This window comes from Massilia rhizosphaerae, assembly GCF_016093545.1.
Taxonomy (GTDB): Bacteria; Pseudomonadota; Gammaproteobacteria; order Burkholderiales; family Burkholderiaceae_D; genus Telluria; species Telluria rhizosphaerae.
The window spans coordinates 1-57,671 of the sequence record NZ_JADKYX010000023.1 but is presented as its reverse complement, the minus strand read 5'-3'; the positions used below and the strand labels follow the sequence as shown (position 1 = coordinate 57,671).

Below are 57,671 nucleotides of genomic sequence, written 5' to 3'. Positions count from 1 at the left end.
ACTCGATCAGCGTGATGGCGCAGCCGTCCGCGACGACCGCGGACAGGGCGGCGGCCGCCATCCAGCCGGCCGAACCGCCCCCGACGATGACGATGCTCCGCAAGCTGCGGTCATTGGCCGTCATGGTGAACCTCCTTGTGCAGATGAACGATCCACGCCGTTTCCGCCTGGCCGCGCGGGACCGGCAGGCCGGCGTGGGCGAGCCACGCGCCGCTGAACGTGGCGCCGTCCGCGCTGCCGATCGCATCCAGCAAGGGCGCGCGGTGGCTCGTCGCGGGCGGCCCGTCGGGCCGGATTTCCGTCACACGGTATTGAAAGGCAGGATCCAGCATGGGCAGGCGCAGCGGCGGCGTGTAGCGGTGCGTGCTCGGCGCGAGCCGATACACCAGCAACAGCAGGTCGCCGGCGTCGCCGTGCGCCTGCCACAGCAGGCCGTCCTGCCCTTCACCCAGCCACACGCGGCCCGCGTGCAGGCGGTCGCGCAATCGCTTGTACAGGGCGATCCACGCCGCCAGCTCGATTTTCTGCGCCGCGTCCAGCGCGCGCGCGTCGAGCTCCACGCCCAGGTGGCCCGGCAGGGCGACGGCCGCACGGAAGGCCAGCGCCTGGCTGCGGCCCGTCGTGTGCGCGGGCGCCGTGCCCACGTGCGCGCCCATGATCTCGGGCGGGAAGAATTGCAGGAAGCCGCGCTGGATGCTTGCGCGCGACACGGCGTCGATGCAGTCGCTCGTCCACACGCGGTGCGCGCGGCGCAGCACGGCGAAGTCGATGCGCCCGCCGCCGCCCGAGCAGCTTTCGATTTCCACGTCCGGATGCGCGGCGCGCAGGCGGTCCAGCAACGCATAAAACGCGAGGACCTGGGCGCGGTAGCCCGGCCGGCCGTCAAGCAGGCCGGCCGTCGTCAGGTCGCGGTTGTGGTCCCATTTGATGTAGCGGATCGGATGCGCCACGAGCAGGCGCGACATCTTGTCGAACAGGTAGTCGGCCACCTCGGGCCGGGCGATGTCCAGCACGAGCTGGTTGCGCGCCGTGAGCATTGGACGACCGGCCAGTTGCAGCGCCCAGTCGGGATGCGCGCGGTGCAGGTCGCTGTCCGGATTGATCATCTCCGGCTCGAACCACAGGCCGAATTCCATGCCGAGATGCGTCACGTGGTCGACGAGGTCCCCGAGCCCGTCCGGGAATTTGGTATCGTCCGGCCACCAGTCGCCCAACGCGGCGCGGTCGTCGTGGCGGCCGTGGAACCAGCCGTCGTCCAGCACGAAGCGTTCGATGCCCAGGTCCGCCGCCGCGCTGGCCAGTTGCTTGACGGGTGCCGGATGCACGTCGAAATAAAAGCCTTCCCACGTGTTCAGGTGCACGGGCCGCGGGCGCATGCGGCCGCCGGGCCAGTCCAGGCGCGCGCGCAGCTCGGCGTGGAAGTTCTCGGCCAGGCCGTTCCAGCCCGCGCTCGAGAACGACGCGACGACCTCGGGCGTTTCCAGGGTGAGGCCCGGTTCCAGCCAGCCCTCGCCCGGCGCCAGCCATTCCCCCAGCTGCCATTGGTACTGGCCGTCGTGCAGCCATTCGATGGTCTGTTGATGGTTGCCCGACCATGCGAGGTGGGCACCGTAGACCGCGCCACTGTCCGCCCCCGCGCCCGGCGCGCACACGACGGCGCCCGGGAAGCAGTCGTGCGACGTGCGGCCGCGCCGGTTCTCGCGCCGCCACAGGCTGCGCGCCAGCGGGTCGACCTGCAGCATGAATTCGTGCAGGTGCTGGCCCGCGTACGAGCGCACGGCGGCGCAGTCGCCCGGCAGCGGCAGGGTCAACGCGGCCAGCCACTGCACGTCCAGCGGCGCGGTGCCGAGATTCGTCAGCGCCGTGCGCGCGACCAGCACGTCGCTGTCCGCGTCCAGCCGCAGGGTGATGTCGGCGCGCAGCTGCGCCACGCTGTCCGTCAGGTGCAGCACGACGGCGCGGCCCGGCTCGATCCAGTCGAACGCGCAGGCCGTGAACGCTTGCGCGAACGCGGTGCCGGCGCGGTGCGCGAGCAGCGCGCTTTGCCCGAACCAGCCGGCGCCGAAGGTCGGCAGCACGGTCAAGGGCTGGTCGAAGTCGAGCATGAAGCTGGGCAGCGGGCGTCCGTCGCGCAGCGGGGCGCCGGGCAGCGCGCCGTCAGGCAGGCGCGGGCCCCAGTAGCGCCACAGCGGCGCTTCGTCCGCGTGCAGCTCGAGCACGAGCGAACTGCCGGTGCCGTGCAGGACGAGCCAGTCGGCGGGTGAATCGGGTGTTTTCGCGTACATGATCGGACCGGTCCGGAAAATGGAAATGCCGCCCGGGTCGCGGGCGGCAGGTTACGGAAACTGCGCGAGACTAGCGGAGCTTGCGCCGCTTAGAAAGCGTAGCGCACCGACACGCTGGCCGTGCGGCCCGCTTCCGGACGCGACGACACCACGCCCGCCGCACCGATCGCGGCGCCCATCGCGCGGATCTGCGCCAGCGAACCCTGGTCGACGCCGCCCGAGAACGCGACCTTGTTGAACAGGTTGTTCACGTTCAGGCTCACGGTCGTATTCGGCGCCACGTTGTAGTTGACGAACGCGTTGACGAGGCTGCGGCCTTCCACCTGCAGCGTGTCGGCGTCGTCCGACCACACCTTGCTCTGGCCGACGATGGTGAAACCGGCTTGCGCGGGGCCGAAATCGTAGCGCGGCGAGATCGAGTACAGCCAGTGCGGCGTGCCGTGCGGCGTATTGCCGACCGTGCTGTTGCCCGTCGCCTGGCCGACCAGGTCGGACGTGATCTTGAGGTCCGTGTACGTCGCGTTGGCGTTCAGCGCGAAGCCGCCGATGTGCAGCACGGATTCCAGCTCGATGCCGTTGGAGCGGTAGCCGATCTGGTTCAGCTTCGGACCGACGGTGCGGGTCTGGTCGTAATCGAATTCGCTGACCGTCGTGTGGTACAGCGTGGAGAACAGGCCGTACGAACCCCAGTCGCGGTGGCCGCGGTATTTCAGGCCGACTTCCATCTGCTTGACCTGGGCGACGGCGGCGGCGTCCGCGCCGGCGGCCAGCGCGCCCGTGGCCGGGTCGATGTTACTCGAGAACAGCAAGCGGTCGGCGATCGCGCGGCCGCCGCGGCTGACGCGGGCGAACGAGCTGACGTCCTTGTCGAACTGGTAGTTGGCGCCCAGCGAGTACGAGTTGTAGCCGACCTTGTAGTTGATCGGGTGCGGATGCGCGCTGTCGATCACATACACATTGCGTTCCGCGCCGGTGATCGCGCCGTCGCCGTTGGCGTCCAAGCCGCCCGCCACCTGCATCGGTCCCGCATAGCTGCCGCTCGCCTTCACGCTGTCGTGGCGCACGCTGGCGTCCACGTCGAGCGGACCGTTGGCGTACGTGAGGCCGAGGTAAGGCGCGTCCGTCATGTAGTGCGCGTCGTAGCTGCGCGCGCAGCAGCCGCCCCACTGGTCGTTGTAGCCCGTCAGGCCCATCGTGGTGAGCGCCGCGCCGCTCGCGCTCTTCACGTCGATCAGCGCGCCGTCGCGGCCCGCTTCCATCAGGCGGCCGCTGATCGACCACTGCTCGACGATGTTCTGGCTCGAGTGGTAATAGCCGGCCTTGCCGCTCATCTTGGCGCCGCCCACGTGCCAGTCGCGGCCCACCGACAGGTCGTTGGCGTAGTGGCCGATGTCCGGCGTGTGCACGTCGATGGCGGCGCCGTTCGACACATACCCGGTGGCGAGGTTCGCCTGCGTCACCGCTTGGCCGGCCTTCGCGCCGTTCGCGTAGACGGCCGTGGCGCCGCTGCCGAAGCCGGCCAGGGTGCCGGCCAGCGTGTCGAGGCTCCAGAACTGCGTCTGGAACGCGCCGCTCTGCGACGTGTAGCGGAACTTGTCGTCGACCGTGTAGCCGCCGTCGAACCGATTGTGGAATTCGAAGCCGATCGCGTTCGACTTGACCGAGATGCCCTTCGTCAGGTCCGCCACGCCCGCCGCCGTGCCGACCGGGCCGACTTTCGGCGCGCTCGTGTTGTAGATCGAGTTCTGCGAATCGCGCAGCACGTCGAAGCCCGGGATGCTGGAAAAGCCCGACAGCGTGTTGCCGTCGATGTCGGCCCTGGCGGGCATGCTCGTGTAGGTGGGCGCGTGGTCGTCCAGGGCCTTGAAGTTGACGCGGAAGTAGCCCTTGTCCTGGTTGAAGGTCTTGGTGACGTTGCCCTTGATCTGGTAGCCGCGTTCCGTGTTGTACGAGCTCGCGCGCGGGCCTTCGCCGTCGCGGTAGAAACCGCCGACGTGGAAGCGCAGGTCCGGACGGATATGGCCGCCGTATTCGAGGTCGGTGCGGTTTTCCTTGTAGTTCAGGCCATGCGCCAGCGACACCGTGCCGCCGTCCTCTTCGCCCGTCTTGCTGATGAAGTTGATGATGGCGCCCGGCGCGTGCGAGGCGAACGTGGACGCGGAACCGCCGCGCACCGTCTCGACGTGGTCGACGTTGGCGTCATAGCGCAGCCAGTAATCGTTGTTGGCGAAGTTCATGTCGCCGAATTCCACGACCGGCAGGCCGTCTTCCTGCAACTGCACGTACTTCGAACCGCCGGACGCGATGGGCAGGCCGCGCACCGTGATGTTCGAGTTGCCGCCCGGACCGGCCGAGCTTTCGGCGCGGATGCCGGGGATCAGGTGCAGCACCTCGGCTTCCGAACGGGGCGCGAAGTTCGCGATCTGGTCCGGATCGATGTCGGTGACGGAAATCGAGCTGCGCATCTTGCTCTTGCCGCCGGAGACCCCGGTCACCACGACCGTGTTCAGGCCCAGTGCGTCGCCCTGCTTCGCCGCCGGCGCCGTGGCCGCCGGCGCGGCGGCTTCCTGCGCCTGCGCCATCGGCGCGGTCAGCGACACCGCGGCGGACGCGGCGAAGATGGATTGGACGGCGGCGCACAGCGCACGCTTGTTGTAGTGCTTCATGAGGTCTCCTTCGGTCTCTTATTCGGTTGTGGACGCCGTGCGATGCTTCAGCGCTGAAACCATGGTAATCAAGACTGCAAGCAATTGCAATCGATTGTAATAAAACTTTTTTGAGCACACATTGCCCGCAAATTTTTTTCGCCAAGGCAAATGCGGCGCGCGCAATATATGAGAGAAGCCGCGTTAAAGCGGCACATCCTCGCTGGTAGCGCCACAGCAAGTGCGACAAAATTACAACACTTCCCCATGAATGCGCGCCGAACCACACAGCGCATTGGAAACGATTGCAAAGGTTTGCAATCGACGCTATCCTGACCGGCATAACGAGCGCCACACGCCAAGGAGACACCCGCATGCACGACACAGCGCCGGCCTTCCGCCCCGGCTACCACTTCACGCCCCGCCGCAACTGGATCAACGATCCCAACGGATTGCTGTGGTTCGACGGCGAATACCACCTGTTCTACCAGTACAACCCGAACGGCGTCGTCTGGGGCGACATCGGCTGGGGCCATGCCGTCAGCACCGACCTGCAGCACTGGGAAGAGCTCCCGGTCGCGCTGCATGCGGACGAGCACACGATGATCTATTCCGGCAGCGCCGTCGCCGACACGCGCAACACGAGCGGCTTCGCGGGCCCCGGCGAAACGGCCCTCGTCGCGATCTACACGGCCTGCCGGCGCAACCCCGGCGGCCTGCAGAACCAGCACATCGCGTACAGCACGGACCGCGGCCGCACGTGGACGAAGTACGCGCACAATCCGGTGCTGGACCTCGGCATGGCCGAGTTCCGCGACCCGAAAGTCCAGTGGTATGCGCCCGGCGGGTTCTGGCTGATGGCCGTCGTGCTGCCGGAACTGCACCGCGTCGCGTTCTTTGCGTCGGACGACCTCAAGTCGTGGCGCCACCTGAGCGACTTCGGCCCGGCCGGCGCGACGGGCGGCATCTGGGAGTGCCCGGACCTGTTCCCGGTAGAATGGCAAGGCGGCACGGCCTGGGTGCTGAAAGTCGACGTGTTCGACGGCCACGTGAGCGGCAGCATGGGCGGCCAGTACTTCGTCGGCGACTTCGACGGCGAACGCTTCACGCCCTACCCCGGCCAGCCGGCACGCTGGAGCGACCATGGCGCCGACTTTTACGCGGCGCTGTCGTGGAACGGCCTGCCTGAAGGCAGCGCAGGCCCCGTCTGGATCGGATGGATGAACAATCACCGCTACGCGAAAGACACGCCCACGCTGCCGTGGCGCGGCGCGATGTCGCAGCCGCGCCGGCTCGCGCTGCGCCGGGATGCGCGCGGCCTCGTGCTCGCGCAGGCGCCGCTGGCCCAGCTGGCCGACCGGCGCACGGCACACGAACACGTCCCCCGCATGCGCGTCGAAAACGGCGCGCACGTGCGGCCGCTCGCCGGCATGCAATGGGACATCGAAGTCACGTTCGCCTTGCGCGACGCGGCCGAATTCGGCCTGCGCCTGGGCGACGCCGGCGGCGACCACACGCTGATCGGCTACGACGGCGAGTCGCACACCGTCTTCGTCGACCGGTCGCACTCCGGCCTCATGACGGGTCATCCGGATTTCGCGGGCCGCCGCGCCGCGCCGGTCGATGCGGCGCCCGAACTGCACTTGCGCATCCTCGTCGACAACTGCTCGGTGGAGGTGTTCGTGAACCACGGCGCGGCCGTCATCACGGAACTCGTCTTCCCGGCCACGGCCCCCGCCTCGCTGGCGCTGTACGCCATCCAGGGCGGCTTCGACCTCCTGTCCCTCGATCTCTGGCAGCTCGCATGAACAACGTCCATACCAAACCGCGCCTCAGCCTGCGCCAGATCCTCGAAATGAACCTGGGCTTCTTCGGCCTGCAATTCAGTTTCGGCCTCCAGCAAAGCAACGTCAGCGCCATCTACAGCTACCTCGGCGCCTCCGAGGCCAGCATGCCCCTGCTGTGGCTCGCCGGGCCGATCACGGGCCTGCTCGTGCAGCCGCTGATCGGCGCGATGAGCGACCGCACCCATTCGCGCCTGGGCCGGCGCACGCCCTACTTCCTCGTCGGCGCGATCATCTGCAGCCTGGGCCTGCTGGCGATGCCGTACAGCCCCACCTTGTGGGCCGCCGCCGCCCTGCTGTGGATGCTCGACGCCGGCAATAACGTGACGATGGAGCCGTACCGCGCCTACGTCAGCGACCGCCTGGACAGCCGCCAGCATTCGATCGGCTTCCTCACGCAGAGCGCGTTCACGGGCCTCGCGCAGATGCTGTCCTACCTGACGCCGTCGATCATGGTCTACTTCGGGATGAGCCAGTACGCGGTCGACGGCAACCACATCCCGGTGATCACGCGCATCACCTTCCTGATCGGCGCCGTGCTGTCGCTGACGACGATCCTGTGGTCGATCCTGCGCGTGCCCGAACTGCCGCTCACGAAGGAGCAGCGGGCGGAGCTCGATGCGAAGCCGATGTCGTTGGGCGCCAGCCTGCGCGAGGTGTGGGACGCCATCGTCGAGATGCCGCGCGCGATGCGCCAGCTGGCGCTGATGAAGCTCCTGCAGTGGTACGGCATGGCGTGCTACTGGCAATTCCTCACCTTGATGATCGGCCGCACCCTGTTCCACACGGCGAACCCGAACTCGGACGGCTTCCGCGACGCCGTCCTCGTCAACGGCCAGATCGGCGGCTTCTCGAACACGGTCGCCTTCCTCGGCGCGTTCGCGATGATCCCGCTGACGCGCCGCTTCGGCCCGAAAATCATGCATGCGATTTGCCTGTGCGCGGCCGGCGTCGCGATGCTGGCGCTGCCGGCGATCACGACGAAGGCGATGCTGTTCGTGCCGATGGTCGGCGTGGGCCTGGGCTGGGCCAGCATCATGGGCAACCCGTACGTCATGCTGGCCGGGTCGATCCCGCCGGAGCGCACGGGCGTCTACATGGGCATCTTCAATATGTTCATCGTGATCCCGATGCTGATCCAGGGCGTGACGCTACCCTTCATCTATCACGGCTGGCTGAACGGCGATCCGGGCCACGTCGTGGCGCTGGCCGGCGTGCTGCTGCTCGGCGCGGCCGTCGCCACGCTGTTCGTGGGCGTGCCCGGCAAGGCGCCCGCATCGAACGCGCTGCTCACCGGCGACAAGCTGTCCTGAGGGCGGTCAGGCGGCGCTGCTGCCGCGCACGACCAGGCGCGTCGCCAGCAAGCGCGGCGGCGCGGCCTCGCCCGCGATCTGCGCCAGCAGCGATTCCACCATCGCCGAGCCGGCATCCTCGATGCTCTGGTGGACCGTCGTCAGCGGCGGGTGGAAGTACGACGCGGGCGCGATGTCGTCGAACCCGACCACCGGCACGTCGCCCGGGACGTCGCGCCCGTAGTCGCGCAAGGTGTTAATGACGGTCATCGCCAGCAGGTCGCTGACGACGAAGATGGCGTCGAAGTCGAGCTTCGCCTCGACCATCTGCTGGACGGCGCGCCGGCAATCGTCCGCATTGAACGGGACGGTCACCTGCAGCGCCGGGTCGAACGCGATGCCGGCGCGCGCCAGCGCCGCGCGGTAGCCGTCGTAGCGCTGCGCCACTTCCGGGAACTTGACGTCGCCGATGAAGGCGATGCGGCGCCGGCCGAGAGAAACCAGGTGGCTGACGGCCAGGTCGCCGCCATGCACGTTGTCGCTGCCGACCGTGCAATACAGCTGCTGGTCCATCTTCGCGCCCCACACGACGAGCGGCACGCGGCGCGCGGCCAGCTGGTTCAACTGGTCGTGGTGGCGCCACTGGCCGATCAGGATGATGCCCAGCGCCACGCCCGTCTCGTAGTAATGCGCGGCCGCGTCCAGGTGCTGCGAGCTCACGCGCGCAACGAGCATGTCGAAGCCGCGGTCCGTCAACGCGTCGGCCAGGGTGCCCAGCATGCTGAGGAAGAACGGATCCGACAGGTGCTGGCGGCTCTCCTCGTCGTACGGAATCACGACCGCGATCGTGCGGTTGTGCCCCTGGCGGAGGTTCTTCGCGCCGACGTTGATCGTGTAGTTGAGCGAGCGCGCCAGCTCGAGGATGCGCTCGCGCGTCTCCTCGTTGACCAGCGGGCTGCCGTTGAGCGCGCGCGACACCGTCGACGTCGCGACACCGGCCAGGCGCGCCACGTCGGCCATTTGCAGGCGGCGCTGCGATGCGGGTGCGGTGGCGGACTCGGGTCGGGCGTCTTTTTTGGGCATGGCTCTTTCAGGGAAAACGGCCGCCGGTCGGTGGCTGCCGCGTTGAAAGATTGTACCATCGGCCCGGGGCTACTTCGCCGCTTTGACGTTCGTGGCGACGGGCTCCTGCGGCTTGAATTTGCGCGCCAGCTCCGGCGTCGACATCACGTCGGTCGCACCGGCGGCCGCCTTCTCCACCTCGACGCCCAGCACATAGGTGGGTCCGAACATATTGGTGCGGAACACCACCATCTTCCGGTCGGGCGTGAAGCGGATGTTCGGCTCCAGGTGATAGTCGTGGTGCGCCATGTTCACCAGCCGTTCCGGCTTGAACACGCCCGGCTGCCAGAAATCCTTGTCGTCGATGGCGCCCTGTCCCAGGACCGACTGGGGCCGCAGCAGCACGATCCACTCGCCGTCCGGCGCATGCGCCACCTGGCCCGGATCGCCGCCGTCGCCCGCGAACAGGCTGCCGTCGCTGGACACGTTGAAATGGATCGACCAGTCGTTGCGCTCGAGATGATAAGCGGTGCGGCGGCCGGTCGCGAGATCGCGGCCGGCCACATAGAAGCTCGCGCCCTTCGGATACTGCCAGTCGTACCAGACCGTCTTGCCGTCCCGTCCCCAGAACTCGTGCCCCGCGATTTCCATGGCCATCGTCCGGCGATGGATCAGCGTATTCGCCGAGCCGTCCGTGCGGATGGTCCAGATGCGGTCGACTTTTTGCCAGGGCCCTTCATGGCAATACATCAGCAGCTTCGGGTCGGTCGGCGAGAACAGCAGGTGATTGATCCAGTCGGTCGATTGCAGCAGCCTGGTCTCCTTCCCGCTCTTCAGGTCGAGCGCGAACAGCACCATCGGAATGCGCGCGGCCAGGCGCCGCTCCATCATCTCGCCCTTGTTGCGGGGCTGGTCGAGCGGACCGCCCGGCGCGTCCTGGCGCGCCCGCGCTGCGCGGCGCACTTCGTACGTCCCGGCCGCCAGCGTCTCGTCGGCGTTGATGCTGTCGATCTTGTAGCCGGCCGGGACGTCGACCAGTTTTTGCCGCGCGCCGGTATCGAAATCGACCCGGTTGATCGAGGTGACCTTCGTCGCCGGATCGTCGCTCAGGTAGAACACGGCATTGGTCTTGCGGCCCACCGCGATCGTGCGCGCCGCCATGCGGTCGCCGCCGTTCGGCACCAGCAGCTTGGTCTTGCGGGTGCCCAGGTCCAGGCCGTGGATGCCGTCGGGGGCGTTGTACACCATCCACCTGCCGTCCGGACTGATCGCGGTGACGTTGAAATACAGCGACGCCGAACCCGGTTCCGGCGTCAGGCGCCAGACGCGGTGGCCCGTGTCCTTGTCGACCCAGGTGGACGGGATCGAAGCGGCGCACGCCTGACCTCCGCTACCGGCAACGGCCAGAAACACCAACGCGCGCAACGTGCGGGACCTGAACATGAATACTCCATGCGATGTCGTCGAAAAAGAAAACTGCCGACGCCAATTATGGAGTGCCTTGCCGTGCGGAAGTGCTCAGAAACGTGATTGCGACGGCCTCTGCATGTCCGGCCATTGCGTAAACACTCATCAACTTGATCGCACCTTGCCGAGCTCTGCGGAAGGCGACGGTCTGGCGCGACCGCAGGCCCGCGATGCTCAATGCTTTACCCGTCGCCGCATCGGCGCGTACTCACCACGGATGACGTTAGATAGACGATTTTCGATGACGTTGACGCATATTGATATTGCTCCCGCACGCGCTCCGCACGCCGCGCCGCGCAGTGTATTGGTCATGCCAATTCCCGTCGCGGCCGTAACGGAGCGTCTGCGTCTCCTCAACCGGTCCGGCCACTTTCACGCTTTTCCCTGTTCCCGGAACCGATCCGCCTGCCGGGACGATAGCTGCCTGCCTGCGATCGCAGTACTATCGCGCCGTTGAGACAACGTTGTCCCACACAAAGACCACCGGTTTGAAGCCCACTACTTTGATAAGGCGATAAAAAGATGGAGACACTGAAAAAGATGAGCCGCGCCCGGCGGCTCGGCTGCATGGTCGTACCCGCCATGTGCATTCCCGCGTTCGCGCACGCGCAGGACACGGCCGGCGACGCGCCGGCGGCGGCGGCCAGCCAGGTGGTGGTGACCGGCTACAGGAAGAGCTATACCGACGCCCTCATCATGAAGCGGCAGAACATCGGCGTGTCGGACAGCATTTCGGCCGAAGGCGACCGCTTCCCCGACCTCAATGTGGGGGAGGCCCTGCAGCGCATTCCCGGCATCCAGGTCAATCGCGAGGAAGACGGCCGCAGCGCCTCCGTCAACCTGCGCGGCCTGCCCAGCGCCTTCGCCAAGGTCACGATGAACGGCATGGACTTCGCCGCGCCCGTGCTGGGCGGCGCCACGCCGATGGGCGCTTTCGATTCCGACATCTTCAGTGCGTTCACCGTCATCAAATCGGTCTCCGCGGCGGAACAGAGCGGCGGCATCGCGGGGAATATCGACATGGTCATCGCGCCCGCGCTCTCGCGCAAGGAAGGCGCGTCCGTCAAGGTCACGGCGGAGCACGACACGCTCGGCAACTACACTTCTCCCAAGCTGTCGCTGAACGTGGCGAAAAGATACCTGGACGGCAGGCTGGGCGTATTCGCCAACCTGTCGCGCAAGAAGGAAAAGTTCCGCCGCGACTCGCTGTACATCAACCAGTTCACCCAGCTCAACCCGGCCACGACGCCGGACTTCCTGAACCGCTACAAGGACTATTACGCGTCGAGCTGCGCGGGCCAGCCCTCCCCGTGCGTGGCCGCGCCGGGCGGCACGGGCGCCCTCTCCAACGCCGGCGTCACGGCGCCCACCGACATCCGCCAGGCGGCGCAGGTCAACGACGGCACGCTGACGTCGGGCGCGTTCGGCGCCGAATTCAAGGTGTCGCCGCACGTCAAGGTGGGTGGCACCTACTTCTTCACCGACCGCGAGATGAAGGGCACCGCGCTCGACATCCTGGACATCGACTACCGCGACGCCAACACCATCCTCGATCCGACTGCGGCCCCGGTCAAGCTGTCCGACGGGCGCTACTACACGATGGACTACAAGTTCACGAACCCGCGCGTGTTCGGCTCGATGCGCAAGCAGCCGTTCCAGCAGAAGGCGGACGGCCTGAACCTGAAGGGAACGTTCACCAACGACGACTGGCGCATCGAGACGGCCGGCGTGCTGTCCAAGGCCACCAACTACGGCTACCAGGGACAGCTCGACGTGCGCAACACCGCCAAGGCCCTGGGCGCGGGCGGCGCGGGCAACGGCATCACGGGCCGCGTCGGCCTGTCCAGCGGGCTGGACAATTTCACGATGGGCTTCGACCAGAGCGCGCCGGCGCTGGGCGCCGCGCAGCTGACGGGCCCATGGACCTGGGGCGGCACCGGCAACACGCCGACCGTCACCAACGCCACCGGCGACGTGTTCATCGTGGCCGGTTCGGACAACTACGCCGACAACCGCGTCAAGGCATTGCGCCTGGACGCCGAACGTTTCCTCGACATGAGCTGGCTCGAATCGGTACAGGGCGGCGCCCAGTACAACAAGAACACGTACGACTCGCGCGCCTACCGCTCCAGCGCCGCGGGCATCGACTACAGCAAGATCAGCACGGACTTCGTCGTGCCGAGCGCGTTCGCCCACGACTTCTTCGGCGGTAACGCCGGCAACTACCTGACCAACTGGCAGACGGTGAACTACGACCTCGCCAGCTCGACCTTGCAGCCGACCATCGCCGCCAACCTGATGCGCACCGCGAGCGGCTGGGTCAACGATCCGGCCGACGGCGGCTTCACCAGCAACAACTTCAGCGTGGACGACGACATCAAGGCGCTCTACCTGATGGGCAAGCTGGACGGCAAGATCGCCGGCATCCGCGTGCGCGGCCACATCGGCGTCCGCCACGAGGAGACGAAGCAGACCGTCGTCTCGATGGACCGCACGGGCACGGGCGCCACCGCCACGTTCCACACCAATACCAAGGAGACGACCTACAAGAACAACCTGCCGTCGATGCTGCTGGCCGCCGACCTGACCAGCAAGCTGGTTCTCCGCTACGGCAACTACAAGACGTTCATCCGGCCGAATCCGCGCGATATCTCGCCGATCTCGACGACCGTCGTGGAAGACGCGGTGAACGGCGGCTTCTCCGTCAGCCTGGGGCGCGTGAACATCACGCCGTACACGTCCGATTCGCAGGACCTGTCGCTCGAATACTATAACCGCCCGAACGGCCTGATCGGCCTGGCCGTGTACCGCAAGAAGATCCACGGCATGATCGTCGGCGAAAACCGCGATGCGATGCTGTGCCCGTCCAACGGCTACAACCTCGGCCTGGGCAGCTGGAGCGTGGTGGGCGACCGCTGCGTCAGCGACATCGCGGCACCAAGCGGCAAGGGCCTGAACGGCAAGTACACGATCGACGTCAACGGCGCCGTCAACTCGCCGAACGACCTGGTCGCCGAGGGCGCCGAACTGACGGTCCAGCAGACCTTCGACTTCCTGCCGGCGCCGTTCGACGGCATGGGCGGCGTCTTCAACTATTCGTACACCCGCACGAAGGGCAAGTCGCCGGACGGCTCGCCGGCCTTCCTGAACAACGTCTCGCCCCGTTCGGCCAACCTGATCCTGTACTACGAGACGCCGGTGTGGGGCGTGCGCGGCGTGTATAACTACCGCGACGACTACAACCTGCCCAGCGGCGGCACGTTCAGCGGCGCGGCGCGCTCGGTCAAGGCGCGCGGCCAGTTCGACCTGTCGGCGTCGTACAAGCTGACGGACAACCTGTCGCTGGCCGTGGACGGTTTCAACCTGACCGACACGTTCCGCCAGGAGTACGAAGGCTCGATGGCCAAGCTGCGCCGCGCCGACTACGACGGCCGCACGTTCCAGGCCTCGCTGCGCTACACGTTCTTCTGAGCGGCATGCCCGGGATCGCGGTCGCCGGGCATGCGATGCGCCTACAATGCACCCGAACCTCGACGACACCCTCCACATGACCATGGACACACCTGCTCCAACCCGTTACACGCGACTGCTCGTCGCCACCGTGTCGGCGCTCGCCTTCGCCGGCTGCGCCCAGTTGCCGACCGCGCGGCCGCAATTGTCCGACGTCGCGCCGGCGTGGGCCGCCAACTCGGTGAATACGGTCGTATTCCGCAAGAACTCGCTGGTCACGGCCGGCGACACGCAATACATCGCGTTCTACGACAGCGATCGCTACGTCGTGCTGGGCCGGCGCAAGCTGGGCACCCGCGCCTGGACGCTGCACCGCACCCAGTACCAGGGCAATGCGGCCGATGCGCACAACACGATCAGCATCATGGTCGACGGCGCCGGCTACCTGCACGTCGCCTGGGACCACCACGACAACCGGCTGCGCTACGCGAAGAGCGTCCGTCCCGGCGCCCTGGCGCTGGGCGACAGGCAGCCGATGACCGGACAGGACGAGGACGCCGTCACGTATCCGGAATTTCACCGCATGCCGGACGGGGATCTGCTGTTTTTGTTCCGCAACGGCGCGTCCGGCGAAGGCAATCTCGTGGTGAACCGCTACGACGTCCGGACGGGCACCTGGCACCGCCTGTTCAGCAACCTGATCAGCGGCGAAGGCGAGCGCAGCGCGTACTGGCAGGCGTTCGTCGACGGGCGCGGCACGATCCACCTGTCCTGGGTGTGGCGCGAATCGCCGGACGTCAGCAGCAACCACGACCTCGCCTATGCCCGTTCGCGCGATGGCGGCCGGACCTGGGAAAAGTCGGATGGCGAACGCTACGTATTGCCGATCACCGCCGCGACTGCGGAATACGCCGTCCGCATCCCGACCGGCAGCGAGTTGATCAACCAGACCTCGATGTCGGCCGACCGCGACGGCCGGCCCTACATCGCCACGTACTGGCGCGACCGCGACAGCCGGGTGCCCCAGTACCGGATCGTGCGGCGCACGGCGGCCGGCTGGCAGGTGACGACGCTCGGGTTCCGGCACACGCCGTTCAGCCTCGCCGGGGGCGGCACCAAGGCGATCCCGATCGCGCGGCCGCAGATCATGATCGACAGCACCCGGCCGCGGCCGGCGGGCGTGCTCGTGTTCCGCGACGCGGAGCGCGGGAACAAGGTGTCGGTCGTCACGATCACGGACTTCGACCGGCCCACCTGGTCGATCCGCGACCTGGACGAGGCGTCCGTCGGCGCCTGGGAGCCGACGTTCGACACCGAACTGTGGCGCGACAAGGGCGAGCTCGACCTGTTCGTGCAGGACACGTCCCAGGTCGACGGCGAAGGCGAGGCGGTGCGCCCGCCCAGCCTCGTCCGGGTGCTGGCGTGGAAGCCGTCCTTCTGAAAAATCGCATGTGCGACGGAACCACGTTCTTGTCGCCTTTTCGACGATTGCGTCTTATGTCTTATATAAGAGCTGAGGTACAATAGCGGCAGCACAGGCAAGTCACCCGCTTTCCTGATTTTCAAAACGACTGAAAGAGCCTTTCATGTTAGCTGCATACCGCACCCACGTCGCCGAGCGCGCCGCCCTCGGCATCCCCCCGCTGCCCCTGTCGGCGGCCCAGACCACGGACCTGGTCGAACTCCTCAAGAATCCGCCGGCGGGCGAGGAAGCCTTCCTTGTCGACCTGATCACGAACCGCGTGCCCGCGGGCGTCGACGACGCCGCCAAGGTCAAGGCCGCGTTCCTGAACCAGGTCGCCAAGGGCGAGGGCACCAGCCCGCTGGTGTCGCGCGAACTGGCGACGCGCTTGCTGGGCACGATGCTCGGCGGCTTCAACATCAAGCCGATGATCGACCTGCTGGACGATCCGGCCGTGGGCAAGGTCGCCGCCGAAGGCCTCAAGAAGACCCTCTTGATGTTCGATTACTTCCACGACGTGAAGGAACTGGCCGACAAGGGCAGCGCCAACGCCAAGGAAGTGCTGCAGTCGTGGGCCGACGCCGAGTGGTTCACGTCGCGCCCGGCCGTGCCGGAAAGCCTGACCCTGACCGTGTTCAAGGTGTCCGGCGAGACCAACACCGACGACCTGTCGCCCGCCCCCGACGCGACGACCCGTCCGGACATCCCGCTGCACGCGCTGGCCATGCTGAAGAACCCGCGCCCCGGCATCGAGCCGCAGGAGCCGGGCAAGATCGGCCCGATCGCGCAGATCGAGGCGCTGAAGGCCAAGGGCAACCTCGTCGCCTACGTCGGCGACGTGGTCGGCACCGGTTCGTCCCGTAAATCCGCCACCAACTCGGTGCTGTGGTTCACCGGCGAAGACATCCCGTTCATCCCGAACAAGCGCTTCGGCGGCGTGTGCCTCGGCACCAAGATCGCCCCGATCTTCTATAACACGATGGAAGACGCCGGCGCGCTGCCGATCGAAGTCGACGTGTCGAACATGGAGATGGGCGACGTCATCGAACTGCGTCCGTACGACGGCCGTGCGCTGAAGAACGGTGAAGTCATCGCCGAATTCAAGGTCAAGTCCGACGTGCTGTTCGACGAAGTGCGCGCCGGCGGCCGCATCCCGCTGATCATCGGCCGCGGCCTCACCGCCAAGGCCCGCGAGTCGCTGGGCCTCGCGCCGTCCACGCTGTTCCGCCTGCCGCAGAACCCGGAAGACAGCGGCCGCGGCTTCTCGCTCGCGCAGAAGATGGTCGGCCGCGCCTGCGGCCTGCCGGAAGGCCAGGGCATCCGCCCGGGCACGTATTGCGAACCGAAGATGACCACCGTCGGCTCGCAGGACACCACCGGCCCGATGACCCGCGACGAGCTGAAGGACCTGGCCTGCCTGGGCTTCTCGGCCGACCTCGTGATGCAGTCGTTCTGCCACACTGCCGCTTATCCGAAGCTGGTGGACGTCAAGATGCACAAGGAACTGCCCGCGTTCATCGAGAACCGCGGCGGCGTCGCGCTGCGTCCGGGCGACGGCGTGATCCACTCGTGGCTGAACCGCCTGCTGCTGCCGGACACCGTCGGCACCGGCGGCGACTCGCACACCCGCTTCCCGATCGGAATCTCGTTCCCGGCCGGCTCCGGCCTCGTGGCCTTCGCCGCCGCGACGGGCGTCATGCCGCTGGACATGCCGGAATCCGTGCTGGTCCGCTTCAAGGGCGAGATGAAGCCGGGCGTCACCCTGCGCGACCTGGTCAACGCGATCCCGCTGTACGCGATCCGCCAGGGCCTGCTCACGGTCGACAAGAAGGGCAAGAAGAACATCTTCTCCGGCCGCATCCTGGAAATCGAAGGCCTGCCGAACCTGAAGGTCGAACAGGCGTTCGAACTGTCCGACGCGTCGGCCGAGCGCTCCGCCGCCGGCTGCACGGTCCACCTGGACAAGGCACCGATCATCGAGTACATGAACTCGAACATCACGCTGATGAAGTGGATGATCGCGCAGGGCTACCTGGACCGCCGCACGCTGGAGCGCCGCATCAAGGCCATGGAAGCGTGGCTGGCCAACCCGGAACTGCTGGCCCCGGACGCGGATGCCGACTACGCCGCCGTCATCGAGATCGACCTGGCCGACATCCATGAACCGATCGTCGCCTGCCCGAACGACCCGGACGACGTCAAGACGCTGTCCGACGTCGCCGGCGACAAGATCGACGACGTGTTCGTCGGCTCGTGCATGACCAATATCGGCCACTTCCGCGCCGCCTCGAAACTCCTGGAAGGCAAGACCGACATCCCGGTCCGCTTGTGGGTCGCGCCGCCGACCAAGATGGACCAGCAGGTGCTGACGGCCGAAGGCCACTACGGCACGCTGGGCCGCACCGGCGCGCGCATGGAAATGCCGGGCTGCTCGCTGTGCATGGGTAACCAGGCGCAGATCCGCAAGGGTGCGACCGTGATGTCGACGTCGACGCGCAACTTCCCGAACCGCCTCGGCATCGACACCCGCGTGTACCTGGGTTCGGCCGAGCTGGCGGCGGTCTGCTCGACCCTCGGCAAGATCCCGACCCGCGAAGAGTACATGGCGCACATCGGCGTGCTCGCCCAGAACGCCGACCAGATCTACCGCTACATGAACTTCGACCAGATCGGCGAGTTCCGCGACCTGGCGGATTCCGTGACCGTCTGATTCTGACGCGTCACGCGGCCGAGGGCCGGGTCCTGTCGTAGACGGGGCCCGGCCCTTTTTCATCGCCCTCTCGTTTTCCGTCCTGGCTGCCCGTCCGCATGGCGCGGCCAGAAAACAACATGTAAGTTATCGATACCAAATTCTATTGTTGACAACGCAAACTTGACATAGAATCCCAAAAAGTTATCGATATCATGACGGTAACCAACCCATAAAAAGAGGAAAACATGAGGAAGACATCCAAGCATGCCTGGCGCCTTGCCACGCCCAGGCCGACCGCCGCCGCCGCCGCGCTGGCCGCCGCCGGACTGCTCCACGCCAGCCTGGCGCTGGCCCAGGACGCGCAGGCCGACGCCAGCCCGACCCAGACCGTCATCGTCACGGGCACGGTCGGCGCAACGGAAGCGAAGCGCGCCAACGTGTCGTATTCCGTCCTCGACGCCAAGGACCTGGGCAAGTTCACGCCCATGAGCGCGGACGACTACCTGCGCGACATGCCCGGCGTCGTCGTCGAGAGCAACGAGGGCGTCGCGCGCAACGAATCGTTCACGCGCGGCATGAGCGTGGGCACGGGCAGCCCGACCACCGGCAACTTCTGGACGTCGATCCTCGAGGACGGCCTGCCCGTCGTCGCCGTCAAGTACAACAACTTCCAGGACAGCGACTTCTTCCGCGCCGACATGAGCGTCTCGCGCGTGGAATCGATCCGCGGCGGTTCCACCGGCACGTCGGTCGCGTCGTCCGCCGGCGGCGTCTTCAACTTCATGCCGGGGGCCATCCGTCCGGGCGCGGCGGTGCAGACGCGCCTCGGCTTCGAGGGGGAGAACCCGCACCTGTCGTGGAAACAGGTCGACGCGATGTACGGCTGGAAGAACCAGGCCGGCGACCTGCGCGCGCAAGCGGTCGGCTTCTACCGCACGTCGACGGGCAAGGTCGATCCCGGCCATCCGCTCAACCTGGGCGGCCAGCTCAAGCTGCGCGTGGAAAAGACCTACAACACCCAATCCGGCGGCGGCGGCACCGTCAGCCTCACGGCCAAGCACCTGGACGACACCAACTCCTGGAACGGCCAGTTCACGCTGCCCGTCCACGGCGTCCAGAATCCGGTGATGGCGCCCGGATTCGGTAGCTCGCCGAACATGTTCTTCCGCGGCGGCCAGCACACGGTGCCGACCGACGTCGTCGACGGGCCGGGCTCCACGCGCTACCACGACCCGGAAAAAGGCGCCAACTACAAGCAGGACGCCCTGTGGCTGAAATGGGAGCACGACACGGGCGGGCGCTGGAGCTTCAACTCGGCCGTCAAGGTGCAGAATAGCCAGGCCTACCTGCAGCAGGCGTTCTACAACGCCGGCCCCAGCTCGCTGTGGAGCGCGAGCACGTTCCAGAACGCCTTCGTCGTGAACCAGGCCCAGGCCAAGGGCACGAGCCTGGCGGCCAACCTGAACCGCGTACCCGGCGTCTACGAAATCTACGACCTGAACACCGGCGCGCTGCGCGCCCGCGTCGCCAACAACGTCGGCGTCTCGAGCGGCACCAACTACCGCACGGGCGCCGCCTGCCCCGCCGGCTCGATCGCGAGCCCGGCGCAATGCGTGCTCTCCACGAACCTGCCGAACGCGAACTTCGACCTCGGCGGCGGCCTCGTGAACGGCATCATGGTGCCGCCGGACACCAGCGCCACCGCCCAGGACGTCGTCTACACGACGAACGCCAACCTGGGCACGCGCACGTCGCGCGACGTCATGCTCGACTTCATGGCCACCTATGCGGGCGACAACTACCGCGTGCAGGCGGGCCTGTTCGCCGTCCAGGCCGACCAGGGCCTCGACACCTGGTTCAACGGCCGCGGCCTGTCGGCCTTCGGCGACGGCCAGGTGGCCAACCTCGGGGTGCGCTACGTCACGGCCAAGGGGACCTACCAGCTGACGGATCCGGGCGGCTGGGGACGCGTGGGCGGCGGCTACGTCGACGGCCTCAATCCCTACAGCTACCGCGACCGCGAGCGCGACATCTCGCCGCTGCTGGGCGCCTCCTGGTCGCCCGGCAAATGGGACCTGAACGGCAGCTACAAGGGCACGCTGACCTTGGCCAGGACCCACACGGTCCCGTACCTGACGGCGCCGCAGTCGCTGGACGCGAAGTCGCTGGGCTATGGCGGTATCGACGGCAATCCGCTCACCTGGTACGACAATCAGAACTACGTGCGCGGCGCGCCGATCGATGCGACCAAGCGCGTGTTCCTGAAGAACTGGAGCGCATCGGTCGGCTACAACGTGACCCCGTTCGACAAGATCTACTACCGCCACAGCATGGCCGGCAACAACATCATCGGCATCGTGTCCCGCTACGCGAACCAGTTCAACGCCGACAACAAGCCGTTGTATCCGCAGGCCGACCTGAAGCAGGACGAACTGGCCTGGGTGTTCGGACGCGGATCGATCAGCGGCCAGCTCACCCTGTTCCGCACCGAGCTGCTGTTGTGGCAGCAGCAGACGCCGCTGGACGAGAACGGTTCCACCTACGTCGTCGAATATCTCGATCACTATCTGACCAAGGGCGCCGAAGGCTGGCTGAAATGGCACGTGACACCGAAGTTCAGCTGGACGGGTTCCGGCCTGTTCTCGCAGGCGCGCGCGCTGGCCGTCGGCAGCTTCTCGGCCGGCGGCCCGGGGGCGGCCGACGACGTGCTGACGACGGTGTCCGGCATCATGTCGCGCACGCCGAAATGGGTGTTGTCGAATACGTTCTCGTACCAGCTGGGCGACTTCCAGTTCAACGTGCGCCACCGCTACATGTCGCGGCGCAAGCTGGACAACAACCCGGTCAACAACATCTATCTGCCGGAACAGCGCAACGTCGACCTGTCGCTGCTGTATGCGGGCCTCAAGAACCTGCGCATCTCGCTCGACGTGCGCAATGCCTTGAACAACAAGTACATCAGCGGCTTCGACACGATGCTGCCGACGACGACCGGCGTGACCAAGAACGACATCTACCAGCAGTTGCCGAACGCCGGCGGCTGGGTCTCACTGAACTCGCCGCGCTCGTACTGGCTCACCGCGCGCTACGACTTCTGATGGCGCCGTTCCGACTCTGCGCCTTCGTGGCGTGCTTGCTCGTCGGGACGTGCGCGGCCGCGCCCGCACCCCAGGGGCGCGCCGGCCATCCGCGCCTGCTCGTCGATGCGGCCGTCGGCCGCACCGCCCTGCAGGCGCTGGTCGCGCGCGATCCGGACGCGGCCCGCCGCTACGCCGCGATCGTCGCGCGCGTGCGGCCGTACGTCGAACGGCACCGGACAGATCCCGCGTGGATCGTTTCGCGCCTGCAGATGTACTGGCAGGCGCACAGCACGCAAGTCTTCGTGAAGAACGGCGTGTACGACCATGCCGAGGGCCGCGCGCCCGTGCCGACCGTGCGCTTCACCGGCACGCGCGATGCGTCGTCCTCGTACTTCACGCCGAAGCTGGAAGACGTCAAGCCGTACATGGGGGAGCGCGACCTCCTGTGGCTGCAGAACCGCGACGCGCCCGGCCACCCGTGGGAATGGGTGAGCCAGGCCAAGAGCGGCCGCATCGTCGAGGCGATCAACCTGCGCATCGCGGGCCTCGCGCGCGACGCCGCTTTCCTGTACTGGGCCACGGGCGACGAGGACTACGCCCGCTTCGCCTACGACATCTTCTCGACCTACCTGGCGGGCATCGCGTACCGCGAGGAACCCGTGGACCTGAACCATGGCCACGACCAGACGCTCGTGGGCCTGCAATCGTTCGAGGTGATCCACGAAGACATCGTCGTTCCGCTGACGGAAACCTACGACTTCATGTTCGGCTACGTCGCCGCGCACGCGGGCGGACAGCGGCCGCTGTTCGACCGCGCCCTGCGGCGGTGGGCCGACCTGATCGTCAAGAACGGCGTCCCGTGGAACAACTGGGACCTGATCCAGGCCCGCTTCGTGCTGCACATCGCCGCCGTCCTCGGGCCGGACGCCAGCTACGACGATGGACACGGCAGCGGCTTCTATGTGCGCAAGGTGACCGGCGACGGCGCCGCGCGCCAGTGGCCGCTGCGCCGGTTGCTCGACCACGGCTACGATCCGGCCACCGGCGTCTGGAACGAGTCGCCCGGCTATTCGATCAACGTGGCGAACGACTTCATGGAATGCGTGGAGCTGCTCGACGAGGTGTTCGGCATCGACGTGCTGCCCGACCTGCCGGCGTTGCCGCGCGCGGCGCGCGCCCTGCCCCAATACCTGCTGCCGAACGGCCGCACGGTCGGCTTCGGCGACACGCGCTACGAAACGCCGCGCACCGGCATGATCGCGCGCCTGCTAGCCCACGCGCGGCGCCACGGCCAGGCGGCCGACGCGGCGGACTACAGCGCCCTGCTGGCGGCCCTGCGCGGCACGGGCGAAACGGGCGAAACGGGCGACCGCGATCCCGTGCACGCGCTGCTCCAGGCATCGCAGGCGCCGGCGGCAGCATCCGCGCCGGCCGCCGCCGTCATCGCCGACTTCCAGACGCCGACGTTCTACGCGCCGAACGCGAGCTGGCTGGTCCAGCGCAGCAACTATGCGGGTCCGAGCGCGGACACGGACGCGCTGGCGATTTCCATCGCCGGCTCCAGCGGCAACCACGCGCACGCGAACGGCATCGCGATGGAGCTGTATGCGAAGGGTCTCAGCCTCGCGCCGGAATCCGGCCGCGGCTCGGGCTACCTGCAGAACGACCACCTCGAGTACTACTCGCAGTTCCCCGCACATAACACGGTGGTAGTGGACGGCGTGTCGGCCTATCCGGCGATGAAGAGCAATCATCCGTTCACCCTGCTGGCCGCGTATCCGGCGCCCGGCAGTCCCGCCGCCGGCGCCTTCCCGTGGGCGACGTTCGGCGCCGCCGCCTTCCGCGAACCGGAGACGGACGCCGACCAGCAGCGCGTTCTGGGCATCGTCCGCACGGGCGATGCGGGCAGCGCCGGGGGCTACTTCATCGACATCTTCCGCTCGCGCCGGCGCGACGGCAAGGACCGCTACCACGACTACATCTACCACAACCTGGGACAGTCGCTGCGCTTCCTGGACGCCGCCGGCCAGGCGCTGGCGACGACGCCGTCGGAACGCCTCAGCTTCGCCGACGGGGACCTGATCGGCTACGACTACTGGCACGACCGCGCGTGTCTCACCAGCCGCGCGCCGCTGCGTGCCCGCTTCGACCTGCAGTTGTCCGGCCGAAAGCGCACGATGACCGCGTGGCTACAGGGCGGCGCGGGGCGCGAATTCTTTTCCGTGCTGGCGCCGCCGTCGACCGCCTGGTCGGCCGGCATGCTGCCGCGCGACGTCGAACGCTCGCCGCTGCCGACCCTCGTCATCCGCCAGCACGGCGAAGCGTGGGCGCGGCCGTTCACCGCGGTGTTCGAGCCGGGCGACGGCGGGCCGGCCCGGGTGCTGGGCGTCGAGCAGGTCGGCGACGGCCGCGCGCTCGCCCTGCGCGTGCGCACGAAGGACGGCGGCCGCCAGACCATCATGTCCGGCGATGCCGACGACGCCGTGTTCGCACGCGACGGCCAGCGCCTGCGCGGCCGCTACGGCATCGCGGCGGAACGCGACGGCGCCCTGCTCTACCTGTTCCTGGGCCATGGCCGTGAGATTGCATCCTCGGGTTTTGCGCTGGCCGCGGACGCGGACGACGTGGCCGCCGCGCTGTGGCACCAGGACGGCCGCTGGCTGTTCAGCGCGAGCCGGCCGGTTCGGCTGCAGGTGCCCGCCGCCGGCTGGCCCGATCGGCTGCAGGTCACGGCCGGCGGGCGCGCCCTGCGCGTCGCGGCCCGCCGGCGCACCGTCGACGGCACGCCGGTCCTCGAGTACGCGCTGCCCGCGATGGCCGCGGCGCCGCTCCGATAATCACCGTTTCACTCATCATCCACTATCCACCACATGCTCAATCCAATTTCCTGCCGCCTGCTTGCCATCGACGAGGGCCGCCAACGACTGTCCCTGGTCGACACGGCCACCGACACCTTCCACTGGACGCTGGACCTGTCCCCCTACCCGCTCGCGCGCGACCTGCAGCGGCTCGACGAAGAGCGCGTCCTGGTCGGCTACGACCGCGGCTTCTTCGAGCTGGACATCGCATCGGGCCGCGTGCTGACGGCCTGCGCGCGCTGGACCGACGTCACGGCCGTGCGCCGCCTGGCCGACGGCCGCACGCTCGTGACGGGCTGGAACCTGGACGGCATGGGCGGGGTCAACGTGCTGACCCTGGACCGCGACGGCCACCCCGCGGCCGGCGCTCGCCGCGCCGGCGATTACGTGCGCCTGATGCGGCCGACGTCGGACGATACCTACCTGCTGTGCACCAACGACCACATCCTCGAGACGGCGCCCGACCTGACGGAACTGCGCCGCTTTGCCGCGCCGGGCTTCGAGCACGCGTGGAAGGCCGAGCGGCTCGCGGACGGATCGACCCTCGTGTCGGCCGGCTACGGCGCCTTCATGGTGGCGTGCGACCGGGCGGGCAACGTGTTGCACCGCTTCGGCGACGCGGCCGAGCTGCCCGCGGAGGTGGATCCGTTCTTCTACGCGAGCTTCGACCGGCTGGCCAACGGCCACCTGCTGGTCGCGAACTGGCAGGGCCACGGCCCGGACAACGGCCACAAGGGACGCCAGCTGCTCGAATTCGACGCCGGCCGGCGGCTGGTCGGCACGTGGTCGGCGCCGCAGCGCATCTCGTCGCTGCAGGGCATCCTCGTCGTGTAAGGACGGCGGCCGTCCCGGATTTCGTGGGCGGATTGATGGATTTCGTGATTGCCCGGCCATGCCGCCGGGGACAGAATGGGAGCCCCCCTTTTTTTCCGCGACCCCATGTCATCACGACGCGCTGCCCCACCATCGGAACGCCGGACGGCCCGCGCCTGCCTCGCGCTCGCGCTGGCCTCCCTGTCCGCCACCGGACTCGCCGCCACCATCCCCTACGCGACCGAACAGGTCATCGCCGCCGGCGATTCACCGGCAACCGTCGCGGAAAAGGCGGCCAAGGTCCTGCCGCGCGCCAACCAGTCCGCGTGGATGCGGCTGGAGCGCACGTTCTTCCTGCACTTCGGCGTCAACACGTTCAACGAGGTCGAATGGGGAACCGGGAAGGAAGACCCCGCCATCTTCAACCCGACGCAACTCGACGCCGATCAATGGCTGCGCGCGGTCAAGCGGCTCGACGGCAAGATGCTCGTGCTGGTGGCGAAACACCACGACGGCTTCGCGATGTGGCCGACGCGCTACACGGCGCATTCGGCCGCCGCCAGTCCCTGGCGCGGCGGCAAGGGCGACCTCGTTCGCGAAGTGTCCGACGCGGCCCGCGCGGCCGGCGTCAAGCTCGGCATCTACCTGTCGCCGGCCGACCTGTACCAGCTCAGGACCAACCCCGCCAACCCGGCCGGCTATTACGGCAACGGCAGTCCGAAGCGCACGTCGACCATCCCGACCGATCCGGCGCACTTCCAGAGCGACCCCGCGCAAGGCCGCGCGCCCACGCCCGGCTTCAAGGCCTACACCTACGACGTCGACGACTACAACCGCTACTTCCTGAACCAGTTGTACGAACTGCTGACCCAGTACGGCGAGGTCGACGAGGTCTGGTTCGACGGCGCCAACCCGGACCCCAGCGTGTCCGAAACCTACGACTACGCGGCCTGGTACGACTTGATCCGCAAGCTCCAGCCGAAGGCCGTCATCATGGGCAAGGGTCCGGACGCGCGCTGGGTCGGCACGGAAAGCGGCTACGGACGCACGACCGAGTGGAGCGTGATCCCGCTGCCCACCGCGCCCGGCCAATTCCGCTGGCCCGACATGCAGGGGGCCGACCTGGGCAGCCGCGCGCGGCTCGTGCCGGGTTCGCACCTGTGGTGGTATCCGGCCGAGACCAACGTCACGATGCTCGCGAACGGCCAATGGTTCTGGGCGCGCGACAAGCGCCCGCGCCCCGTCACGCAACTGGTCGACATCTTTTATTCGTCGATCGGCCGCAACGCGAACCTGATCCTGAACCTGTCTCCGGACAATCGCGGCCTCGTGCCGGACGACCAGGTGGCGGCGCTCGGTCAACTGGGCGACATCGTGCGCGACACCTTCGCCGTGAACCTGGCGCGCGGCGCGCGCGTGACGGCGGACCAGTCGGCGCCACGGCACGGGCCGTCGGCCATCCTGGACGGCAACCTCGACACGTGGTGGGAAGCCGCGCCCGGCCGCACCGGCGGCACGGTGACCCTCACGCTGCCGCGCCGGACGACGTTCGACGTCGTGTCGCTGCAGGAAGCGGTGGACCAGCGCGGCCAGCGCATCGAATCGTTCGCGATCGAGACGTGGAACGGCGCCGCGTGGACGGCGCCCGCGCGCCATCCGGACGACGAGACGACCACGGTGGGCCACCGCCGCCTGATCCGCCTCGCGGCGCCCGTGACGACGGACCGCGTACGCGTGCGCATCACCGGCGCGCGCCTGGCACCCACGCTGGCCGAGGTCGGCCTGTACAAGCAGGCCGTCGACCTGCTGCCGCCCGCCATCGCCGCCCGCGACGCCGACGGCGCGGTGCGCCTGAGCCATCCGGCCGGCGGCACGATCGTCTACACGCTCGACGGAACCGCGCCCACCGCGGCGTCGCCCGTGTACCGCGCGCCCATCGCGCTGCCCGGCAACGGCATCGTGAAGGCCGCACGGCTGCTGCCGGGCGGACGGCTGGGCATCGTCGGTTCGCGCGAATTCGCCGGGCTGTCGCCGCGCGGCTGGCGGGTCGCGGCCGTGGACGGCGAAGACCGGGCCAGCCGTCACGGGGCGGCGCTCGCCGTCGACGGCGATCCGGCGACCTTCTGGCAGACGCCGTGGGGCGGCGGCCGCGCCATCGCCATCGACATGGGACAGGCGCACCGCATCGCCGGCCTCGTCTACCTGCCCCGGCAGGACGGGCAAGTGGCCGGGACGGCCGTGAACTACCGCTTCGAGACGAGCACGGACGGCACGCACTGGCAGACCGCCATCGACAAAGGCACGTTCGCCAACATCCACAACAACCCCGACCTGCAGACGGCCCGCTTCGCGCCGGTGGCCGCGCGCTTCTTCCGCTTCACCGTGCTGGACGACGTCTGGCGCAGCGGCAGCGCGAGCGCGGCCGAGTTGTCCGTGATTCCCGCCGATGCCAACTGATCGACCTGTTTCTTCCGCCATGATTCCACGTTACGACAACCGCGGCCCTTGGCTGCGGGCCGCCCTCCACTGCCTGCTCGCCGCGTGCGCCGTGCTGCTGGCCACGATGCAATTCGCGCACGCGGCGCCGCGCGAGCGCCTGTCGCTGGACGCCGGCTGGCTTTTCCTGCAGGGCGACGTGCCCCTCCCGACCATCAAGGGCCAGGGCGCCAGCTACATGAACACCAAGGCCGGCGAGGCGCAGGGACCGGCCAACGCCGACTACGACGACTCCGGCTGGCGCCACGTGGACCTGCCGCACGACTGGGCCGTCGAAGGTCCGTTCGACGCCGCGCAGAACAGGTCGCAAGGCTACCGGCCGCGCGGCATCGGCTGGTACCGGCGCTATTTCACGTTGCCGGCGTCCGACCGCGGGCGCCACCTCGAGCTGCAGTTCGACGGCATCGCCACGCACAGCACGGTGTGGGTGAACGGCGTCCTCGTGAACCGCAACTGGTCCGGCTACAACAGCACCCACATCGACATCACGCCCTACGTCCACTACGGCGCGACGCCGAACACCATCGCCGTGCGCGTGGACGCCGAGGTGATGGAGGGCTGGTGGTACGAAGGCGCCGGCATCTACCGCCACACCTGGCTCGTCAAGCGCGACGCCGTGCACATCGCCACCGACGGCATCCACGCCGACCCCGTGCGACAGGACGGCCGCTGGACCGTGCCCGTGACGGTGGACGTGGAAAGCAGCGCGCCGGCCGGCCACGCCGCGCGGCTCGACGTCAGCGTGCTGGCCCCGGACGGCAAGGAAGTCGCGCGGGGCGGCGCGCCCGTCCGGGTGGGCGCGCTGGGCAAGGCGAGCGCGCGAGTGGCGCTGGCCGTGCGCAATCCGCAACTGTGGACCTTGGACAAGCCCGCCTTGTACCGCGTGCGCGCCGTGCTGCGCGACGCCGGCGGAGAACTCGACCGCGCCGAGATCCATACGGGCTTTCGCACCATCCGCTTCGACGCCGACCGCGGCTTCTTCCTGAACGGCCGGCCCACCAAGCTGCAGGGCGTGGCCATCCACCAGGATCACGCGGGCGTCGGCGTCGCGGTACCGGACGCGATCTGGGAATTCCGCCTGCGCCGGCTGAAATCGATGGGCGTGAACGCGATCCGCTTCGCCCACAACGCGCCGGCGGCCGAGGTGCTCGACCTGACCGACCGCCTCGGCATCCTGGTGATGGACGAGAACCGCAATTTCAACACCTCGCCCGACTACATGCGGCAACTGACGTGGCTCGTGCGGCGCGACCGCAACCGGCCCAGCGTCGTGCTGTGGTCGATCTTCAACGAGGAACCGCTGCAGGGCACGGAGATCGGCTACGAGATGGCGCGCCGCATGGTGGCGGCGGTCAAGGCGCTGGACACGTCGCGTCCCGTCACGGCCGCGATGCACGGCGGCCTGTTCGCGGAAAAAAGCGCGGTGCGGGCGCTGGACGTGGCCGGCATCAACTACCAGGTGTGGGAATACGACCACTTCCACAAGGTCTACCCGCACAAGCCGGTGTTCAGCTCCGAGGACACGTCCGCGTTCATGTCGCGCGGCGAGTACAAGACCGACTGGGACAAGCACCTGGTCGCCAGCTACGACGACGACGCGGCCCAGTGGGGCAAGACCCAGCGCGCAAGCTGGAAGGAGATCGAACGGCGGCCGTTCATGGCCGGCAGCTTCGCGTGGACGGGCCTCGACTACCGCGGCGAGCCGACCCCGCACGAATGGCCCAGCGTCAGTTCGTTCTTCGGCATCATGGACCTGTGCGGCTTCCCGAAGAACGCCTACTGGTTCCGGCAGGCGCTGTGGATCAAGGACCGCGTCATCGTCAAGGTCATGCCGCACTGGAACTGGCCCGGCCAGGAAGGCCGGCCGATCAAGGTGCGCGTGGCCACCAACGCGCCGCGCGTGCGCCTGCTACTGAACGGTGTGGCCGTCGGCGAACAGGACGTGGACCCGTACGAGATGGCCACGTTCCAGGTGCCCTACGCGCCGGGCAGGCTGGAAGCGGTGGCGCTCGCGCACGGCACGGAAGTCGGCCGCGACGCCGTCGAGACGACCGGCGCGCCCGCGCGCCTCGTGCTGACGCCCGACCGCGCCTGGCTCGCCGGCGACGGCGCCGACGCGGTGCCGGTCACGGTGAGCGTCGTCGACGCGCAGGGCCGGCCGGTGCCCGACGCCGGCCGGCACGTCCGGTTCGACGCGGACGGCCCCGGCGCGATCATCGGCGTGGGCAACGGCGACCCGAATTCGCACGAACCCGAGAAGGCGTCCGAGCGCAATCTCTACAACGGCCTGGCGCAGGTGATCGTGCAGGGCCGCCGCGCCGGCCACGGCCGCTTCATCCTGCGCGCGCGGGCGGACGGACTGGCCGCGGGCGAGACGCTGCTGGACGTGCGCGCGGTGGCGCCGATCCCCGCCGTCGCCGAAGCGCAGCCCGTGGTGCGGCCGGCGCCGTGGCGCACGTCACCGGCGCAGGCGGACCGTCCCGATCCGAACCGCGCGCTGGCCGACAACGACATGAACAGCTGGGGCTGGGGCGAACCGCCGTTCAGGCAGGCACCCGAGGCGCTGCGCTGGCGCACCTACCGCGTCACGTTCGGGCTGCGCGCGGACCGCAACGACGGCCGCGCGCGCCTCGTGATGCGCGAGATCGCCGGCAAGGCCGAGGTGTGGCTGGACGGCGCGAAACTGGGCGAGAAGCGCGACGCCGCGCCCGGTCCGCTGACGCTGACCTTGCCGCGCGGACCGGCGTGGCGCACGCTCTCAGTGCTCGTGGAAGCGGCTCCCGGCCAGCCGTCCGGCATCACGGGCGACGTGACCATCGAACCGGGTACGCTATGAAAACGCCCCAAAATGGCTCGAACAGTCCGACCACGCATTCTGGGAGCTGCACCGCTACTTGCCGTTTTTACAGATGGCCGCAGCGCTCCACTCGCCGGGCAAGCGATATGGTTGCTTTATTTCCCGGACCTGCAGCACACATTGGGTGACATCGGGGGCGATCTGTTCCCACAATTCGATAGGTCCTTGCCGACGTGGCTTTACACTGAACAGTTCGTTACCACCGTATGCACATACCAGCCATTTGGTTTCCGATGGCGTAAAGGTGTATTCGGTGTCCCAACCACCCTTGACGCGCTTTGTCTTTGCCGTCCCTACCATGGCGTCAAACCCAAAGGCGTCTCCATGCAGCTTGCCCGCATAGAGGTAAGCATTGGAAAAAATTGCACGCCTCACCACACCCGAGCCAATTTGCCCGGATGACGCCGGCAGGCTAATCGGACTGTCAGGATAAGTGTCCGGGCATTTCAGATCATCAGCTCTTGCAAGGGCGTTCGCCAGCAAGAGTGCCGCAAAGATTGCTTTCATGGCACCACCACGACGTAAAATGCCGCCGCATCATCCGAGGGCATTGGCTTCCAATTTTCAGTTGATTTTGCGAGTCCGCGCCTTCCTGCTGGCTTTCCGTGATACTGGTCGAAAATGGAAAACTCGCACGGTCGCCCGTTCGACATGATCGCCCCATAACAGAATTGATCGAACAATGCCGCATGCCAGCCGTGCTTGTTCGGGAAGCGCCCTTTACCATTCTCGAACACGAAGTTCGCGATGACGGTGCCGGGCAGTAGGAACGCCAAGTCTAGAACCCTCGGACCAGGCTGCCAACGCCCGGTGTACCCGACGTCGGTTAGCCCTTGTACCAGTGCAACGCATTCCTGGTCGCGCCCGATGAACTCTCCAGCGCTTCTTCGTCTGAGCTCATCATATTTGTCGGCCAGCGCCCGAAAGTCACCTTGGTAAATCACATTACGCTTGGGAAGCGTATCGGCGAGTCCCATGTCGACCTCAAACGCACTTGTTCGCTGCGCAGTCCCAACCGCCGGCCGTCTTGCCTTCCATGCCGCCTCGAATGCTCTGTTTGGCATAACTCCATTTCATCTTGGAGTAGGCAAAGAAAACCTGCTCGATGACAAGTCCGGAATCGCCGCTATTCGGATTGACGCCGGAGATCATCACGTTCTCAAGCTCCACCGTGTAATAGCAGATGGGTTTGCCCTCGCCATCGGCGCGCATGAACTCGAATTTCGCTTTCGGTATAGTCTTACCCATCGCGCAATGCTGTTGCAGGAGCGGCGACGAAAGGTCCGCCAACTTCCTGAAGGAGACGTTGGACAGTTCGGCCCGGCCGGTCGTGTGCCCGCCTGCTGTCGACACTGTGGCGGCCCTGGGCTGGTGGACGGACCAGGCAACATTGCTCACCTCGATCCACTCCCGGTGCTTGTCATCCATCGACTCACCTTTGATGCCTTCGATCTGCAAATACACGTCGTTTGCCATCATTCCCTCCTGTTTGCTAACGGATGGGACGATTGTTGCCGAGCAGTTCGCAGGGTTCATTGGCGGCTGTCAACTGGACAACCTGCTCGACACTGGACAAGTCATTTCAGGCAGCCAGCGGATATCCGCTGAAACTTTCGGCCAGCGATGCCGGCGCACCCAAAAGCAAAACGGAGGCACGCGGCCTCCGTTTTGCTTTGCACCGCCCGGATCAGCCCCGGCGGCGGCGCGCCAGGCCGAATGCGGCCACGCCGCCCAGCAGCAGCGGCAAGGTGCCCGGCAGCGGCACGGCGGCGCTGGCCTCTTCCACCGCGACGTTGTCGATCGCGTTGGCCGCGCTCGACGTGAGGCGCAGCTCGGCGATGCCGTTCAGCGCCGTGTTCCAGGTGCCGCCGCCCGCCAGGAAGCCCTGGGCCGCGCCGTCCGTGGACAGCGTGCTGCCCTCCGTGTAGTAGTCGAAGCCGAGCAGGTTGAAGCGGCCGCCGCCCACGCGGGTCAGCGTGACGAACGTGCCGTCGCCGTTCTCCATGCCGTCGTGCCAGTTGTACGTCTGCGCATCGAACGTGCCGTCGCCGACGTGCGCCGCGCCCGCCGCCGCGGCGGGCGCGTTCAGCGTCAGCCGGAAGCCGGATTCCTCGTAGGTCAGGTTGGTGCCGTCGTAGCTCATGCCGGGCGCCAGGCCGAAGCCGTCGCCGTACATCATGTCGGTCAGGCCGTCGAACGTGAGGACGGCCGCGCCGGCGTTGGCGGCCGCGCCCAGTGCGAGGGCGGCCAGGATTGCTTTCAGTTTCATATTCGGTTCTCCTTTGGATCGGATTGCGCGTCAGTAGCTGAACAGGACGCCGCGGCCGCCGCCGCTGATGTACAGGCGTCCGGCCACGTTCTGGTCGGCCGCGAGGGTGCCGATGCCGCCGTACTGGTGCTTGTCGTCGTTGAAGCGGGTCCAGGTGACGCCGCCGTCGTCGGAACGGTGCACGCCCCACACGCCGTTCACGACGCCCACCACGTAGATCGACGCCGAATACTTGGCGCCCGCCGGCGCCTTGCCGATGGCGATCGAGGTGGCCCCGTACACCTTGGGCTCGAACGAGTTGGCGGCGCCGGTCCAGATCGGCGCGGCCGCGGCCAGCCTGGTCCAGGTCGCGCCCGAGTCGCTCGAGTGCATGATGTTGAAGCCGTCCACGAGCCAGACATCGCCTTCGGTGTACGGATTGACGGCGATCGACGTCTGGTAGAACTGGTTCAGCGCGGTGCCGCTCGACGGGAACGTGGCGCTCTCGGTGAACGTGTGGCCGCCGTCGGTCGACGTGAAGAAGCGCGCCTTTTCCGACCATTGCTGCCACCACGCGCCGCCCGAGTTGTAGGCATAGACCTTGTTCGGGTTCTTGCGGTCGGCCACCACGTGGTAGCCGCGCGGCACCCAGGCCTGGCCCAGCGCCGGCAGGTTCGTATAGGTCCAGGTGGCGCCGTTGTCGGCGGTCCAGGCCGGCACCGAACTGGCCGGGGCCCAGACGGCGTTGCCCGGCTTGGTCACGGCGATGCTCGACGCGCCGCCGGAATTGGCCTGGGCGTCGGGATGGTTCGTGGCGAACGCGTTCCAGGTCAGGCCGGAGTCGGTCGAATAGGCGCCGAACGTGGTCGCATGCGACGACGAGGCGGAGCCGATGGTGGCGATGTAGGACGGGGTGGACCACGCCATGTCCGTGCTGTAGGTGCTGTTGAACCACCCGAACGGACCGCGCGTGGGCGCCTTCAGCAATTCCGTCTGCACGCTGGTGCCCACATCCAGGCCGCTGCGCAGCAGCGCGTAGTTGGCGCCCGGGGCCGGCGCCATCAGGGCTTCCGTCGCGACTTCCTCGATGCCCGCGATCTGGAAGTTCCACGTCGGCGCAGCGTCCGACGCGTCGCGCGTCTCCCACACGCCGCCGCCGGAGACGTGCAGGATGCGGTCGCGGTTGTTCGGGTCGATCTCGACGTCGTCCATCCAGCCGGCGAAGCCGGTATTGGACGGGTTGTGCGGCGTCATCGATCCGATCTCGCGCCAGGTGGCGCCGGCGTCGTCGGACAGTTGCAGCACCGGCTGGCCGGACCAGTTGCCCCACGAGTTGGTCACGCCCAGCGCGATGCGCGTGGTGGCGCCGGTGCCGGACACGGACAGGCCGCCGATGCCGAAACTGGTCCACTGGGTGTCGTCGTAGCGCTTGAGCAGCGTCCAGTTGGTGCCGTCGAACTTGTACAGCGCGGCCGGGCCGCCGGCGCCGGGACCCTCGCCCTTGGTGAACGCCACGTACATCATGCCGTCCTTGGCGCGCACCATGTGCGGGATGATATAGCCCGCCACCTCGGCCGGAACGGCGATGCCGGTCCACGACGCGCCGCCGTCGGTGGTCTTGTACATGCTGTAGGCCAGGCCCGCCACGCCCGCATAGTCCGGCGCCACGGCGGTGTAGATCGTCTGCGTGGCGCTTCCCGTGCCGCGGGTGTCGGTGTCGAAGATCACCTGCTCCACGCCGACCGGGCTGCTCCAGTAGGACGCGGCGATCTGGTCCTTGTTCATCGTCGCCGTCGCCAGCGACGTCACCTGGTTCCAGGTCTGGCCGCGGTCCGTGCTCTTCCACAGGCCGGCCGTGCGCGTGCCGTAGAACAGGATCGTGGGATCGTTCGGGTCGACCATCAGGCGCTCGCCGATGGCGCGGCCCTGGCTATTGCTGCCCGCCGGGAACGGCAAGTCGACGTGCGTCCAGTTGTCGCCGCGGTCGGTGGAGATGTACAGCCGGCCGTGGCCGTCGGCCGACACGTACATGCCGCCGCTCATGTAGACGCGCTGGTCGTCGTTCGGGTCGATCGCCATGGTTTCGCTGCCGTGGTAGCCGCCTTCGTCGACGCCGAAGCCGTCCGTGATCGCGATCCAGCTCGACGTGGCCGGGTTCCAGCGGTAGGCGCCGCCGATGTCGGTGCGCGCGTACAGCACGTCCGAGTTGGTCGGGTGGAAGATCAGGCCGGGCACGTAGCCGCCGCCGCCGAACTTCACGCTGGCCCAGCGGGTCACCTTGGCGACCGTGCCGGTCGCGCTGCCGATCATGGCCGCGAAGGCGGGCGACTGCGTCGAGGGGCCGGTGCCGCCGCCGCAGGCCGCCAGCAGGCCGGCGACGCCGGTCAGCGCGCACGCAAGGGCGATCGATTTTTTCTTCATGCTCGTACTCCAAGAATGTATGTGTTTTGTTTTGACTGCGTAGCCGGCCGACGATGCGGGGCCGCGCCGCCGGCGACGTCGAAACGCGTGGCGGTCGCGTACATTCTGTGAGGATGGGGCGTCTGCGGCAATGATGAAAAACCCGAATCCGCAAACGAAATTCGGGCTCGCGCGATGCGCTTATTCGTGCAGCGCGACGACGGCGACGGACTTCGCCGGCAGGTGCAGCACCAGCCTGCCGTGCGCGGCCCGCGCCGCGAACGGTGCCGGCGCCACGGCGCGCGGCGCCGCGAAGGTATTGTGCGCATCCATCGCCGCCGCCGTGAGCACGGTGCCGGATGCCGCGCTCGCCCCGGCACCGCCTACGCCGACGTCGACGTCGGCCGTCTCGCGCGGGTTCGCGTTGACGAGCGCCAGGTACAGCCTGCCGTCCTTGCCCCGCGCCGCGGACGCGCTGACGGCCGGTATCGTGACGCCGCCGAACGTGTACGGCGGATTGTTCGCGAGCTTCAGCGGCACCGAGACGGCGTCCTGGAACGGCACGTACATCCTGAAGACGTGATACGTCGGGGTCAGCACCATCTTGCCGCCATCCGTGCGGATCATCGCCTGCAGCACGTTCACCATCTGCGCGATGCTGGTCATGCGCACGCGGTCCGCGTGGGCGTGGAAGATGTTGAAGTTCAGGGCCGCCACCAGCGCGTCGCGCAGCGTGTTCTGCTGCTGGAGGAAACCCGGCTTGCTGCCTTCTTCCGCGTCGTACCAGGTGCCCCACTCGTCCACCGCGAACATCAGCTTCTTCTGCGGATCGTGCGCGTCCAGCCGGGCGACGTTGTTGGCGATGAAGTCTTCCATGCGCCGGGTCTGGCTCAGGGTCTGGATCCACCGGCTTTCGTCGAAGCCGGTCGCGCCGTACTTGCCGTTCTTGTCCGGGCCGGGCGACGTATAGTAGTGGAACGAGATGCCATCGGCCCGCACGCCCCAGCCGTAGACGTGCTGGCTCAGGTAATCCGTCCAGCTGGTATCGTCGTCGTGGCCGCCGGCGGCGATGAAGCGTGTGTCGTTGCCGGCGCCGGGATGGACGAAGGTGGCGAAGCGGCGGTAGGCGTCGGCGTACTGCTCCGGACGCATATTGCCGCCGCAGCCCCAGGCCTCGTTGCCGATGCCGAAGAACGCGACCTTGTACGGCGCCGGGTGCCCGTTGCGGGCGCGCAGGCGTGCCAGGCTGGAGTTGCCGGCCGCCGTCATGTACTCCATCCACTCCGACATCTCGCGCGCGGTGCCGGACCCGAGGTTGCCGTTGACGTAGGCGTCGGCGCCGAGTTGCCCCACGAGGTCGAAGAATTCGTCCGTGCCGACGGCGTTGGTTTCGTCGACACCGCCCCAGTTCGTGTTGATCCGCACGGGCCGCCGGGCGCGCGGGCCGATGCCGTCGCGCCAGTGGTACTGGTCGGCGAAGCAACCGCCCGGCCAGCGCACGAGCGGCACGTGCAGGGCCTTAAGCGCGCCGACGACGTCGTTGCGCCAGCCGCGCGTGTTCGGAATGGCGGAGCCCGGGCCGACCCACAGGCCGCCGTAGATGCCGGTGCCGAGGTGTTCCGCGAACTGGCCGTAGACGTATTTGCTGATGACGGGGCCCGGGTGGACCGCGTCGATCGCGACGGCGACGGGCGCCGCGGCGGACGCCGGCGCGCCCACGCAGGCCGCCACGATGCCCGCGGCCAGCGCGCGACGGGGAAATCGGTTCATGGGACCGGGTTCGTCATTTTTCGAGCAGGTCCACGCCCAGCGGTGCGAGATGGAGCGTGCCGGACCAGTGCTGGCCGGACAGCACACCGGTCATGGCGCCGTCGATCGCCACGTCCTTCGCGTCGCCCGTCGTGTTGACGTACAGGGTGCGGCCCTGCACTGTGCGCGCGTACACGCCGTCGGGTGTTTTGGGTCCGGGCTCGATGCCGAGGCTGTCGTACAGCTGGCGGTACAGCGGCCGCATGAGCTGCGGCTGCGCCGGGGTGGCGACGTAGATCGCGCGGCCCTTGCCGTAGCGGTTGACGGTGATCGCGGGCGGCGCGCCGTCGATGCTCGTGAAGCGCGCCAGCGTCTGCGCCGTCGACGGCTCCAGCACCTCGTAGTTGCCGATCGTGCTCTTGACGTCCGCGTCGCCGATGTGCGCGACCCACGTGCCGGCGTTGTAGAACGCGTTGGTGCGCAGCCCGAAGACGTCCGTCAGGCCGCCCGGCAGCGGCGTGTCGTACCACTGGTTATGCTCGTTCACCTTGTCGGACCACGCCGTCATGATGACCGTGCCGCCGTTCGCGACGTACTGGCGGAGCGCATCCGTGCTCGCCTTGTCCAGCAAATACATGCCGGGGACGACGACGAGGCGGTAGCGGCTCAGGTCCTCGTGCGCGATGTTGATGACGGCCACGTCGATGTTGTCCTTGAACAGCGGCTCGAACGCGTTATGGGCCTGCTTCAGGTAAGGCGTGACGATGTACTGCTTGACGCTGTTGGTGGCGTCCGGCCCCGTCGGGTTCGTGGCAATCATGTTGTCGAACGAATAGGCGATGGCCACCTTGGGCTGGGTCATGCGCGGGAAGCCGAGGGTCTGCAGCTTGGCGAAATCGGCCGCGATCCGGGCGAATTCGTCCAGCTTCCAGGACGGCCGGCTGTCGTGGTCGAGCAATCCGAACAAGGCTTGCTCTTCGCCGCCCAGGTGGCTGTTGAACGTCCACGCCAGCACGGCCTGGGCCCCCAGCAGCAGGCCGAAATGCGCCCACATGCGCGAGCGTCCCGGCGTGCCGTAATAGCCCGGACCACCGGCCGTGAATTCGTTGAACCAGATCGGCGTCGCCATGCCCGCCTTCATCATCAGCGCCTCGAAGCCGGAGCCGACCGGGTCGTAAGGATAAAAGCCCATCGCGCCATAGTTGGCGTACTGGCGGTAGGTCGACAGGTAATCGAAGCCCTTGCGCGGGGCGCTGTCCCACAGGTTCGACAGGGCCGGCTTGTCCGGCACGTTCTTGCGGCGGATCGCGTCGAGCTTGGCCAGGGTCGCGATCGTGACGTCCGACCAGTAGCGGCGCATGTCGAGCTTGCGCTCGTACGGACCGGGGCCTTCCGCGTACGGCAGCCGCACCTCGTCCCATTCGCCGATCCGGCGCGACCAGCGCTGCGTGGCCCACGCCTTGTTCAGCGCCTCGAGGGTGCCGTATTTCTTTTGCAGCCAGCCGATGAAGCGCTTGCGGTCCGCTTCCGAATACGAGATGAAGCCGTTGCCGGACTCGTTGTTGTAGCCGATCGCCAGCAGCGCGGGATGGTGGGCGTAGCGGCGGGTCAAGGTGTCGGCCAGGCGCGCCAGCAGGCGCTGGTAGTCCGGGTCGCTGATGTCGTCCATGTAGCGCTCCGCCGCGTCGAGGTGCGTGCCCTGCTCGGTGACGAGGTCGACGCCGGGATAGCGATGGTGCAGCCACAACGGCGCGGGCTGGCCGGGGATGTCGAGGATGACCTTGATGCCGGCCGCGTGCATCTGGTCCATGATCCAGTCGAACGTGGCGAATTCGAAGTGGCCTTCGGACGGTTCGAAATAATCCCACGACAGGTCGCCCATGCGCACGACCTTGAAGCCGGACTGCTTCATCAGCGCGATGTCGCGCACGACTTGCTCCCGGCTGCGGTCGACGGGCTGGTAGCAAGTGCCCACGTACAGCTGGCCCGGTCCGGGCCATCCTGCGCGCACGTCGTCCGCGCCGTGCGCGTTGCCGCACATCGCGATGGCCAGCGTGCAGGCCGCCGCGACGGCCCGTGCCCCCAGGCCGATGGAATGTAACTGTCTCATGGTGCTCCTCCGTGTTATTGTGGTCGCAAACCGGAAATTGTGGCGCCGCGGCCTGCCGGCGGCAATTATGAAATCCGCCAACCGGCGCATAAAAAAAGGGCGACCGAAGCCGCCCGCAACCCACCTTCAGCGGGAGGAGATAACGCTGGCGATCCGGACACGGCAAGCACACCGTGCACGTCCAGCGAGAATCCATTCTAGTAATCGCCTGCCGGCGTCGCCACAACGAAATCCATCAATCTCCCGATGAAATCCCTCGGCGCGGCGACGCATCATGACCCCGGCTGTTCCGGGGCGCCGCCGCGCAGCTTGCGGAAGGTCTTCGGCGTGCAGCCGTACTCTTCCTTGAACAGCTTGTTGAAGTAGGAAACGTTCCGGTAGCCCACGGCATAGGCGATTTCCGCCACGCTCGTGTCTTCCTTTTCGCCCAGCAGGCGGGCCGCCTCGGTGAGCCTGAGCTTGTTCAGGTAGGTCGAAAAGGTAAAGCCCAGTTCCGCCTTCAGGATCTCGTTGATCTTGTTGCGGCTGATGCCCACCTTGTTGACCATGGTCTCGACGTCGAGCTCGGGGTTGAGATATTCCGTCGCCATGAACCGCAGGATGGCGCTCTCCTCCTTGTCCCGGTGCAGGTCCTGGGACAGCTGCTGGTAGGCGACCAGCGGAATATCCCTGCGCATCTTGTCTTTCACCTCCGCCAGCAGCGCCCGGGTATGCCGGCGGAAGAACCACAGGCCGTACGCCGGCCAGGCGATGACCATGAACGCGGCGAACAGGTAGAGATAACGCATGTCGCGGCCGATCAGCGCCAGCTCCCTGACTTCGACCTTGGAAACGACGTTGAACGGACTCTGGAACGTACTGCCGAACGACAGCTTCGCGATCTTGGTCAGCGTGTGCTCCTGCCGCGCGAGGTTCAGCTTGTTACGGTCGAACCACCACTGGTCGGTCCGCAGGCGGGCGAGGTCGAGCTCGACGTGCTCGCCGTGCTGATTGCAAAAGAAATAGCTATACGGCACGCGATACGTGTCGAACTGGCCGGGAACCGACACCCTGTCCTCGAACATCACGAGGCCGAACGCCAGCGTGTTCGCGGGCGCGCAGGTGACGTCGAAGGACACGGCGCTGTAGCGGGACAGGTCGACGTGGGTAAAGTTGCCGGCGCTGTCCCGGAACGCCAGTTCCGCGTGGGCGAACGGATAATACGCCCCCTTCGCGGACACGAATTCGAAGCGGAGCGCGTCGGTGACGTCGGTCAGCCGGATCGTCGACCGCCCGCCCACGGCCGAATCGGCCATCGACACGGCCTGCCACCGCAAGCCGCTGTCCGCAGCGGGCAGCAGCGGCAGCCGGATATACGTCAAGCGGACGCAGGCGTAGCCGATCAGCACGCTCGCCACGACGAGGCCCAACAACCCGGCGAGCGCCTTGTTGTAAAAACTCTGCATTCCCCTGCTGCCACCCCGACAAATGTACGCTTACCGTTCCCGGTCTCGTGAACATGATGACAGGTACTACGCACATTTGTCGAGCAGCACATTGCCCGTCAAAGATGACCGGGCGGCAGGAGCAGCGTCAGGACAGCAGGTCGGCCTCCGTCGCGAGGGCACGGCCGGCGGCATCGCCCGGTGGCGCCAGCAGGCCCAGTTGCGCGCGCTGCTGGTATTCCCGCGGCGAGTAACCGAGCTCCCGCTTGAACACGGCGAACAGGTATTGGTTCGACGTGAATCCGCAACGGAGCGCCACCTCGGCCACGGTGCAGTCGCCCCGCGACAACATGGCGGTCGCGGCGTCGAGCTTGAAACGCAGGATTTCGTCGTGCACGCTGCAGCCCAGCTCTTGCTGGAAATAATTCTCGAGCGTCGAGCGCGACACCCCGACGAAATCGGCCACCTGGTCCCCCTTGATGCCCTGGCAGGCGTATTGACGGATGAAGTGCCGCGCGCGCATGACACGGGGATTTTTCACCGGATGGTGGGCACTGGATGCCAGCACATTGATCCCGGCCGGCGGTATCAGGATGCGCGTGCATTCGAAAAAGGTCTCGTCCAGGATCTGGTGCAGCATGCGAGCAGCCGTCCGGCCCATCTCTTGCGTGCCCTGGATGACGGAACTGAGCGGTATGCACGACAACATGCGCACGAGCGGATCGTTGTCGATACCGATGACCGCTACCTGCTCCGGCACGGCGATATCCGCCATCTGGCAAGCCTGCAACAGCTGCCGCGCCCGGGCGTCCGTGACGGCGATGATGCCGATCGGTTTCGGCAGGCTCCGCAGCCATTCGACCTGCTGGGCGGTGACCGCCGCCCACGGCGTCTCGTCGGTCTCCGGTCCATGGAAGACGTTCACATCGAGCTTGTCGCGCCGCATCAGGCTGCAGAACGCCTTTTCGCGTTCCTGCGCCCACCGCGTTTTCGTGGAATCGGGCAAGGAAAACAGGGCGAACCGGCGCAGGCCGGCGTCGATGAGGTGGGTATACGCGAGGTTGACGAGTTTGAAATTGTCCGTCGCAACGTACGGAACGCCGGCCGGGTAATCGTCCTCGTTCGCATACGATCCGCCGACGCCCACCACCGGCACCCTGCTTTGGGACAGCGCCGCCACCACGTCCGGATCGTCAAAATCGGCGATTATTCCGTCACCCTGCCAGTGCGCCAGGTTGTGCAGGCGCAAGCGGAAATCATCTTCGACGAACAGTTCCCAGGTCGTTCGCCTGCTCGACAAATAAGCGGCAATCCCTGCGATGACTTCCCGGTCAAACGCTTTGTTCGCATTGAATAACAAAGCAATCTTGTGCGTTTTAGCCAACTTCATCTTCGACGGTCTCCACGTTGCGTCCTGTCCGGACGTCTCTGTGCAATCGGCTTGCCGGTCATGCGCGGTCGTCGACTGGACCGCGGGCATGCCGACAACTTACGTGGATGAGTATATTTTTGCGACCAATGCCGGGCGTGAAGTTTTTTTCGATTTCCTATGAGGATACGAAAAGTTGAAGTTTTGCGGACAAAAAGTGTTAGAGGCTATTGGCGGACGGGGCACCCGCAACCGCGTTCTGTGCCCTTGCCACAACGTACATACATTCCGGTTGTCGAAGGCCTCAAGACTGAAATTGACGATTTTCAGGTTTTGGCAGCGATAGGAACGGCGCACATCGTGTCCTCACGGCTGCGGTGGCCGAGCCGTGCTGCCGCTGCGCACGTCGAGTCGTCGCTTGGAGCATATTCACGGAATGCTCAGGAGAGAACTGGCACTGGCGTCCCGAAAAAGCTCGTGAAACCGGGCTCGACGAGATCGACTATCTCTTTCGACAACTCGGATCGATAGAACGCATGCATTCCTTGCTCAGCGCATGCTTTACTTTGCCAAAAAACAGTGTCGCACCACCCTTCGGGGCCCTCATAAAGCGCGTAATCCATAAAACCTGGACATTGTTTCAACCAAAGGAGCATGTTGGCGCTGGCATCCAGGAAATTCCGGCGAGAAACGTCGCCCTTGAGCTTGAAAATAACGACTTGTGTATACATGGTATGCCGGCATCGTGAGGCCGAAGTATCGAATGAATAATTAAATGAAATGCAACGCGGCGTCGACAACACCGGCGCCGTTCATGTGCGCAAGATCGAGTTCAACCAGTTCCCGAACCAGAAGGATCCGGGCAAGCAAGCCTCAGGTCCCCTGCACGCTCAACGCACGCACCGCGGCGCGCAGCTGGGCGTGCAGCCGCGCACGCTCTTCCTGCCCGAGCTCCGCGACCATCAGGCTTTCCACTTCCGCCACCCCGGCATCGCATTCGCCCAGGATCGTCGCGCCCGCCGCGGTGAGGCTGATCTGGATGATGCGTCCGTGTACCGGATCGGGACTGCGCTCGACCCATCCCTTCCCTTCCATCTGCTTCACCATCTCGTTGGCCGACTGCGGCGAAATCATCGTGCGCATCGCGAGCTGGGCGTTCGACAGCGAACCATGGACACGAAACACCGACAGCGCCGTGTACTGCGGCACCGTGAGCCCGGACGGCGCGAGGCTGTCGCGCAGGCGCTGGTGCAGCACGTGGTCGAGGCGGCCGACCAGGTAGGCCAGCCCCATCGGTTTAGCGGAGGACGAGGAAGACGATGATTTTTTTTCGTTTGCCATAAAAAGGGACTTGTCTTGCGGAAAAGCCACGTATAGGATAAGACAAATATCAGGTAGCCTGATAACAACCTCGATACGGGAAACATTGTATGTCCAAATACGAAGCACGCTGGAAAACCGTCACGGTCGACGTCGAAAACGGCATCGGCTGGATCACCCTGAACCGTCCCGAAAAGCGCAATGCGATGAGTCCCACGCTCAACCGGGAGATGATCGACGTGCTCGAGACGCTGGAACTGGACGACGACGCGGAGGTCATCGTGCTGACGGGCGCCGGCGATGCCTGGACGGCCGGCATGGACCTGAAGGAGTATTTCCGCGAAACGGACGGCCAGCCCGAAATCATGCAGGAGCGCATCCGCCGCGACTGCTCGCAATGGCAATGGAAGCTGCTGCGCATGTACAGCAAGGCCACGATCGCAATGGTGAACGGCTGGTGCTTCGGGGGCGCGTTTTCTCCGCTCGTCGCCTGCGATCTCGCCATCGCCGCCGAGGAGGCCGTGTTCGGCCTGTCGGAAGTGAACTGGGGCATACCGCCGGGGAACCTGGTGTCGAAGGCCGTGGCCGATACGATGGGCCACCGCCAGGCGCTGTACTACATCATGACCGGCGAGACGTTCACCGGCGTACAGGCGGCCGCAATGGGCCTCGTGAACAAGGCCGTGCCGAAGTCGCAGCTGCGCGCGGCCGTGACCGAACTGGCCCAGAACCTGCGCGAGAAGAATCCGGTCGTGCTGCGCTACGCGAAGCAAGGCTTCAAACGCTGCCGCGAACTGACCTGGGACCAGAACGAGGATTACCTGTACGCCAAGATCGATCAGTCCAACTACCGCGACCCCGAGAAAGGCCGCAAGGAAGGCCTGAAGCAGTTCCTGGACGACAAGACGATCAAGCCGGGCCTGCAGAGCTACAAGCGCGCCTGAGCGCTGAACTGATGAAAAACCGAATGTTCCATACCGATCTGCTGTACGGCGGCGCAGACCGCCCCGCATCCAATGGCGCGACCTTCGAGCGCCTCAACCCCGCCACCGGCCAGGTCGCCACGCGTGCCGCCGCAGCCTCCCTGGACGACGTCGACGCCGCCGTCGCCGCCGCACGCGATGCCTTCCCGGCCTGGTCGGCGCTGCCGCCGGGCGAGCGCCGCGCCCTGCTCCTGGCGGCGGCCGAAAAAATGGAAGCGCTGCGGGCCCGATTCGTCAAAGCGGCCGTCGACGAAGCCGGCGGCGCGCCGATGTGGTACCACTTCAACGTGACGCTGGCCGCCAACATGCTGCGCGAGGCGGCATCCATGACGACCCAGATCGGCGGCGACGTCATTCCGTCCGATGTGCCGGGCTCGCTCGCCATGGGCGTACGCCAGGCCTGCGGGGTCGTGGTCGGCATCGCACCGTGGAATGCGCCGGTCATCCTGGGCACGCGCGCGATCGCCATGCCGCTCGCCTGCGGCAACACGGTGATCCTGAAGGCCTCGGAAACGTGTCCGGCCGTGCACCGCCTGATCGGCCAGGCCTTCGCCGACGCCGGCTTTGCGCCGGGCGTGGTCAACGTCATCACCAACGCGCCGCAGGACGCGCCCCAGGTTGTCGAGCGCCTCATCGCGCATCCGGCCGTGCGTCGCATCAACTTCACGGGATCGACGCGAGTCGGACGCATCATCGCGCAGCAGGCGGCCGCGCACCTGAAGCCCGTGCTGCTGGAGTTGGGCGGCAAGAACCCGATCATCGTGCTCGACGATGCCGACCTCGATGCGGCGGTCGAAGCCGCCGCCTTCAGCGCCTACTTCAACCAGGGCCAAATCTGCATGTCGGCCGACCGCATCCTCGTCGACCGCAAGGCCGCGCCGCAATTCATCGACAAGCTGGCAGCGAAAACGGCGACCCTCAAGGCCGCGCGCGCCGACGCCCCGCTGGCCGGCATGGTCGACCCGGCAGCGGCGGCGCGAGTCGACGCCATGCTGCGCGATGCGCGTGCGCGCGGCGCCACCGTGATCCAGGCCGGCGGCGTCGACGGCAACATCATGCAGCCGGCGATCGTCGACGGCATCACCCCCGACATGCTCGTGTACCAGGAGGAATCCTTCGGTCCGATCGTCTCGATCCTGCGCTTCGACAGCGACGAGGAAGCGATCCGTCTCGCCAACGACAGCGAATACGGGCTGTCGGCCGCCGTGTTCAGCCGCGACGTCGGCCGCGCACTGGCGGTGGCCCGGCGCATCGAATCCGGCATCTGCCATGTCAACGGCCCAACCGTGCATGACGAGGCGCAGATGCCGTTCGGTGGCGTCAAGGGCAGCGGCTACGGCCGCTTCGGCGGGAGGGCGGCGATCGCGGAATTCACCGACCTGCGCTGGATCACGGTGCAGACGGCGCCACGCCACTACCCGATCTGAACGGAGGCCGTCATGACCCCATCGATGATCGCGGAAGACGGCGGCGTGCGACGGCGACAGGTGGATCTCGGCAATCCCGAGGTCGCGGCCTACCAGGTCGACGGCATCTGGCACGTCGACGCCGTCACGCCGCTCGCGCCGGTCCCGGTGCGCTTCACCGACCGTCTGGTCGAGGGCGCACGCCGCCATCCGGAACGCACCCTGGTGGCGCGCCGCGGCGCGGACGGCGAATGGATCCGCCTGTCCTATGCCGACATGCTGGGGCGCGCGCGCCGCATCGGACAAGCGCTGCTCGCGCGCGGCTTGTGCGCGGAACGGCCTCTCGTCATCCTGTCCGGCAACGACCTCGAACACTTCCAACTGGCGTTCGGCGCGATGTATGCCGGTATTCCCTATTCGCCGCTGTCCCCAGCCTATTCCCTCGTCGCCACCGATCCGGCCAAGCTGGCCGACCTGATCGCTCACCTGACCCCTGGCGCACTGTTCGCAGCGGATGGCGCGGCGTACGGGCGTGCCATCGAGGCCGTCATGCCGGCGGACGCGGAACTGATCCTGACCACGGGCGCGGTGCCCGGCCGCGCCGCCACCCGTTTTGCCGAGCTGTTGGAGACGGCGCCGGCGACCGTCGACGCGCGCAACGCCGAGATCGGGCCGGACACCATCGCCAAGTTCCTGTTCACATCCGGCTCGACCAAGAAGCCGAAGGCCGTCATCACGACCCACGGCATGTTGTGCAGCAACCAGCAGATGCTGCTGCAGACCTTTCCGTTCTTCGGCACGACACCGCCCGTACTGCTCGACTGGCTGCCGTGGAACCATACGTTCGGCGGCAGCCACAACGTCGGCATCGTGCTGTACAACGGCGGCACGCTGTATATCGACGACGGCCGCCCGACCGCGCGCGACTTCGGCGTCACCCTGCGCAACCTGCGCGAGATTGCGCCCACGGTCTACTTCAACATTCCTGCCGGCTGGGAAATGCTGACGGAGGCCCTGAAAACGGATGAGCAGTTGGCAACGCAGTTCTTTTCGCGGGTACAGCTGTTCTTCTGCGCCGGCGCCGGCCTGTCGCAACGCGCCTGGGAACACCTGGACGAGGTGGCGCTCGCGCGCTGCGGCGAGTCGATCCGCATCATGACCGGGCTCGGCATGACGGAAACCTCGCCGTCGAGCACGTTCGGCACGGGCCCCATCGTCAAGGCCGGCTATGTCGGCGTCCCCGCCCCCGGCTGCAAGGTCAAGCTCGTGCCGGTCGGCGACAAGCTGGAGGCGCGGTTCCACGGGCCGCATGTGACGCCGGGCTACTGGCGCGCGCCGCACCTGACCGCGGAAGCCTTCGACGAAGACGGCTACTACCGCACCGGCGACGCGCTGCGTTTCCACGACGCGCAGCAGCCCGAACTCGGCTTCATGTTCGATGGCCGTATCGCCGAAGACTTCAAGCTGAGCTCGGGCACGTTCGTCAGCGTCGGGCCCCTGCGGGCACGGGTCGTCAGCATGGGGGCGCCCTATGTCGTGGACGTGGTCGTCACGGGCATCAACCGCCCGGCCATCGGGCTCATGGTCTTTCCGCGCGTGGAGCACTGTCGGGCCCTGTGCGGCATGGGCCCGGACAAGCCCGTCGCCGAGGTCCTCGCGAGCAGCCCCGTGCGACGCTTCTTCAAGCAGTTGGTCGACGACTTGAATCGGGATGCGAGCGGATCGTCGCGACGGGTGGAACGGCTGCTGCTGCTGGCGGAGCCGCCGTCCATCGACCACCGCGAGCAGACGGACAAGGGGTCGATCAACCAGGCAGCCGTCCTGGTGCGGCGCGCCCGGCTGGTCGATGCGATGTACGACGGTACCGAACCGCAGACCATCGTCGCGGGGTGAAACGTCCCGCACGCCCATCCCGACGACTCGCCATTCGTCCAGCGCATCAAGGATGAGAAACCGGTGACCGGGCAACACTGACCGGGATTCTGCCGGTGTCGCCTGCGCGTCGGGGGGCGGTGCCGAGGGAAATCGAAAGGCGAGGACGTGAGTCGAACACGTCTGAACGGCTTTGCAAGCCGCCGCATAACCGCTTTGCTACCTCGCCGACGACGATATTACGTCGATCGCCGGATTCCCACCTGAGCTGCATCAAGCGGCCGAACGTCCACGTGCGGCAACTAAGCGGCCGGATCCTGGTCAAACGGCTATGCATCTTCGTAAGGAGCCCGCACGCCATGAATATCCTGTCCGAGATCCCGCCGAGCGAGCAGCGGCGCGAAGCCAGCACGTGGCAAGGCGGGCCGCGGCCGCGCTATCCCGAGGCCAGCATCGAGCACGCCCACGTCGACCTGGCGCTGAATGCCGCGCTGGGGCGCCTAACCGGCTACGTGTCGCCGGCCGCGCTGGCCGGCGCGTGGTACGACTGGGCCAGCCACCTGCTGCTGTCGCCCGCCAAGCAGATCGAGCTCGGCGTGCAGGCCATGAGCAACCTGCAGCGCTGGGTGCAGTACAGCACCAGCGCCATGTTCGGCACGGCGGCCGAGCCCGTGCAGCCGCTGGCGCAGGACAAGCGCTTCAACGATCCGCTGTGGCACGCGTGGCCGTGGAACCAGCTCAGCCAGGGGTTCCTGCTCACGCAGCAGTGGTGGCACCGGGCCACGAGCGGCGTGCGCGGCGTGTCGTCGCACCATGGCGACGTCGTCACCTTCGTCGCGCGCCAGTTGCTGGACGGCGTCGCGCCGTCGAATTTCATCGCCACCAATCCCGTGGCGCAGCAGGTCACGTTCGCCAGCGGCGGCCAGAACCTAGCGCATGGCCTGGTCCGGGCCGGCACCGACCTGCGGCGCGCGCTGGCCGGCACGTCGGCGCCGGTCAGCCGGCGGCCCGGGCGCGACGTCGCCATCACGCCCGGCAAGGTCGTCATGGACAACCACCTCATCGAACTGCTGCGCTACGATCCCGTCACGCCGCAGGTCCACGCCGTGCCGCTGCTGATCGTGCCGGCGTGGATCATGAAGTACTACATCCTCGACCTGTCGCCGCAGAACTCGCTCGTCCGCTACCTCGTCGAACACGGCCATACCGTGTACATGATCTCCTGGAAGAACCCGCAGGCCGACGACCGCGACCTGTCGCTGGACGATTACCGGCGCCACGGCATCATGGACGCGCTGGACATGGTCGAACGCGAGACGGGCGCGGCGCACGTCAACGCATGCGGCTATTGCCTGGGCGGCACGCTGCTCGCGATCGCGGCCGCCGCCATGGCGCGCGACGGCGACGAGCGGCTGGCCAGCATGACCTTGCTCGCGGCCCAGGTCGACTTCACGGAGCCGGGCGAGCTGTCGCTGTTCATCGACGAGAGCCAGGTCAGCTTCCTCGAAGCCGTGATGTGGCAGCAGGGCTACCTGGACACCCGCCAGATGGCCGGCGCCTTCCAGCTGCTGCGCTCCAACGACCTGATCTGGTCGCGGCGCCTGCGCCATTATCTGCTCGACATTCCGGACGCCGACAACGACCTCGCCTCGTGGAATGCGGACGCCACCCGCATGCCGTACCGCATGCACTCCCAATACCTGCGCAACCTGTTTTTGCAGAACAGCCTGGCCAGCGCGCGCTACCTCGTCAACGGACGGCCCGTGGCGCTGACCGACATCCACATCCCCATCTTCGCGGTGGGCACGATGACGGACCACGTCGCGCCATGGCGCTCCGTCTACAAGATCATTCCGCTGAGCGATACGGCCGTGACGTTCCTGCTGACGTCGGGCGGCCACAACGCGGGCGTCGTGTCGCCGCCGGGTAAGGCGGGCCGCAGTTACCAGATGAGCACGCATGAGCACGACGCGCCATATGTCGATCCCGACGCCTGGCAGGCCGAGACCCGTGTGCGTGAAGGCAGCTGGTGGCCGGCCTGGGAGCATTGGCTGACGCGGCTCGCCGGCCCGTGGATAGCGCCCCCGCCGTCGGGGCGCTACGTGCGCGACGCTCCCGGCCAGTACGTGCTGCAGCCATGAGGACATCGGCATCAGCCGTGACGGGCATCAGCCCGGCAGCACGATCTCCGCCGTCCCCGGGCAAACATTGCGCGCGAACTCGCGCGAGAAATCGATGCAGCCGCCGTCCGCATAGATGCCGCGGCCATCGCGCAGGCGCGACATGCGCGCGACGACCGCGGCCAACGCGGCAGGATCGGCGGCCGTTTCCGCCACCTTCGCCTCCACGATCGCCTCGTTCATGCGCAGGTCGCCTTCCGCATCGACAAAGGTGCCGTGGCGCCAGTGGTAGATCTCGACGCATTTGGCGGCCAGGCTGTACGGACGGTCGCGCTGCCAGAAATTGCTGAACAGGCCGTTGCCGAGATAGATGACCCACGAGCCTTCGTAGCCGGACGCGTCGGAAGACGGCTCGTCGGGATTGCGGAACCAGACGCGGTCGCCCGGCACGTAGTAGCGCGGCGGCAGCGGCGCCTCGAGGGAACCGTACTCGACCAGGAAGACGTCGTGGAAGCTGCCCGACTGGATGGCGTTCGTCTCCCACTGCCGCTGCAAGGCGGCCAGCAGCGGCGGATTGACCCGCTCGAGTTCACGGGCGATCCCGAGCAGCATCACGTATTCGGTCGCGCGGTAGCAGGAAAACGCATACAGGCGCCCGTCGCCCGCCTCCGGCTGGGTGGCGAGCGTGAGCGCCTCGATCAGCGAGCGGCCGGGCAGGACCGTGAAACCGCGGTCTTCGTCATACGTCCAATGGCTCTCGGGACGGTTCGCTTCGGCGGTGCCGAACGCGAGCTGGGTGGCGCGCGCACCCACGACGATGTTGCGCCGGATGGCGACGGCCGCCAGGAACTCGGCGGCGCTCGCAAAATGCAGGGTGCGTGGCGCGGCCAGCAGCGCCAGCACGATCTCGCGCTCCAGGTGGACCATGTCGGCGACAGTGTCGAGGCCCAGGTCGCGGCACAGGTTCAGCGTGTCGCAGCCGGGGACGAGAGACTGCGCGGCCTGGGCCGACAGGCCGAAACCGCGACCACCGTCGCGGGTGGCGAGATACGGCCGCAAGCCCAGTTCGTCGAACTTGTCCAGGACCTGGCGGTGCTGCACGGGATCGTCCGGAGCGATGAGAATGCCACCGGTGTGCGGTGGGACGAGTTCCGGAAAAACATCTAATTTCACGGTGCAACAGCCTCAAAAGGGAATGACAGACAGGGCAAGAAATGCTTCCAATACGCAACAGAAACGGTACGCCGCGAAACTGAGGCGAACATTAAAGCTGGACCAGTCGAACATTACATTTGAGAAAGGTCAGCCGAACATTACACGTTGGAAAGGTTGAGCCTATCTCGCCTATTTGGCGTCACTTTGAGCTGAATCAGATGCGCAGACCGTCGTGGCCGCACAACAAGACGGTGTCACGCGTCCAGCAGCGCCGCCAGCACGGCATGGTCGGTGTCGCGGTTCAGCAGCGCGCGGGCCTGGTCCGGCGTAACGAGGTGGACGGCCTGCGATTCCCATCCCATGTGCGCCGGATGGCCGCCGATGCGGCGGGCGACGTAGAAGCGGGTGAAGGTCTGGGTGCGCGCGAAGTCGCCGAGCCAGGCCGTCAATTCGACGTGCAGGCCGGATTCTTCCCAGACCTCGCGGATGGCGGTGGCTTGCAGCGCCAGGCCGGGTTCCACGCGTCCCTTCGGAAACGTGGCCGCATAGCCGCCGAAGCCGTTCGACGGCGCCACGAGCCAGAGCCGCCCGTCCGGCTCGCGCACGACGGCCCCGGCGGCCGCGTGCTTGCCGGCCGGAAGCACGAAAGGCGGTTCGACGAACGCCGGTGCCGCGCCCGCGCGGCGGCAGGCCTCGTCGACGAGCGCCCGCGCGCACGGGGCCAGCGGCACGTCGTTCAACGTGCCGGCGCAGACGCTGCCGGGCACGAAGGTCAGCGCGGCCCGCGGGTCGGCCAGGGCGCCGAGGTTCGCTTCGCAGGACGGCGCGTGCAGGCGGACCTTGCGCCCGTGGTCATCCGGTTGCGGGTGATATGTCCAGGTTGCACGCATGGCGTCGTCTCACGGCGTCGATCGGCCCGTCGGCCCGCGCGGCCCGTCCAGCGGGCGATAGTTCACGTCCTGCACCCGCAGCCGGTCCAGCGCGGCCGGCATGTCCCGCTCGAACCGGCCGTAGTCCTTGCGGTCCTTCGGCGTCCACAAGGCTTCCGCCAGCGCGAGCAGGCGCGGCCAGGCCATGTATTCGACGTCGCGCGGCGTCGCCATGTATTCGGTCCACAGCTGGGCCTGGCTGCCCAGCACGTGGTGGATCTCCCCCGCCGGCAGCGCGGCCGGCAGCGGGTCGTACGCGTACACGCGCGCGAGCGTCGTCACGTCGCGCACGCCCATCGGCTCGCGGAAACCGGGGCTCTTCGGGTCGGCCTGGTAAAAGTCGAAATACGTCTCGCGCTCCGGCGTCATGACGACGTCGTGGCCGGCGCCGGCCGCCTTGATGCCGCCCGCGTCGCCGTGCCAGCTCATCACGGCGGCGCCCGGCGCGAGGCCGCCTTCGAGGATCTCGTCCCAGCCGATCAGGCGCCGCCCGTGCTGCGTGAGGTAGGCGTCCATGCGGCCGATGAACCAGCTCTGCAAGGCGTGCAGCGCCGGATGCTCGGCCGGCCGGCCCTGCGCGTCGCGGTAGTCCTGCAGGTCGCGCAAGGTGGCCGTCGCGGGCACGAGTCCCAACTGCTTCATGCGCGCCAGCGCGGCCGGGGACTGCGCCCATTCCGTCTTGGGGCATTCGTCGCCGCCCACGTGGATGAACGGCCCGGGGAACAACGCCATCACCTCGTCCAGCACGTTCTGCAAGAATGCGATGGTGCCGTCCTCCACGTTGAACACGTGCGGGATCACGCCCCAGTCGGTGCCCACTTCCAGCCGGCGGCCCGGCGCGTTGCCCAGTTCGGGATACGCGGCGATGGCGGCCAGCGCGTGGCCCGGCATCTCGATCTCGGGCACGATCGTCACGTGGCGCGCGGCCGCGTAGGCGACCACCTCGCGGATGTCGTCCTGCGTGTAGAAGCCGCCGTGCGGCTTGCCCTCGTAGCGCGGCGGCGAGTACGACACCATGCTGTCGCGGCGCCACGCGCCCACCTGCGTGAGCAGCGGATAGCGCTTGATCTCGATGCGCCAGCCCTGGTCGTCCGTCAGGTGCCAGTGGAACACGTTCATCTTGTGCTGGGCCAGCAGTTCGATGTGCTTCAGGACGAAGGCCTTCGGCATGAAGTGGCGCGCCACGTCCAGGTGGCTGCCGCGCCAGGAAAACCGCGGCGCGTCCGCGATGGCCACGGCCGGCAGCGCCCAGCTCCGTGCGACATGCGCCTGGCGGTAGATAGCGGCCGGCAGCAACTGGCGCAACGTCTGGATGCCGTAGAACAGGCCGGCCGGTTGCGCGGCCGAGATGGTCACGCCGCGCGCGTCGCTCACGAGGCGGTAGCCTTCCCGGCCTGTGGCGGCATCGGGATCGAGGCGCAGGCGGATGGCGTCGGCGCCGTCCTGCGCGCCGACGGGCAGGTCGAAGCCGGTGGCCGGACGCAGGTAGTCGCGCAGCATGGCCGCCTCGGGCAGCGCGGCGCCGGCGGCGACGATGCGCGTGGCCGGCGTCAACACGAACTCGCCCGCGCCGCGCTCGATGTGCGCGGGACGGGGCACGATGTCCTGCGCCGCATCCTGGCCGTGCGCGGGGCCGGCCAGGCAACAAAAGGACAGGACGGCGAAGATGCGCATATTGACCCCGGCAGCAATGAATCGGAACATTGTAAATGACAATGCCGGGGCCGGACGGTGGCTTATGGCGCCGTCAACGACTTCACCAGCGTCACGCGCTTGATCTCGCCCACGATGAACACATAGCTGAAGATCGTGACGGCCGCGTTCGCGCCCACGAACACGAGCGCGCCCGCGAACGACCCGGTGCCCTGCACGATGTAGCCGATGACGATCGGCGTCGTGATGCCCGCGGTATTGCCGAACGTGTTGAACAGCGCGCCGGAGAGACCACCCGCCTCTTTCGGCGACGTGTCGGCCACGACGGCCCAGCCCAGCGCGCCGACGCCCTTGCCGAAGAAGGCCAGCGCCATCACGGCGACGACGAGGGCGTCCGTCTCGATGTAGTTACACGCGATCATGCTCATCGACAGCAGCATGCCGGCGACGATCGGCACCTTGCGCGACATCGACAGCGAGAACCCGGCCTTCGCCAGCCGGTCCGAGATCGTGCCGCCCACGACACCGCCGAGGAAGCCGGCGATGGCGGGCAGCGACGCGACGAAGCCCGCCTTCAGGATCGTCATGTGGCGCTCCTGCACGAGGTAGACGGGGAACCACGTGAGGAAGAAATAGGTCAGCGTGTTGATGCAGTACTGGCCGACGTACACGCCCAGCAGCATGCGGTTGCCCAGCAGCTCCTTGATGCAGGCGAACGTGTCGACGACCGGCGGCTGGGCCGCGCGGGCGGCGCCGTCCAGGTCGACGAGCGCCCCGCCCTCCTCGATGTACTGCAGTTCGCTCGCGCTCACGGACGGGTGGTCCTTGGGGCCGTGGATGGTCTTGAGCCAGACGAAGGCCATCGCGATGCCGAGGCCGCCCATCACGAAAAACACGCTCTGCCAGCCGAATGCGTGCACCAGGGCGCCCATGATCGGGGCGAACAGCACGGTCGCGAAATACTGGGCCGAATTGAACAGCGCGGACGCGAGTCCCCGCTCGTGCGTGGGGAACCAGGCCGACGTGATGCGGCTGTTGCCGGGGAACGAAGGCGCTTCGGCCGCGCCGACGACGAAGCGCAGCGCGAACAGCGCGCCCACGGCGGCAGCGCCCGCGAGGAAGCCGACGGCGCCCGTCAGCAAGGTGAACAGCGACCACAGGAAAATGCTGAAGAAGTACGTGATCTTCGAGCCGAAGCGGTCGAGCAGCCAGCCGCCCGGCAACTGGGCCGCCACGTACGACCACGCGAACGCGGAGAATACGAAGCCCATCTCCACGGGCGACAGGCCGAGAGCCTTGCGGATGGCCGGTCCCGCGATCGAGATCGAGGCGCGGTCGGCATAGTTGATCGTCGTGACGATGAACAGGATCGCGAGGATCGTCCAGCGCGTGCGCGACGCGAGCCTGGTCGCGGTGGCCGGCATGGCGGCCGTCGTTGTGTGTTCCATGGTCCCTCCAAGAATTGTCGACGTCCGCCGCGTCGGAACGCGTGGCGGATGCCCAGGTTGTAGCCGGTATCGCGCGGACGATCAGGTCACGGGCGCCGGATTGAACAGCGTGAGCGCGTTGTGCAGGCGCCAGTGCTCGGCCCACGTCTTCTTGCGGCCGCTCGCGACGTCGAGCAGGAAGTGGAACAGCTCCCAGCCCACGTCCGCGATGGTCGCGTCGCCGGTCGCGATGCGGCCGGCGTTGATGTCCATGAGGTCGTGCCAGCGGCGCGCCAGGTCGTCGCGCGTGGCCACCTTCACGACAGGGACGGCAGCCAGGCCGTACGGCGTGCCGCGGCCCGTCGTGAACACGTGCATGTTCATGCCCGCGGCCAGCTGCAAGGTGCCGCAGATGAAATCGCTGGCCGGCGTGGCCGCGTAGATCAGGCCTTTCTGCCGCAGCTTGTCGCCCGGCGCCAGCACGCCCGCGATGGGCGCCGTGCCGGACTTGATGATGGAACCCATCGCCTTTTCCGTGATGTTGGCGAGCCCGCCCTTCTTGTTGCCGGGCGTCGTGTTGGCGCTGCGGTCCACGCCGCCCCGCCTGAGGTACTCGTCGTACCAGGCCATCTCGCGGATCATCGCCTGCGCGACGTCGTCGTCGGCGGCGCGCGCCGTCAGCTGGGCTATGCCGTCGCGGACTTCCGTCACCTCGGAAAACATGACGGCGGCGCCCGCGCGCACGAGCAGGTCGCTGGCGAAGCCGACGGCCGGATTCGCCGTCACGCCGGAAAAGGCGTCGCTGCCGCCGCACTGCACGCCGACGACGAGTTCGGCCGCCGGCACGGTCTCGCGCCGGCGCAGGTTCAACGCGGCCAGGTGCGTCTCGGCCGTGCGCATGATGGATGCGATCATGTCGCCGAAGCCGACGTGCGCCGCGTCCTGCAGGCACACGGTGTCGGGCTGCTGGCCGTTCTGGATCTGGATGGAACCCTGCGGGAACATGCGTGCCGGCTGCAGCTTTTCGCAGCCCAGGCTCACCAGCATCACGCGGCCGCCGAAGTTCGGGTTCGTCGCGATGTTGCGCAAGGTGCGGATCGGGATCTCGGCGCCCGGCGCGTCGATGGCGACGCCGCAGCCGTACGTATGCTCGATGGCGACGACGTCGTCCACGTGCGGGTAGTTCGGCAGCAGCTCTTGCTTGATGCGCTCGACCGCGAACGCGACGACGCCGGACACGCACTGCACCGTCTCGCTGATGGCGAGGATGTTGCGCGTGCCGACCGAGCCATCCGGATTGCGGAAACCTTCGAACGTATAACCTTCCAGCGGCGGCAACGGCGCGCGGCCGCGGACGGGTTTCGGCAAGTCGTCCAGCGCACGCGCGGCCGGCATGCCGACCAGCGATTCCTCGACCCACGTGCCGCAGGCGATCGGTTGCAACGCATGGCCGATCGTCACGTCGTAGCGCACGATGGGCGCGCCCTGGGCGATGTCGCACAGCGCGACCTTGTGCCCTTCCGGCACGCGCGTCGTCAACGTCAGGCCGTCGGGGAACACGGTACCTGCCGGCAGGCCGCCGGCGTTGACGACGATGGCGACGTTGTCGTTCTCGTGCATGCGGATGGTGCGGGGGGTGGTCATCATCGTCTCCATGGTGCGGTCTCGCTCTCTAATGATTGCGCGATCATTCCAGTGTCGAACGCGGCGCCCGCGAAATACCGGGCGCTGCGGACCGATGACGCATCGATCCCGAGCACAAATGACACCGCAATCATTTCTATCTTAAAAATATGGCCGGTCATGTGCGGCCATGCATTTCCCGGCTGCGACCGGCGTTTGGTATGATACCGCAATCATCCGCGAACGCAAGCGTTGTCATCGGATGTCGTACAACCGTATGATTTAACCAACACATGACCTCGCCGCTCGACCACGATCACGACACCTTGCCGGACGACGTCCCCGGCGCCGGCGAGCGGCCGAAAAGCATCACGCTCAAGGACGTCGCCCGGCTGGCGGGCCTGTCCCCCATCACCGTGTCGCGCGCGCTGCACAATCCCAAGCTCGTGAAGCCCGACACGATCGCGCGCGTGAAAGAAGCGGCGGCCGCGATGGGCTATATCCCGAACATGCTGGCCGGCAGCCTGACGACGAAGCGCAGCCGGCTCATCGCGGCCATCGTGCCGCAGTTGTCGAACTCGATGTTCGCCGAGACCGTGCAAGGCCTGAACGACGAATTGTCGGCGCACGGCTACCAGTTGCTGCTGTCCGTCTCGAATTACTCGCGGCAGAAGGAAGAAGACCTGCTGGCGGCGATCCTGTCGCGCCAGCCCGACGGCATCGTCCTCACCGGCATCCATCACCAACCCGGCGTGCGCAAGAAGCTGCTGGCGACGGGCGTACCCGTCGTCGAGACGTGGGACCTGACGCCCTCCCCCATCGACATCGCGATCGGCTTTTCGCAGGAGCGCATCGGCGAAAAGGTCGCGCAGTACCTGCTCGGCAAAGGATATCGGCGGTTCGCGTCGATCTGCGCGCGCGACGAGCGCGCCAACCGGCGCCGCCTGGCGCTGGAAGCGGAGCTGCGGCTGCACGGCGTGGAACCCGTCGCCACGCACATGGCGACGCCGCCGACCGTCCTCAATCTGGGCCGCGAAGGCCTGCGCGCGATCCTCGCCGCCGGCCACGCGCCGGAAGTCGTCGTGTGCAGCTCGGACGTGCTGGCCCAGGGCGCGCTCATCGAAGCGCAGGCGCAAGGCATCGCCGTGCCGCAGCAACTCGGCATCATGGGCTTCGGCGACTTCGATTTCGCCGCGTACACGCATCCTCCGATCTCGTCCGTCCACATCGACAAGCGGGCCATCGGCGTGCGGGCCGCCCGGTCGCTGATCGCGAAGATCGAGGGCCGCCCGCCTGCCGGGAACGTCATCGACGTGGGATTCGAGCTGGTCGAACGGGCGACGACGCGGACCATCGTGCGGCAACCGTAAGACGTCGTCCAAAAATAGTGTTGCGGGACTGCGCCGTTAGTTGTACGATGACTGACAAGTTAAGACGTTCCCCTCATCCGCCACTGGAGCCCCCATGAATCCGCAAGAACTCAAACAGGTCATGTCGTCCGGCCTGCTGTCCTTCCCCATCACCGACTTCGATGCCGAAGGCAATTTCCGCCCCAGCACCTACGCCGAGCGCCTGGAATG

At 67.3% G+C, this 57,671-nt stretch carries 36 protein-coding genes, 1 tRNA gene and 1 pseudogene (1 of these 38 running past the window's edge); 16 read left to right on the top strand and 22 right to left on the bottom strand.

Annotated elements, in window-relative coordinates; genetic code table 11:
• From ISF28_RS25880 to ISF28_RS25870, 3 genes are all read right to left on the bottom strand, one after another.
• A protein-coding gene (locus tag ISF28_RS25880; RefSeq protein ID WP_198120057.1) for a tryptophan halogenase family protein crosses the window boundary here: on the bottom strand, positions 1-124 show its start. Its footprint begins 1,385 nt before the window's first position; only the first 124 of its 1,509 coding nucleotides appear in the window; its start codon is at positions 122-124; its stop codon lies beyond the left edge, outside the window.
• A complete protein-coding gene (locus tag ISF28_RS25875) occupies positions 111-2,285 on the bottom strand; it encodes an alpha-galactosidase (RefSeq protein ID WP_198120056.1) in 2,175 nt (724 codons plus the stop codon). The genes ISF28_RS25880 and ISF28_RS25875 overlap by 14 nt, the downstream gene beginning before the upstream one ends.
• Before the next feature lie 89 nt (positions 2,286-2,374).
• Positions 2,375-4,951: a TonB-dependent receptor gene (locus ISF28_RS25870; protein WP_198120055.1), complete on the bottom strand. Its 2,577-nt coding sequence runs from the start codon at positions 4,949-4,951 to the stop codon at positions 2,375-2,377.
• A gap of 353 nt (positions 4,952-5,304) precedes the next feature.
• Here ISF28_RS25870 and ISF28_RS25865 point away from each other — a divergent pair, with 353 nt between their 5' ends.
• Positions 5,305-6,738 (top strand): glycoside hydrolase family 32 protein, encoded by a 1,434-nt coding sequence (locus ISF28_RS25865; RefSeq protein WP_198120054.1) that lies wholly within the window; start codon positions 5,305-5,307, stop codon positions 6,736-6,738.
• Positions 6,735-8,087: an MFS transporter gene (locus ISF28_RS25860; RefSeq protein ID WP_198120053.1), complete on the top strand. Its 1,353-nt coding sequence runs from the start codon at positions 6,735-6,737 to the stop codon at positions 8,085-8,087. The genes ISF28_RS25865 and ISF28_RS25860 overlap by 4 nt, the downstream gene beginning before the upstream one ends.
• A 6-nt stretch (positions 8,088-8,093) precedes the next feature.
• Here ISF28_RS25860 and ISF28_RS25855 read toward each other — a convergent pair whose 3' ends face one another.
• The gene (locus ISF28_RS25855; protein ID WP_229519393.1) at positions 8,094-9,149 is read right to left on the bottom strand and encodes a LacI family DNA-binding transcriptional regulator; all 1,056 of its coding nucleotides are present in this window, start codon (positions 9,147-9,149) and stop codon (positions 8,094-8,096) included.
• A gap of 69 nt (positions 9,150-9,218) precedes the next feature.
• The gene (locus tag ISF28_RS25850) at positions 9,219-10,571 is read right to left on the bottom strand and encodes an oligogalacturonate lyase family protein (RefSeq protein WP_198120052.1); all 1,353 of its coding nucleotides are present in this window, start codon (positions 10,569-10,571) and stop codon (positions 9,219-9,221) included.
• A gap of 546 nt (positions 10,572-11,117) precedes the next feature.
• Here ISF28_RS25850 and ISF28_RS25845 point away from each other — a divergent pair.
• The 8 genes from ISF28_RS25845 (at position 11,118) to galA (ending at position 30,282) form a co-directional block, all read left to right on the top strand.
• Positions 11,118-14,066 carry a TonB-dependent receptor gene (locus ISF28_RS25845; protein WP_198120051.1) on the top strand — a complete coding sequence of 983 codons (2,949 nt, stop codon included), beginning with the start codon at positions 11,118-11,120 and terminating at the stop codon, positions 14,064-14,066.
• A gap of 46 nt (positions 14,067-14,112) precedes the next feature.
• On the top strand, positions 14,113-15,486 hold the full coding sequence (locus ISF28_RS25840; protein WP_229519392.1) for a BNR repeat-containing protein: 1,374 nt from the start codon (positions 14,113-14,115) through the stop codon (positions 15,484-15,486).
• A gap of 145 nt (positions 15,487-15,631) precedes the next feature.
• Complete coding sequence (gene acnB / locus ISF28_RS25835) at positions 15,632-18,217, top strand: bifunctional aconitate hydratase 2/2-methylisocitrate dehydratase (protein ID WP_198120050.1); 2,586 nt, start codon at positions 15,632-15,634, stop codon at positions 18,215-18,217.
• Between the two features lie 227 nt (positions 18,218-18,444).
• Positions 18,445-21,297 carry a TonB-dependent receptor plug domain-containing protein gene (locus tag ISF28_RS25830; RefSeq protein WP_198120049.1) on the top strand — a complete coding sequence of 951 codons (2,853 nt, stop codon included), beginning with the start codon at positions 18,445-18,447 and terminating at the stop codon, positions 21,295-21,297.
• Complete coding sequence (locus ISF28_RS25825) at positions 21,297-24,116, top strand: heparinase II/III domain-containing protein (protein ID WP_198120048.1); 2,820 nt, start codon at positions 21,297-21,299, stop codon at positions 24,114-24,116. Before ISF28_RS25830 ends, ISF28_RS25825 begins: the two co-directional genes overlap by 1 nt.
• Positions 24,117-24,149: 33 nt before the next feature.
• Complete coding sequence (locus ISF28_RS25820; RefSeq protein ID WP_198120047.1) at positions 24,150-24,971, top strand: hypothetical protein; 822 nt, start codon at positions 24,150-24,152, stop codon at positions 24,969-24,971.
• Positions 24,972-25,076: 105 nt separating this feature from the next.
• Positions 25,077-27,407 (top strand): alpha-L-fucosidase, encoded by a 2,331-nt coding sequence (locus ISF28_RS25815; protein WP_198120046.1) that lies wholly within the window; start codon positions 25,077-25,079, stop codon positions 27,405-27,407.
• Positions 27,408-27,426: 19 nt separating this feature from the next.
• Positions 27,427-30,282, top strand: a complete 2,856-nt coding sequence (gene galA, locus ISF28_RS25810) for a beta-galactosidase GalA (RefSeq protein ID WP_198120045.1) — start codon at positions 27,427-27,429, stop codon at positions 30,280-30,282.
• 54 nt (positions 30,283-30,336) lie between these two features.
• On the opposite strand, the gene ISF28_RS25805 is transcribed toward galA, so the two are convergent.
• The 11 genes from ISF28_RS25805 to ISF28_RS25755 all read right to left on the bottom strand — a co-directional run bounded on the left by ISF28_RS25805 (position 30,337) and on the right by ISF28_RS25755 (position 42,944).
• Entirely contained in the window at positions 30,337-30,810 is a 474-nt protein-coding gene (locus tag ISF28_RS25805) for an STY0301 family protein (protein WP_198120044.1), read from the bottom strand.
• On the bottom strand, positions 30,807-31,280 hold the full coding sequence (locus ISF28_RS25800) for a BPSL0067 family protein (protein WP_198120043.1): 474 nt from the start codon (positions 31,278-31,280) through the stop codon (positions 30,807-30,809). The genes ISF28_RS25805 and ISF28_RS25800 overlap by 4 nt, the downstream gene beginning before the upstream one ends.
• A 7-nt stretch (positions 31,281-31,287) precedes the next feature.
• Entirely contained in the window at positions 31,288-31,779 is a 492-nt protein-coding gene (locus ISF28_RS25795) for an Hcp family type VI secretion system effector (protein WP_198120042.1), read from the bottom strand.
• A 211-nt stretch (positions 31,780-31,990) separates the two neighbouring features.
• Positions 31,991-32,572 (bottom strand): PEP-CTERM sorting domain-containing protein, encoded by a 582-nt coding sequence (locus ISF28_RS25790; RefSeq protein ID WP_198120041.1) that lies wholly within the window; start codon positions 32,570-32,572, stop codon positions 31,991-31,993.
• 30 nt (positions 32,573-32,602) lie between these two features.
• Entirely contained in the window at positions 32,603-34,972 is a 2,370-nt protein-coding gene (locus ISF28_RS25785) for a sialidase family protein (protein WP_198120040.1), read from the bottom strand.
• 180 nt (positions 34,973-35,152) lie between these two features.
• A complete protein-coding gene (locus ISF28_RS25780) occupies positions 35,153-36,721 on the bottom strand; it encodes an alpha-N-arabinofuranosidase (protein WP_198120039.1) in 1,569 nt (522 codons plus the stop codon).
• 13 nt (positions 36,722-36,734) lie between these two features.
• A complete protein-coding gene (locus ISF28_RS25775; protein ID WP_198120038.1) occupies positions 36,735-38,810 on the bottom strand; it encodes a beta-galactosidase in 2,076 nt (691 codons plus the stop codon).
• A gap of 272 nt (positions 38,811-39,082) precedes the next feature.
• Positions 39,083-40,255 (bottom strand): helix-turn-helix domain-containing protein, encoded by a 1,173-nt coding sequence (locus ISF28_RS25770; protein WP_229519391.1) that lies wholly within the window; start codon positions 40,253-40,255, stop codon positions 39,083-39,085.
• Positions 40,256-40,382: 127 nt separating this feature from the next.
• Positions 40,383-41,624: a XylR family transcriptional regulator gene (locus ISF28_RS25765; RefSeq protein ID WP_198120107.1), complete on the bottom strand. Its 1,242-nt coding sequence runs from the start codon at positions 41,622-41,624 to the stop codon at positions 40,383-40,385.
• A gap of 419 nt (positions 41,625-42,043) precedes the next feature.
• The gene (locus ISF28_RS25760; RefSeq protein ID WP_198120037.1) at positions 42,044-42,334 is read right to left on the bottom strand and encodes a hypothetical protein; all 291 of its coding nucleotides are present in this window, start codon (positions 42,332-42,334) and stop codon (positions 42,044-42,046) included.
• A gap of 142 nt (positions 42,335-42,476) precedes the next feature.
• On the bottom strand, positions 42,477-42,944 hold the full coding sequence (locus tag ISF28_RS25755; RefSeq protein WP_198120036.1) for a MarR family winged helix-turn-helix transcriptional regulator: 468 nt from the start codon (positions 42,942-42,944) through the stop codon (positions 42,477-42,479).
• A gap of 89 nt (positions 42,945-43,033) precedes the next feature.
• On the opposite strand from ISF28_RS25755, the gene ISF28_RS25750 reads away from it, so the two are divergent.
• From ISF28_RS25750 to ISF28_RS25740, 3 genes are read left to right on the top strand one after another with little or no spacing between them, the layout of a single operon-like run.
• On the top strand, positions 43,034-43,867 hold the full coding sequence (locus tag ISF28_RS25750; protein WP_198120035.1) for a p-hydroxycinnamoyl CoA hydratase/lyase: 834 nt from the start codon (positions 43,034-43,036) through the stop codon (positions 43,865-43,867).
• A gap of 23 nt (positions 43,868-43,890) precedes the next feature.
• A complete protein-coding gene (locus ISF28_RS25745) occupies positions 43,891-45,333 on the top strand; it encodes an aldehyde dehydrogenase (protein ID WP_198120034.1) in 1,443 nt (480 codons plus the stop codon).
• Positions 45,334-45,345: 12 nt separating this feature from the next.
• Positions 45,346-47,205, top strand: coding sequence for a feruloyl-CoA synthase (locus ISF28_RS25740; RefSeq protein ID WP_198120033.1), 1,860 nt, complete (start codon positions 45,346-45,348; stop codon positions 47,203-47,205).
• Positions 47,206-47,342: 137 nt separating this feature from the next.
• Here the strand turns inward: ISF28_RS25740 and ISF28_RS25735 are convergent.
• Positions 47,343-47,413: transfer RNA gene (locus ISF28_RS25735), tRNA-Cys, on the bottom strand.
• A gap of 130 nt (positions 47,414-47,543) precedes the next feature.
• Between ISF28_RS25735 and ISF28_RS25730 the strand changes: the two genes are divergently transcribed.
• Positions 47,544-49,325 carry a PHA/PHB synthase family protein gene (locus ISF28_RS25730; protein ID WP_198120032.1) on the top strand — a complete coding sequence of 594 codons (1,782 nt, stop codon included), beginning with the start codon at positions 47,544-47,546 and terminating at the stop codon, positions 49,323-49,325.
• A 27-nt stretch (positions 49,326-49,352) separates the two neighbouring features.
• On the opposite strand, the gene ISF28_RS25725 is transcribed toward ISF28_RS25730, so the two are convergent.
• From ISF28_RS25725 to garD, 5 genes are all read right to left on the bottom strand, one after another.
• Positions 49,353-50,477, bottom strand: a complete 1,125-nt coding sequence (locus ISF28_RS25725) for a TGL-type protein-glutamine gamma-glutamyltransferase (protein ID WP_198120031.1) — start codon at positions 50,475-50,477, stop codon at positions 49,353-49,355.
• A 236-nt stretch (positions 50,478-50,713) separates the two neighbouring features.
• Positions 50,714-51,349 (bottom strand): NUDIX hydrolase, encoded by a 636-nt coding sequence (locus tag ISF28_RS25720; protein WP_198120030.1) that lies wholly within the window; start codon positions 51,347-51,349, stop codon positions 50,714-50,716.
• Between the two features lie 9 nt (positions 51,350-51,358).
• Positions 51,359-53,062 carry a beta-N-acetylhexosaminidase gene (locus ISF28_RS25715; RefSeq protein ID WP_198120029.1) on the bottom strand — a complete coding sequence of 568 codons (1,704 nt, stop codon included), beginning with the start codon at positions 53,060-53,062 and terminating at the stop codon, positions 51,359-51,361.
• 62 nt (positions 53,063-53,124) lie between these two features.
• Positions 53,125-54,489 (bottom strand): MFS transporter, encoded by a 1,365-nt coding sequence (locus tag ISF28_RS25710; RefSeq protein WP_307727472.1) that lies wholly within the window; start codon positions 54,487-54,489, stop codon positions 53,125-53,127.
• An 81-nt stretch (positions 54,490-54,570) separates the two neighbouring features.
• Entirely contained in the window at positions 54,571-56,124 is a 1,554-nt protein-coding gene (garD, locus tag ISF28_RS25705) for a galactarate dehydratase (protein WP_198120028.1), read from the bottom strand.
• A 260-nt stretch (positions 56,125-56,384) separates the two neighbouring features.
• Here garD and ISF28_RS25700 point away from each other — a divergent pair, with 260 nt between their 5' ends.
• Together ISF28_RS25700 and ISF28_RS25695 are read left to right on the top strand one after the other, a co-directional pair.
• On the top strand, positions 56,385-57,461 hold the full coding sequence (locus ISF28_RS25700) for a LacI family DNA-binding transcriptional regulator (protein WP_198120027.1): 1,077 nt from the start codon (positions 56,385-56,387) through the stop codon (positions 57,459-57,461).
• A gap of 94 nt (positions 57,462-57,555) precedes the next feature.
• Positions 57,556-57,671 (top strand): annotated as a pseudogene (locus tag ISF28_RS25695) (5-dehydro-4-deoxyglucarate dehydratase); the annotation flags it as partial.

Excerpts from the sequence above, each read along its gene's own strand:
- ISF28_RS25875 (WP_198120056.1), bottom strand. The coding sequence starts at position 2,285 with ATGTACGCGAAAACACCCGATTCACCCGCCGACTGGCTCGTCCTGCAC.
- ISF28_RS25870 (WP_198120055.1), bottom strand. The coding sequence starts at position 4,951 with ATGAAGCACTACAACAAGCGTGCGCTGTGCGCCGCCGTCCAATCCATC.
- ISF28_RS25865 (WP_198120054.1), top strand. The coding sequence starts at position 5,305 with ATGCACGACACAGCGCCGGCCTTCCGCCCCGGCTACCACTTCACGCCC.
- ISF28_RS25860 (WP_198120053.1), top strand. The coding sequence starts at position 6,735 with ATGAACAACGTCCATACCAAACCGCGCCTCAGCCTGCGCCAGATCCTC.
- ISF28_RS25855 (WP_229519393.1), bottom strand. The coding sequence starts at position 9,149 with ATGCCCAAAAAAGACGCCCGACCCGAGTCCGCCACCGCACCCGCATCG.
- ISF28_RS25850 (WP_198120052.1), bottom strand. The coding sequence starts at position 10,571 with ATGTTCAGGTCCCGCACGTTGCGCGCGTTGGTGTTTCTGGCCGTTGCC.
- ISF28_RS25845 (WP_198120051.1), top strand. The coding sequence starts at position 11,118 with ATGGAGACACTGAAAAAGATGAGCCGCGCCCGGCGGCTCGGCTGCATG.
- ISF28_RS25840 (WP_229519392.1), top strand. The coding sequence starts at position 14,113 with ATGCACCCGAACCTCGACGACACCCTCCACATGACCATGGACACACCT.
- acnB (WP_198120050.1), top strand. The coding sequence starts at position 15,632 with ATGTTAGCTGCATACCGCACCCACGTCGCCGAGCGCGCCGCCCTCGGC.
- ISF28_RS25830 (WP_198120049.1), top strand. The coding sequence starts at position 18,445 with ATGAGGAAGACATCCAAGCATGCCTGGCGCCTTGCCACGCCCAGGCCG.
- ISF28_RS25825 (WP_198120048.1), top strand. The coding sequence starts at position 21,297 with ATGGCGCCGTTCCGACTCTGCGCCTTCGTGGCGTGCTTGCTCGTCGGG.
- ISF28_RS25820 (WP_198120047.1), top strand. The coding sequence starts at position 24,150 with ATGCTCAATCCAATTTCCTGCCGCCTGCTTGCCATCGACGAGGGCCGC.
- ISF28_RS25815 (WP_198120046.1), top strand. The coding sequence starts at position 25,077 with ATGTCATCACGACGCGCTGCCCCACCATCGGAACGCCGGACGGCCCGC.
- galA (WP_198120045.1), top strand. The coding sequence starts at position 27,427 with ATGATTCCACGTTACGACAACCGCGGCCCTTGGCTGCGGGCCGCCCTC.
- ISF28_RS25805 (WP_198120044.1), bottom strand. The coding sequence starts at position 30,810 with ATGAAAGCAATCTTTGCGGCACTCTTGCTGGCGAACGCCCTTGCAAGA.
- ISF28_RS25800 (WP_198120043.1), bottom strand. The coding sequence starts at position 31,280 with ATGGGACTCGCCGATACGCTTCCCAAGCGTAATGTGATTTACCAAGGT.
- ISF28_RS25795 (WP_198120042.1), bottom strand. The coding sequence starts at position 31,779 with ATGGCAAACGACGTGTATTTGCAGATCGAAGGCATCAAAGGTGAGTCG.
- ISF28_RS25790 (WP_198120041.1), bottom strand. The coding sequence starts at position 32,572 with ATGAAACTGAAAGCAATCCTGGCCGCCCTCGCACTGGGCGCGGCCGCC.
- ISF28_RS25785 (WP_198120040.1), bottom strand. The coding sequence starts at position 34,972 with ATGAAGAAAAAATCGATCGCCCTTGCGTGCGCGCTGACCGGCGTCGCC.
- ISF28_RS25780 (WP_198120039.1), bottom strand. The coding sequence starts at position 36,721 with ATGAACCGATTTCCCCGTCGCGCGCTGGCCGCGGGCATCGTGGCGGCC.
- ISF28_RS25775 (WP_198120038.1), bottom strand. The coding sequence starts at position 38,810 with ATGAGACAGTTACATTCCATCGGCCTGGGGGCACGGGCCGTCGCGGCG.
- ISF28_RS25770 (WP_229519391.1), bottom strand. The coding sequence starts at position 40,255 with ATGCAGAGTTTTTACAACAAGGCGCTCGCCGGGTTGTTGGGCCTCGTC.
- ISF28_RS25765 (WP_198120107.1), bottom strand. The coding sequence starts at position 41,624 with ATGAAGTTGGCTAAAACGCACAAGATTGCTTTGTTATTCAATGCGAAC.
- ISF28_RS25760 (WP_198120037.1), bottom strand. The coding sequence starts at position 42,334 with ATGTATACACAAGTCGTTATTTTCAAGCTCAAGGGCGACGTTTCTCGC.
- ISF28_RS25755 (WP_198120036.1), bottom strand. The coding sequence starts at position 42,944 with ATGGCAAACGAAAAAAAATCATCGTCTTCCTCGTCCTCCGCTAAACCG.
- ISF28_RS25750 (WP_198120035.1), top strand. The coding sequence starts at position 43,034 with ATGTCCAAATACGAAGCACGCTGGAAAACCGTCACGGTCGACGTCGAA.
- ISF28_RS25745 (WP_198120034.1), top strand. The coding sequence starts at position 43,891 with ATGTTCCATACCGATCTGCTGTACGGCGGCGCAGACCGCCCCGCATCC.
- ISF28_RS25740 (WP_198120033.1), top strand. The coding sequence starts at position 45,346 with ATGACCCCATCGATGATCGCGGAAGACGGCGGCGTGCGACGGCGACAG.
- ISF28_RS25730 (WP_198120032.1), top strand. The coding sequence starts at position 47,544 with ATGAATATCCTGTCCGAGATCCCGCCGAGCGAGCAGCGGCGCGAAGCC.
- ISF28_RS25720 (WP_198120030.1), bottom strand. The coding sequence starts at position 51,349 with ATGCGTGCAACCTGGACATATCACCCGCAACCGGATGACCACGGGCGC.
- ISF28_RS25715 (WP_198120029.1), bottom strand. The coding sequence starts at position 53,062 with ATGCGCATCTTCGCCGTCCTGTCCTTTTGTTGCCTGGCCGGCCCCGCG.
- ISF28_RS25710 (WP_307727472.1), bottom strand. The coding sequence starts at position 54,489 with ATGGAACACACAACGACGGCCGCCATGCCGGCCACCGCGACCAGGCTC.
- garD (WP_198120028.1), bottom strand. The coding sequence starts at position 56,124 with ATGGAGACGATGATGACCACCCCCCGCACCATCCGCATGCACGAGAAC.
- ISF28_RS25700 (WP_198120027.1), top strand. The coding sequence starts at position 56,385 with ATGACCTCGCCGCTCGACCACGATCACGACACCTTGCCGGACGACGTC.